Source organism: Micromonospora humida (genome assembly GCF_016901255.1).
GTDB classification, from domain to species: Bacteria; Actinomycetota; Actinomycetes; order Mycobacteriales; family Micromonosporaceae; genus Micromonospora; species Micromonospora wenchangensis.
On sequence record NZ_JAFEUC010000005.1, the window covers coordinates 346,030 to 403,700 of the forward strand.

Genomic DNA, 57,671 nt, shown 5'->3' on the forward strand with positions numbered 1-57,671 from the left:
GTATGTGCGGTGGGGCAGGTCGCACCCTGTGGCAGGTTCCTGAGCGGAGTCAGATCCATCGTGGCCGGCTGGACCCACACTTTGGCCGCGATGGAGAACGGGTCGGCCGTCGCCTGGGGCTGGAACGGACAAGGCCAGCTCGGTGACGGCACCACCGCCACCCGCCTCACTCCGGTAAAAGTGTGCGCGGTGGGGCAGGTCGCGCCCTGTGGCAAATTCCTGAGCGGAGTCAGATCCGTCGCGGCCGGCTGGGGTCACAGCCTGGCGGTGGTGGGTAACGCCCTGGCCGTGGCCTGGGGTCGGAACTACGAAGGTCAGCTTGGTGACGGCACCACCGTCGGCCGCACCACCCCGGTACGAGTGTGCGCGGTGGGACAGGTCGCGCCCTGCGATCAATTCCTGTACGCGGTGAATGCCATAGCAGGTGGCGAGTTTCATAGCATGTCGCTGCGGGGTGACGGTGGTCCTGTCGGTTGGGGCGCGAACTATGTTGGTGAGCTTGGTGACGGCACCGTCGTCAACCGGGCCATTCCTGTGCGGGTGTGTGCGGTGGGAGAGATCGCTCCCTGCCACCGCTTCCTGTACGGAATCCGGCACATCGCGGTCGGCGCGTCGCACAGCATGGCGCAGCTGAGTAGCGGCGGCGTCCTGGGCTGGGGGTTCAACGGTTATGGCCAACTCGGCAACGGCACATGGGACACCCGCTTGCAGGTCACTCAGGTCTGTGCTGTGGGGGAGGCTGCCCCCTGCGACCGGTCCCTGAGCGGGGTCAGATCCATCGCGGCTGGCACAGCCCATAGTCTGGCTCTACAGCCTGACTACACGGTGGCCGCTTGGGGTTACAACGCCCAGCGCCAACTCGGTGACGGCACCACAACATGGCGTCCCACCCCTGTGCAGGTCCTCGCACCCCCAAACCTAGTGCCGCATCAGGGAATGTTTGCCTCATGACGACGCACCGTACGGGTGCTGGTGCGGGCGGTGCGGTGTCGCCAGGCTGTTCGGGTGGCAGAACGGGTGCGTGTGCGCGAGATCGATGACGACGAGGGGCAGCAGCCGCGGCGGATCATTGAGCCATTTCATCCTGCGGAGCGGTCGGTTTCAACGTGGTGCAGGACGAGGATGGCGTACACGATCGCGGTCGCTCGGCGTGGGCATCAGCGCAGCTTGACCAGGATCTTCCAGGTCGTGAGTGTGGCGATCGCGCGTTCGCCGCGGGCGCGGATCTTCGCGTGGGCCCGGTTGACGGCCTTCTGCCGGCGTGACAGCTTCGGGCGGAAGCGGCGCCGCTTGAACGGGGTGCGCACGCTGCCGAGAGCGCCCTGATAGCCCTTGTCCGCGAAGGTCATCACGTCGGGGCCGGTCAGGGCGTCGATGATGCCGTGGGTGCGGGCGGCGGTCAGGTCGTGCGTCGAGCCGGGCAACGCGCCGAGGCCCAGACGAGACGCGCGGCCGCATCGGCGATGACCTGCACGTTCACTTCGTGACGCTTGTGCTTTCCGCAGGTAGTACGGCTTCTGGTTGGCGACCCGGTTCACCAACGAAGACCGCACAACTGCGGCACCTGGCGTACGTAGAACGCCTCACGACACCGGCCGGCTCACCGACGAACACCGCCTCGCCCACTGTTCCGGGCCCTCGACCAGGCCGCCGGACGGCGAACGGCAGATGCCGAAATCCCACCGTTCGGCATCTGCCACTCCGAACTACACCCCACCTCGCTGCACCTCACCCACCACAGGTGGCACCTCCTCGACGTCGCCAAAGCCCTCAACGGTCCCGGCATCCTCCTCGACCTCGCCACCTGGCACGGCACCCGCCACCCACCCCGACTACGCCGCCTCCTCAACCACTACGTTCACGCCGGCGGCCACGCACAGACCCTCCGCGACCGCGCCGGCCTACCCGCCGAAACCTGGGCACTCGCCTGGCACCGAACCTGGGCAGCGGAAACCCTGCTCCACCAAGCCACCCTCGCCACCGGCAACCCCAGCGCCGAGACGCTCGACGCGATCCAGCGCCAGGCCACCACCGCACTCGAACTCCTCGACACCAGATCGTGCAGTTCCGTCTCTTCGGCCAACAGACCATGATCAGGATCCATGAAGAAGCGGTGGCTTACGACGCCGCCGCCGAGGTGCGTGTTGGCCACCATGCTGTGTGGCGTCAACTGCGGACTCCACCAGCAGAAGCAGGACGACCACACGAACAGGCTGTCCGCCGAAGTAAACGTAAACAGCGTAGTTAGTCTTCAGCGCCCCAGGTCAGGAAGTCTGCTCGCCCGCTGAGCGCCGCCGCAGCAGCGGACCCGCCCCCGATCGACAGTTACCGCCGAAGATCCGCCCACTATTTCGCCGGCGCGTCGGCCGGTCGCTACGGCGGCCTTACCACAGGGTACGTACACACTGGGCGTTTACGTGCAATGTCGACAATGACAGTTGACAGCAGATACTTCGCACCATGTGTCGAAGCGGGGCCTTCGGTACTTTCAGGCGGTGCGAGTACATCATGGCAGGAATCGATACCACCATCGTCGATCGCCCGGTCGAGACGATGCAGATCTTTAGCAGGAAGACCCGGATGCGATGCAAACCAATGAGGACTGTTGGCCGTATCTCACGCCGCTCCGCGAGGGCTGGCGGTGGATAAGCGGCACCCGGGCCACAGTTCGCCGCGCGATCGGCATCGAGAACGCGCTCACCGCAGCTGACCCGGTCGAGGCCGTGCTGCGGGTGCTCGGCACGATGGCGGAGATGTCGCGAGCGTTGGACACCGAGACGGTGCTGCTGGTCACCGAGGCCCACTACCGCGGGGCCACCTGGGCAGCGATGGCCCGTCACCTGGGCGGCTCGAGGCAGCGGGTCCATCAGCGCTATCAGCGGTACGTCCACTCGCCTTTGACGAAACAGATACTCACCAACGACCTGCGCGCCGCGAATGCGAATTCACGACGCGTGATCCGGCCGGTGCGGTAGCGGCGCAGCAACGTCACCCGGTGACGGAAGCCGAGCGGCGCGACGCTGAGGCATCCTGACCCGGGGAGCAGATCATGTCGTACTTCACCGACAAGCCGCTGGCGCCCCAGAACGGCCAGCTCTGCATAGACGACCTGTACGTCTTCGACGGCGAACGCGGCACCGTGCTGATGATGAACGTCAACAGCTCGGCCGTCCGTCCCGACACCGAACGGGGCTTCCATCCCGGAGCGCGGTACGAATTCAAGATCCACCATGAGACCGACAAGATCGAGGGCCTGACCTACCGGGTGGCCTTCGGTGATCCCGACCAGGGCGGCAGGCAGTCGGTCACGCTCCACGCCCTGCGGAACTCGGATGCGAGCACCGACTCGGCCGCGGGCATCCTGGTCGTGGCCGGACGAACCGGCGAGGTAGTCAGCGGCGACGGGATCCGCCTCTGGACCGGGCGGATCATGGACCCGTTCTTCATCGACCTCGACCAACTCACGACGGTCAACGAGGCCCTTCGCGACGGCACCCGGCTCGACTGGGAGGCCTGGCACCCGGACGAGGCCCGCAACAGCTGCGCCGGCTCCATCGTCGAGTGCATCGTCCTGGAGGTCATCCGTAACGAGCCGCTCCTACGGGACGGGGCGCGGGTGCGGATCTGGTGCACCACCAAGGTAGCCGCCGAGGGCGGTCAGTGGCGGCCGGTCACCCGGGCCGGCCAGCCGATGATGTGGCCGATCTTCTGGCCGACCGATGCCGACTTCACCAACCCGGCCAATGCCCGGCACCCCCGGGACGACGTCCGTAACGCCAGCAGCGAGATCGCGGCGAAGGTCGCCCGCTTCGTCGCGGCGAACCGGACCGCCGCCGACCCGGAGAGTTACGGCCGCAGCGTGGCCGAACTGATCCTGCCCGACATGCTCTCGTACCGGGTCGGTTCGCCGGCCAGTTTCGGTTTCGCGGTACGCAACGGACGGGCGCTGCGGGACAACGCTCCGGAGGTCATGTTCTCTCTGGTCCTGAACAAGGCGATCACGTCCGGCCTCACCGCGGAGACGGCCGAGGGGACCCGCTCCACCAGCTTTCCTTACGTGGTGCCCGCCTGACCGACCGGCTGGTGGACGCCGCGCGTCGATGGTGCCATGCCCGCCGCGCAGGGGCGAGGGAATCGGCCTGGTCGTCCGACTTCCCTGACGGATTTCCTCACGCCAACGGGCACGGCCCCGGCCCGTCATACGTTTCGAGGGCAACCACGCGTGGGGCGAACCCGTCGTTCCCGGCCTGTCGAGCCGAGGCCGCGCCATCCGAATCGAGGGCTCATGACGGTCAGCACGTCCTGTCCGGGCATCTACGTCCAGGAGGTTCCCAGCGCGGTGCGAACCATCACCGGGGTGGCCACCTCGGTCGCCGCCTTCGTCGGCAGCGCCCGGCGCGGGCCGGTGAACACCGCCACGTTCATCAGCGGATACGCCGACTTCGAGCGGACCTTCGGCGGGCTCTGGGCGGAGAGCACGATGAGCGGCGCGGTGCGGGACTTCTTCCGCCAACGGCGGCGGCCAGACGGCGACGAGGGCCGGCTCAACCCGCTCGGCGTCAACTGCCTGCGTTCCTTCCCGAACACGCGGGTGGCGTGGGGAGCACGCACCCTGCACGGCGCGGATGGTGGCGGGCTGCGGACTGACGCTCCCATTCGTGAACGTCCCGAGGCGGAGACGACGGCAGGCAGGGGGGTGAATGCTACATGAAGCGGCCGTACGAGGCCGACACGTCGCACAGCGAGGTAGCGGCGACGACCGCAGACGTGGCCGCCGAGAAATTGGTCGCACAGATTCTTTCCCAGGATGGGCTGACAGTAGACGACGTCGCCGTCGGAGGGCGGCCGAGGTCGCCGTTTACCGGGACGATGGGGAACCACTCCACGGCGTTCGTCGTGCAGGTGGGAGCCATCCGACGAGCCATCATCACCAAGCAGGCGGGCGATGCGGCGGGCGCGATCGGGCAGCTCGTCGCCCAAGTGAGAGAACTCCCTGGATATGGATTGATCAGACGCCTTCCAGAGAAACAACGCGACAACCTCAGGGTCGCCGAGGAGAGGATTGTCGAGAAATGTGCTGATGCCGAACAGATGGGCTTGCTCGATCTTCAGGATATGATCCGGGATTTTCTACAGTTCCGGGAACTCGTACCGCTCACAGTCATCAATGTAAGAGCAGTTGCACAGAGCGATAGCGGGAAGGGGAACGCCGAGGGCGAGCACCATGAGACACTGCGGCGCAGCGAGGAGAATTACGAGCCCATACCCCCCGACAACCTGAAGCTTGCCATCATCGGCCTGCTGGACGTCAAGGCACTCGCGTACATATTGACCGCAACGCCGGGGGACCGCGAAAGAATCTTGCCCGGCAGCACAGAAATCCGTCCGGAAGATCTGAAGCTCATGATCGTCCAGCAGCACATATTTTCCGTGACCATGGATTGCCCGAATGCTTTTGGAAAAGCATGGCCCGGAGTCGCCGCCACGCCGGAGAAATTGCCAGAAATCATCATCCGGGCAATCGATCCAGCTATCGAGGAGCAGCGCGAAAAAGTCCTCAATGCTTGCCTTGCACGTCTCGCCGACTGGGACAGAAGAGCGAGTCCTGGACTCTATGAAGAACGAAGAAGCTCCGCCTACCGCAACGAGCTGGTGGCGCAGATAGAGCAGATTGGCGGAACGCCGCCGAGTGCACCGACGGGTCTCGGGCGTCGGGAGGTCCGGAAACCTGAACGGTTCAGGGAGACCCACGAGCAGCCAACAGCGAAGCCAGCGACCAAGCAGCCCGGGCACTGCAACAACCTACCTGTCGAGTCTGCGCCAATCTGGGCGAAGGAGCAGGTTGAGGGCCGCCGCCGTCAACGGCTCGCCACCCAGGTACGGATCGACAAACGCGGACGGATCATTGGATTGGACTCCAGCGGACGAAGCCCTTCCCCCTTTCCTGGCGCGATAGGGATGGGTGGGCACACCACGGCGTGGATCGTATACATTGACCTCGTGCGCACCACAATCATTTCGAAGACCGCACAAGAAGCGTTCACAGCGCTGCAGAGAATCGCCTCGGCCGCAGATCGGCAGAAAATGCCGTTCAAGAGGCATGTAGATGCAGACGGAAAGGACCTGGCCAGGATCGCCCTGGAGCAGTTCGTGGGGCACGGGTCACGGCTGGCGGAAATCGGCCGGAAGCAGCCGCCGGAGTCGAGGTACCAACTGGAAGGAATTGTACTACAGGAGGCGATCAACTCCCTGTTCACTTTCTTCAACTATCTTCCCGGGGCGACGTTGCAGTCCGGCAACATCAATGGCGCGAGCGAGGGCAGGAAGCGAAAGCTGCTCAAAGGTCATGAAAGCGCCGAAAGCCCGCGTCCCAAGGGACTCCTGCAGCGAAGCCTGCTGGGACTACTTGACCTACGTGGAGTGCAGCAACAAGAGCGGCGACTCGCTCTGATGGACCGCCACCGATGGGCGGTGGAGCAGGCCTATCCGAAGTGCTGGCAGGACTCAGGAATGAAAGAGAAGAATGCAAGCGAGCTACTGAAAATGTCGCCGGAAACCAAGGAGGACGAGACTTGTCCGCCTCTCAAGAAGAGGCGGACGATGGACGACGCCCCACCAAGCAGTCCAGTTTGATCTGGTATAGCTGGCGAGCGTACGTTACGCTGGCCGATCGCCTCCCCGACATCACCCTGCGGCTTTGATCTGTCATTCATCCCGCGCAGAGCCAGAACCGGGTCCGGAGGCCGGTCCCCGGCACGTCGCCGACGGAGGGTAGCCAGAGCACGAGGTGGCAGCGGACCGGCTCAGCCAGCACCGCGAACAACTGCTGACCGACGACGGCGCGGGTGAACTCGGTCGGCAGCCAGCGCACCACCGCCTCGTCGGCGTCCAGTGACACCGTGCCGTCCAGCGCGATCGGCTGGAACCCGGACGCCCCCACCACGTTCCACGCCCTCCGCTCGGCGTCCGCGAGCGGGTATGGCGACGGTGGCCCCGGCGGGCGCGGTCAGCGGCCGGAACAACCGGCGGAGGTCCGTCACCTGGGTCCAGGTTCCGGCGGCGGCGAGGTCGAGCAGCGCGACGGGCGGGAAGCTGTGCGCGACACCGCCAGCGGGGCCGGCACCGCGGGCCGGTGTCGTCACTCGGCCATTCGATGTCGCCGGCTGCGCCCGGCGCGTCCCTGCCGGCGCGCAGGTTGGTGGTACGCGCCGGGATGAGCCAGTAGTCCCCGGTGTGGTGGCTCCCGGCGGTGTCGAACTGGACCTGGACGCCGTCCTCGCGGAGCTGGGCGAGGAGGCCGGGCAGTCCACGGCGGCCTCGGGCCGGGTCGGTGACCTCCACCCAGTCCCCCTTACCGAAGCCGAGGCGTTCGTCGTGCCCCGGCGCATCGAGGCGGATCGTGCCGGCGTCGACGTCCGCCAGCGGCGCGACCACCGAGCCGTTCTCCCGGACCAGACGTAGGTGGGGCCGCCGGCGGTGTCGCTGCCGTCGAGGATCTCCACTCGGTAGAGCTGGTTCTGGAGCCCGCGGTAGCGGGCGGTGGGGACGGGGCACGGGTCGACGTCGGGCTGCGGCGGCCGGGCCCGCAACCGCCCCCCGTCCGCGCTGCCGGGAGGGCCCAGCCAGCCGGGAGCCGGTCGCCGTGGCGTCGACCGGCGCGAGCCGCACCTGCCAGACGGTACGCACCCGGGTGGCGGTGTCGGGTCCGCCGAGGGCAAACTCCCGCAGCTCGCGGCGTTCGAGGGCGGTCACGCGCTCCGACCAATTGAATCGATGCGCGCACATGCCGCGATCCGCATGCTTGCCGGGATCATCGTGCGACAAGCCTGCCCGGGCGTACGGAGCCGGACAGGAGGACGAAGTTCAGCCGATGACGGCGGCGGGGGGTGGGTTCGCAGCTCGCGTCGTGGTCGACGGCCGCAGCGAGCAGTCTGGCGGTTGCTGAAGAAGCCGGGACTGCGGTTTCACCTGCCAGTTCGTCGGGAGCCGGGTCGCCGACCCCTACCCGCAGACCCAGACCTGCGGGGGCGGGTCGGCTGATCAGCCGGTCCGTCGACGGCACCAGGGCTGGAGAACGACACCGAAGGCACTGCGGGACGGGAAGACTCCGGTGGCGGCCACTGCGACGCCGCGATCTGGGCCCCGGTGACCGGCAGGGTGGGCGAGATCTGGTCGAGCAAGCGCTGCGCCACGGTGGCGTCGATCTTCACGTCCGCGCTGATGCGAACATCGGCCGCGGTCGCCAGGTCCACGACGTCGTCGCTGGTGAACGCATCAGCTCCGAGAGTACTCAGCCGTCGCGCGAACTCCTGGACATTGATCATTTACAGCCTCATCGTCGGATTGTTGATTTCCCAGCGTACGGCACCACCCGGGTCTACTCCGTGCACGGGGAGCTGTTCTTCGCCTCCAGCAACGACCTCGTCGGCCGGTTCGACCACGCGAACGGCCCCGACACCGTGGTCATCGACATGACCCACGCCCACGTCTGGGACGCCTCCTCCGTCGCCGCCCTCGACGCCCTCACCACCAAGTACGCCACCCGGGGCAAGACCGTCGAGATCATCGAACTCAACAAGCCCAGCGCCCGCATCCACGACACTCTCGCCGGGCAACTCGGCGTCGGCCACTGATGGCCGCCACCAGCCGGGACACCGGGCCGCAGCACGCCTGCGGCCCGGCCACCGGCCGCCTCATGCAGATCGGCGAGGCGGCAGAGCGGGTCGGGCTGAGCATCCGGACCATCCGCCACTACGAGGAGGCCGGCCTGATCGTGCCCTCCGCCCGCAGCGAGGGCGGCTTCCGCGTCACCGCGCTGCGCGACCAACTCGCCATGGCCGAAGGCTTCGCCGACACGCTCCACGACAGACTCGACCACCACTGTGGTTCGACCAGTTGAGGCCGGGACACCGTCATGGCCGGTGGTGTCATCGACAGCACGCAGGCGGGACGGTGGGGCGGTGCGGCAACCCTGCGAAGCCCGTCACGGACAGACACGCGAGGGGCGGCGATCCACCCCCACGACGGTGCCCGCCGTGGGGATCGGCGGGCACCGTCGTGGAGGTGGGCTTCAGCTGCCGCAGCAGCCGGCCTGCGGGTCGGCGGGGGCGGCGTCGAGGGTGACGAGGTTCAGCGGCGCGGTCAGCAGCCCGCCGGTGGTGCCGGTGGCCAACCCGCGTCCCACCGGCGCGGGTCCGCAGCAACTGTCGCCGGTAGCGGAGTCGTCGGGGTTGCTGTTGCACACGCCGGTTTCGGGGAGGTCGAGCTGGACGTCGCGGGCGGCGGTCCAGTCGCCGGCGAGGGCGGCGACGACGGAGCGGACCTGCTCGTAGCCGGTCGCCATCAGGAACGTCGGCGCGCGACCGTAGGACTTCATGCCGACGGCGTAGTAGCCGACCTCGGGGTGGGTGAGTTCGTCGACGCCGTGCGGGGGGACGGTGCCGCAGGAGTGCTCGTTGGGGTCGATGAGCGGGGCGAGGGCGCGGGTGGCGCCCATGACCGGGTCGAGGTCCAGGCGCAGTTCGGCGGCGATGGTGTGGTCGGGGCGGAAGCCGGTGGCGGCGACGATGCGGTCCACGGTGACCATCTCCTCGCTGCCGTCGCCATGGCGCACCACGACGGTCACCCGGCCGTCGGCGGGGGTGAGGGCGTGCACGGAGAAGCCGGTGAGCAACCGGATCCGGCCGGCGTCGACATGTGCCCGCAGCCGGGAGCCCAGCGCCCCGCGGGCGGGGAGGGCGTCGGCGTCGCCGCCGCCGTAGGTGCGCGCCGGTGAGGTGGTGCGGATCGCCCAGGTCACCTCGGTGCCCGGTTGCCCGACGGCGAGTTCGGCCAGGGAGAGCAGGGTGTTGGCGGCGGAGTGACCGGCGCCGACGACGAGGGTGTGCCGTCCGGCGAACCGGTCGCGGTCGGTGCCGAGCACGTCGGGCAGGGCATGGTCCAGGTATGCGGCGGCGTCGGTCTCACCGCGGGCGGGCAGGCCGGACGCGCCGAGGACGTTCGGGGTGCCCCAGGTGCCGGAGGCGTCGATGACCGCGCGGGCGAGCACCTCCTGGCCGTCGGCGAGACGGATGAGGAAGGGCGTGGTGTCGCGGCCGGCGGTGCGCAGCCGGTCCAGGCCGAGCCGGCTGATCGCCTCGACCCGGGCGTCGTAGCGCAGGTGCGGCTTGAGCTGCGGCAGCTCGGCGAGGGGCTGGAGGTAGTCGGTGGCCAGTTCGGTGCCGGTGGGCAGGGCGTCGAGGTCGGGGGCGACCCAGCCGGCGTCGTCGAGCAGCCGCCGGGCGGCGGGGTCGATGTCGTACCGCCAGGGGGAGAAGATCCGCACGTGGCCCCACTGGCGCACTGCCGCGCCGACGGCGTCACCGGCTTCGAGTACGAGGAACGGTAGGCCGCGCTCGTGCAGGTGGGCGGCGGCGGCCAGGCCGACGGGTCCGACGCCGATCACCACGACCGGAAGGGTGTCCAGGGTGCTCATCAGGCAACTCCGCTGCATCGATAATGGTCGAATCAGAAAGGTGTGCGGGCCCGGGTGTCCGGGGCCGGGAACGGGTCAGGCGATGGTGGTGCTGCGGCGCTCGATCAGGACCACGTCGCGCCACCGGCCGTGGTGGCGGCCGACGCGTTCGCGGACGCCGACGACCCGGAAGCCGGCCCGCTCGTGCAGGGCCAGGCTGGCGGTGTTCTCGGGAAAGACACCGGACTGGATGGTCCAGATCCCGGCGGCCTCGGTGGAGGCGACGAGCGCGTCGAGCAGCAGCCGGCCGGCGCCGCGCCCCCGGGCGGCGGGGTGCACGTAGACGGAGTGTTCGACGACCCCGGCGTAGACCGCCCGGGAGGAGGTCGGCGACGCCGCGATCCAGCCGACGACGACGCCGCCGACCACGGCCACGAAGCGGTGCGCGGGCAGCCGCGCGGCGTCGAAGTCCGCCCAGGTTGGTGCCGTGGTCTCGAAGCTGGCGTTTCCCGCGTCGAGCCCGGCCTGGTAGATCGCCAGGACCGCATCGGCGTCGGCGGCGGTCATCGGCCGTACGGTGACGCCCGCGCGCCCCGCCGGGCCGGTGGGGTCGCCACTGCCGCCAGCCGTCATGATCATGCGTTCCACCCGATTCTGTCTCGACGTCCGTCAAATCAGAGAGTTGCACGGTGATTAGAAGGATGTCAACCTAGAGGAATGTCTAAGCAGCCGGCGTCGCTCGTCGCCATCGACCTGAACGCGACGACCTCGTGCTGTGCGCCGCTTGCGCAGCGGCGGGTGCCCGCAGAGGCGGCCGGGGCTCTCGCGGCGGCGTTCAAGGCGCTCGGCGACCCGGTTCGCCTGCAGTTGATGTCGATGATCGCCTCCGCCGAGGGCGGAGAGGCGTGCGTCTGCGACCTCACGCCGGCGTTCGACCTGACCGGTCCGACGATCTCCCACCACCTGCGGACGCTGCGCGAGGCCGGCCTGGTCGACGCCGAACGGCGCGGCACCTGGGTCTACTACCGGGCCCGGCCGGGCGTGCTGCGCCAGTTGGCGTCCCTGCTCTCCGTCGAGCCCGCCGGCTCGTAGCAACGCGCCCGCCCCCTCGGGCGGGTTCAGGCGGGGAGGCCGGACACTCCGGCCAGCCGACGCCCGGCATGCGGCACCCGGACGACCACGTCCCGGAGACCACTCTTTACCAACCTCCGATAGCTCAGCTATGATTGACTCAATGAACGTTGAGCTTGATTCTCTGGTGGGGCGGGCGCGGATCCACGCCGCGCTCGGGGACCCGGCGCGGCTGGCGATCGTGGACGCGCTCACCCTGGGCGACGCGTCCCCCGGCGAGATCGCCCACACCCTTGACCTGCCCACCAACCTCGTCGCCCACCACGTCAAGGTCCTCACCGACGCCGGCCTGGTGGTCAAGGGCCGCTCCGAGGGCGACAGGCGGCGCACCTACCTGCGGCTGCGGCCGGAAGCCCTCGCCGTGCTCGCCCCGCCGCCGCTGACCGGCGTCGGCCGGGTGGTGTTCGTCTGCACCCGCAACTCCGCCCGCTCCCAGCTCGCCGCCGCGCTCTGGCACGACCGCACCCACAGCCCGGCCGCGTCCGCCGGCACGCAACCGGCCTCCCGGGTGCATCCGCGCGCCGTGGCCGTCGCCGGCCGGCACGGGCTGCGTCTGGACCCCACCGCCACCGCCCACGTCACCGACGTCGTCCGCGACGACGACCTGCTCATCGCCGTGTGCGACAACGCCCACGAAGACCTCAGCGGACCCGTCCGCCCCCGCCTGCACTGGTCGGTGCCCGACCCGGTCCGCGTCGACACAGACGAGGCGTTCGAGGCCGCGTTCGCCGACCTCGCCGCCCGCGTCGACCGGGTCGCCCCCGCCGTCACCACCGCCCCGGGAGACCGCCATGACTGACACCAGCGCCCACCCCTACGCCGAGATGCCCATCGACCAGCAGGTCGCCCCGCGCACCTCGGCGACCCGGCCCGCCGAGGAGTTCACCGGCGTCTGACGGCCCGGAGAGCAACGAGAAGTTCCCGCACTCCAGCCACGACCCCGCCGGCCGCGCGACACCACCGCGTACGACCGACCCGCGACAAGGTCGAACGCCGGGTCCGGCGTCTCCCCGACGACCTGCACGTCCCCACCGACCGACAATCACCTGCCCGGGCATCCGGGACAGCAACACCATGGGAGACAACAGACCGATGACCCCCACCCTGTGGCGGCGCCTGCTGGCCGAGTTCACCGGCACCGCCGCACTGGTCACCGCCGTGGTCGGCTCCGGCATCATGGCCGCCACCCTCTCCCCGGACGACGTCGGCCTGCAGCTGCTGGAGAACTCGATCGCCACCGCGTTCGCCCTCGCAGTGTTGATCCTCATGTTCGGGCCGGTCTCCGGCGCGCACTTCAACCCGGTCGTCTCCGCCGCCGACTGGTTCCTCGGTCGCCGCGCCGGCACCGGCCTCACCGCCCGCGACCTCGGCGGCTACCTGGCGGCGCAGGTGCTCGGCGCGATCGCCGGGTCGGTGCTGGCGAACCTGATGTTCGACCTCGCCGCCGTCGACCTCTCCGGCAGGGACCGCGCCGCCGCCCACCTGTGGCTCGGCGAGGTCGTCGCCACGACCGGCCTGATCCTGCTGATCTTCGCCCTCGCCCGGTCCGGCCGCGGACCCGTCGCCCCCGCCGCCGTCGGCGCCTACATCGGCGCCGCCTACTGGTTCACCTCGTCCACCTCGTTCGCCAACCCCGCCGTCACCATCGGCCGGGCGTTCACCGACACCTTCGCCGGCATCGCCCCCACCTCCGTGCCCGGCTTCGTCGTGGCCCAGCTCGTCGGCCTCGCGGTCGGTGTCGGCCTGCTCGCCGCCCTCTATCCCGATGCCGGTGCCGCCGCCGACCAGGTCGTCGTCCCCACCGACGCGGACGCCACCGTCCACCACCGCTCGTGACGCGGCGCCCGCACGGCACCGGCGCGGCCGAACTCCCGCCCGGGCTGTTCGACCGCCGCCACGACCCGGGCCGCCACCCGACGCCCGACCGCAACGACAGCCCCGACCCTCGCCCGTTCGTCCCTCTCAACGACATGCTGGTCAACCGGACCCGCGACCCGTACCGCCTGGAAGGCACCCCATGAGTGACAAGCCCAGCGTCCTGTTCGTCTGCGTCCACAACGCCGGCCGTTCCCAGATGGCCGCCGGCTGGCTGCGCCACCTCGCCGGCGACACCGTCGAGGTCCGCTCCGCCGGCAGCGCACCCGCCGCGACCGTCAACCCCGCCGCCGTCGAGGCGATGCGGGAGGTCGGCATCGACATCACCGACCGGACCCCCCAACTCCTCGAGTACGCAACGGCCGAGTCCTCGGACGTGATCGTCACCATGGGCTGCGGCGACGCCTGCCCGGTCTTCCCTGGCAAGCGGTACGAGGACTGGAAGCTCGACGACCCGGCCGGCAAGGGCGTCGAGTCGGTCCGCCCGATCCGCGACGACATCCGCGCCCGCGTGGAGCAGCTCCTCGACGAGCTGCGCCCGACCGCCTGACGTCACCCTCGACGCCGCCCGCCGGAGCCCCGTTACCTCCTTGACCTGGCTGGGGGGTTCACCGACTGGCGGGAGCAGACCCGATGGTGACCACGCGCGCCCACTCGGGTGGCGAGTCCGGCACGTAGTCAGGATCGTCCTCGCTCCACCCGGTGGCCCGGGGAAACAACCCGACCACGGTGCGGCAGGGCGGCCGCGAGGACGGCCAGGGTGTCTGCCCGTCGGTCAACACGACGACGACGTCGGGGCACGGCCTGTCCCGCAGCGCACGGGCGAAACCCGCGCGCAGATCCGTACCGCCACCGCCGAGCAGCAGGATGTCCTCGATGCGGCACAGGGGGCGTACGACCTCGGCCGCCGCGTCGCACGGCAGCACGGTGACCAGGTCGCGCCGACCGCCGACGGCCCGGGCGATCGCGGCCACCTCGAGCAGCGCGCTGCCCAGTTCGGCGTCGCTGACCGAGCCGGAGGTGTCGATGACGACGCAGACCCGTGGGGGTCTGCGCCGCAGCGCCGGTAGGACGACGCCGGGTACCCCTGCCGAACGCCTCGACTGTCGACCGTAGGTGTAGTCCTCACCGACGCCGGGCGCGGTGACCACCGAGCGGACCGCGGCTGCGAGCAGCTCCCGCCACGGCTGCGGTGGATGGAAAGCCTGCTCCGCCCACCGTCGCCAGCTCCGGGGCAGGTTTCCCGGTCGGGCGGTGATGCCTTGCGCCACCCGGAACCGCACCGCGTCGCGTTCCTGTGGGCTGAGTGCGTGCGCGCCGTCGGGTCCGAGGTCCCACTCCCGCTGCAGGCCGTCGGCGCCGCTGCCGCAGTCGAGCCAGGCCAACTGCCGGGTACGCGGTCCGAGCCGGAACTGGCGCAGATAGTCCTCCATCAGCTGCCCCTCGGGCAGCAGCAGGTCGCCGGGTTCGACGGTGCCCTCGGGGCGGGCCAGCCCGTCGCCGAAGACATCGTCATTGATCTCGCAGTCCGCGGCGATGTTCATCCGCAGCCGCTCCCCCGGCCCGGTCAGCCCGCGTTCCCGCGCGACCCGGTCGCTGCGCCCGTGGTGGTCACGGAGCAGGTGCGACACCTCGTGCACCCACACTCCGGCGAGTTCCTCCACCGGGGTGCGGTCCACGAACACCGGCGAGACGTAACATCGCCAGTGCCGGTCCACCGCCATCGTGGGCACGCGCCGGGACTCGACGACGTGCAGGGCGAACAGCGCCACCGCCAGGTAGGGCCGAACCCGGACAGCGTGCAGCCGGGCGGTGAGGAGCTTGTCCCGGTCGAGCGTGCCGGCCGGTCCGGGCGTCACCGGCCGACCCCCGCGACCCGGGCCGCCACCTGGTCGGCCCGACGGGACAGGGCCACCACCCCGGTGAGCCGCTCGATCGATGCGGGCACCTCCCAGTCCTCGCGGCGCAGCCGGGCGAGGGTGGACGCGGGGACGACCACCAGGTCCGCAGCCCCCGTCTCCAGCGCCTGGGCCAGCAGCGTCCAGGCCGCGTCCCAACGGGACCGCTCAGGGTGCCGGCGGACCGCCTCCACCACACCGTCCAGCACGGCCTGGCGCAGGTCGCCGCGCTTGGGCAGGACGGCGGCCCCCGGGTCGGCCAGCAGCACCTCGGGGTCAGGAAGATCCATCCGGTCCAGGCTGGCCAGCAGCTCCAGTCCCGGGCCGTCGCCCACGGTGCCCCTGACCAGCATCGACAGGACCTCCCGGGAGGTGCCGGCGGCGGTGGCGAAAGCGATCAGGCGAAGGGTCATCTCCCAGCTGCGGGGCGACGGCCACGGGCCGCCACGACCGGCCTCGCTGGTCGGGAGCCGGTGCACCAGCGCCGGGCGGGCCGCCAGGAGCACGCACACCGCGCGACGGGCGAAGGCGACGGCGTCCGGCAGCCGCTGCGGGTCGAGCCGGGGCAGTGCCGCCCGGGGCCAGGTCCCGCCCAGGCCGCGTACGACGACGTCGTGGTCGTAGGTCCACTGCAGATGGACGAACCGGTTGGCCAGCGGCGGGCTCAGCTCCCAGCCGTCGGCGGCCGAGGATCGTGGATTGGCGGCGGCCACGATCCGGACCCCGGCCGGTAGGCGCAGGCTGCCGATCTGCCGCTCGAGCACGAGTCGGAGCAGGGCGGCCTGCACGGCGGGTGGGGCGGTCGACAGTTCGTCCAGGAACAGCAGCCCGCGACCGGCGCGTACCAGGCGCACGGCCCAGTCCGGCGGTGCCATCGGGACACCCTGGGTCGCCGGATCGTCGCCGACGACCGGCAGCCCCGCGAAGTCGGAGGGCTCGTGGACGCTGGCGATCACCGTCGTGAGCGGCAGGTCCAGTGCGGCGGCGAGCTGGGTGAGGGCGGCGGTCTTGCCGATTCCCGGCTCGCCCCAGAGCAGCACCGGCAGGTCGGCGGCCACGGCCAGGGTCAGTGCCTCCAACTGCGGGTCGCAGCGGGTCTCGGTGGTGGTGTCGCACAGCAGCGCCACCAGGCCGGCGGCGACGTCGAGCTGCGGGGCGGTGTCGATCGGGGTACGCGGAAAAGGCATCGGAGATCACCTGAGATCGTGTTGGCCGGCCCGGAGCCGGGCGAGGGGGCGAGGTCCCGCGGTCAGCGGGCGATCGTGTGGCGTGGGTGGGAGCGGCGGTCACGCTTGAGCTGCCGGTCCCGGGAGCAGGGGGCAGGTCCCTGGTCGACCAGCCCGGCGCGGAACAGCCCGTACGTGATGCGGCGCAGCGCGGCGTCTTGCAGTTCCTCACGCAGCTCCCCGCTGCGCAGGAGCGCCTCGGGTCCGAGCAGGGCCTCGACGGCGGCCAGCGCCCCGGCGGTGTCGCCGTGGTCCAGGCGGGCGCGGATGTCGGGAAGGCATTCCGGCCGGCGGTGCGTTTCGTCGACCGCCCGCAGGCAGGGCAGCGGGGTGCCGGTCAGGGCGGCCAGCAGTTCCTCCCGGTGGAGTTCCGCCGGATCGTGGTCGAGGGGTGCAAGCGCACCGTCCACCAGGCCGATGCGGTGCCAGGTTCCCCGGCAGGCCACGAGACGTGGCGCTGCTGCCGGGACCGGCGACGCGGACGCGGCGGCCACCGGGTGGCCGGGCGCAAGCGCCGCGGCCACCAGCGGGTGGAGCCGGTCGACCTCGATCAGCCCGCGACGCAGTAACTCCGGGTCGGGTGCCGTCCAGGTCGCCGCGTCGGGCAGCACCGGCAGCCCGGCGACCCGACCGGCCCGTGCCGCCCCGGTGATCCGTGCCCCGGGTGCCTGCGGGTCCGCCCCTGCCGGAGCGACGTGCAGTAGCAGTCGACGTCGAGGGCCGAGGCGCACCGTCACGGCCCCGCCGGTACGGCCTTCGGCGTGGAGCAGTATCGCCGCTTCGGCCGCCCACCGGTGCACCGCGTAGCCGCTTTCCCGCAACGCGTCCCAGGGCTGATCAGGTCGCATCACGGTGGTGTCGGAGGGTGACCGCTGGGTACCCGACCGGCTCGGTAGCTCGTCGGCTCTGCGTACGTCCCAGAGGTGACGGTGCAGGTCGAAGCGGAACCGACGGTCGGGACGCGGATGCGGATGCGGGCAGTTGCCCGCTTCGCCGGTTCCGACCCACAGCGCCAGGCTGATCCGTTGGCCCGCATCCGCCCAGGCCGGCGGCGTCCGGGCCACGAGGTGCACCGGCTCGACGCCGTCGTGTTCCGCCAGACGGTAGCTGGTCAGCGAGACGGTCAGACCCGGGCGCAGCAGCCCGTCGGGAGCGATCCTCGGCAGGTGCCAGCGCAGCAGGTCCGGCGCGAGATGCCGGAGATCGGCCCGCAGGCGGGCGGCCAGGTCACGGCCGTGTCGGCGGGCTACGGCGCGCAGGTCGAGGTCGACGTCGACGCGGGCGGCGGCGCACGCACCGGCCCAGTCGCCGACGAGGCGACGAGCGGTCGCGGCCTTGATCATGGAGGGCGGCACGGCGTACTCGCGCACCCGCTGCCAGAGGGAGAGGCGGGAATCCGCATTCGCGGCGAGGGAGCGCATCAGCACTCACCTTGCGCGAACCGGGCCCCCAATCTGAGAGAAGGATTCATCGTGGCGGAGCATAGCGCCCCGCTGTGAGCTACGCCAAGGCACAATCCAGCCTGCACGGAATCGACTGCTACTCGCCGTTTGCGGCGGTCGGCCGAGCTCGGACGGGTTTGGGACGCCCCCGGGCGCCCGGACGGGGGGATCGTCGATCGCCGCCCGGGACAGGTCGGGTGGTGCGTCGGCGCGGAGCATGCCGAGCAGGATCATGTGCAGCTGCCAGTTCCGGGGTGCCAGGGGCTGCACCGGCACGGGGACGGTCCTGCTCGGTGCCGTCGCCGAGCTGTCCATAGCCGTTGCAGCACCACGACAGAACGCCGCCGCCACGGTGGCACCTCAGGCGAGGTGCCACCCGGTGTCGCAGGTGGGGCGACGGCCGCAGCAGGGTGGGTCAGCTGTGGCAGCCACGGGGTGCGTGGGCGCACAGCGCGACCACGTCACCGGAAGGCGCCGACGCCAGCGCCGCCTGGGCACCAACGACGACGAATGCCAGGGCGGCACCCGCGACGACCGCGCGAACCAATATGGACATAATCGCCCCTTCGAGGTCGGGAAATTCAACACAATCGATAATATCGTTGTCGCTCGATGCCCGGCCAACGTCGGATTTTCTGGCGGGCGCAGCCGCCCGGACCGGGTCCTGGCCGACAAGGCGTACACGTCGAAGGCGAACCGGGCCTACCTACGCCAGCGGGGCATCGCCGCGACGATCCCGAGCAAGGCCGACCAGGACGCCCACCGGCGGGCCAAAGGGTCCAAGGGCGGCCGGCCGCCAGCCTTCGCCCCCCACCTCTACCAGCAACGTCACGCCGTGGAGTGCGGCATCAACCGCCTCAAGCGCAACCGAGCCGTGGCCACCCGATACGACAAACTCGCCGTCCGCTACGAAGCCACCATCCACATCGCCGCCATCAACGAGTGGCTGTGACCGACTTCGACACAGGCCCTAGCCCCAGGTTCAACCCTGGTCTCAGCCCATCGACCTGCCCATAGTAGACCCCTCCTTGCTTACCTCCATGCGGGCTGCCCACGTCACCAGCGTCGGTGCCCCGCCCCGGCCCTCACCTCCTTGCCTCTCGGTGTCCAAATCTGCTGTTGTCGACAGCCATCAGGCCAACATCGCCCAAAGATCCACGTGGCGGTCGGATCAGTACCGCCGTGCTACGGGACGCGACGCATTGGGACGAGGTGGTGACGAAGCTCGGGTACGAACACCTGCGGCGGCACGACCTACGGCACACCGGGTTGACCTGGATGGCCGACGCCGGGGTTCCGGTGCACGTCCTGCGGAAGATCGCCGGCCACGGGTCGCTGACCACGACACAGCGATACCTGCACCCCGAGCGGCAGTCGATCACCGACGCGGGAACGGCGCTCAGCGCCCACTTGAAGGCCCGCCGGTCCCCAGGTGGTCCCCAGCTACGTGCCGTCTAGATCAGCAATACCCTACTGAGGGAGAATGAAAAAGAACCCGTTGAACAGGGCGTACACCCTGGTCAACGGGTTCCTTAGCAACTGTCGGGACGGCCGGATTCGAACCGACGACCCCTTGACCCCCAGTGGACTAGCAGGTCTACCGGCGACTGCCAGTCGATACCGCCTCCTGCCGAATATGCAGGTAATCGGCCAGGCGGCGGTCCGAGGCAGGTCGGGCTCTACCGGGCCTTCCCGGGCCGTCCGTGAGACGGTTGTGAGATCTCACGGACGGCCCGGCTGCGGAGAGGCGCTAGAGAAACGACACCAGCGCCTCCCCGCCACCGAACGCTCGATGCATAGGCCTCTCAACAGCTTGTACGACTTCCTCCCACGACGGGTCTGCTGCACCGATAGGTGACATCTGAGATGGCTTGCCCTGACGGTGAGCTGGAAGGATGTTGCTGTGCCCAAGCCCTACCCTCGTGAGTTCCGCGATGACGTCGTGCGGGTGGCCCGTGACCGTGACCCGGGCGTGACCGTCGAGCAGATCGCGAAGGACTTCGGAGTCCACCCGATGACGTTGTTCAAGTGGATGCGCCAGGCTGACGTTGACGCCGGAACCAGACCGGGTGTCAGCGGCAGCGAGTCGGCCGAGCTGCGTGAGGCCCGCAAGCGGATCAAGCTCCTCGAACAGGAGAACGAGGTCCTGCGCCGGGCCGCGGCCTACCTGTCGCAGGCGAATCTGCCGGGAAAAGGCTCTACCCGCTCGTGAGCGAGCTGGCCGCCGACGGGATCCCCGTCGCGGTGACGTGCCGGGTATTGACCATCGCTCGTCAGCCCTACTACCGGTGGCGTGCCCACCGTGTCACCGACGCCGAACTGGCTGCGGCGTACCGGGCGGACGCGTTGTTCGACGCCCATCGCGACGACCCGGAGTTCGGCTACCGGTTCCTGGCCGATGAGGCCCGCGCTGCCGGTCAGCCGATGGTCGAGCGCACCGCCTGGAGAATCTGCTCTGGCATGGGCTGGTTCAGCGCGTTCAGCAAGAAGAAACGTCGGGGCAAGGGCGGCAAGGTCGGTCCGCCGGTGCACGACGATCTGGTGCGCCGCAACGTCACCACGGACGGCCCGAACCGGTTGTGGCTGGCCGACATCACCGAACACCGCACCGGCGAGGGCAAGCTCTACCTGTGCGCGATCAAGGACGTGTGGTCCCACCGGATCGTCGGCTACTCCATCGACTCACGGATGAAGTCGAGGCTGGCCGTCAACGCCCTGCACAACGCCGTAGCCCGCCGTGGTGACGTGACCGGATGCGTGCTGCACACCGACCGCAGGTCGCAATTCCGCAGCCGGAAATTCGTCCACGCCCTCCACCAACACCACATGATCGGGTCGATGGGCAGAGTCGGCGCCGCCGGCGACAACGCCGCCATGGAATCCTTCTTCGGCCTGCTCCAGAACAACGTCCTCGACCGCCGAACCTGGACTACCCGCCAGCAACTCAGGACCGCGATCGTGACCTGGATCGAACGGACCTACCACCGCCGCCGACGCCAACGATCCCTGTCCCGGTTGACCCCCATCGAGTACGAGACCATCATGACCCCACCGGCCAGTCAGGCCGCGTGACTGAACCTGTCACCTATCGGTGCAGCAGACCCCTGCGCTGAGCAGAGCGATCGCTTCTTGGATGTAGCGCTAGGCGGTAGCCACGCCGATCTGGAAGCCGGCGGCGAGGCGGCTGTAGGTGTCGCTGTTGCGCAGATGGGCCAGGGCGAGTAAGGCCTGCTGGCCCGGGTTCAGTCGCCGCCAGCGGGATAAGCGCTGCTGGCGGTGGGCGCGGATGCGGTCGGCGAGGTGGTTCAGGCTCCGGATGGACAATGGGATCGTGGCGAGGTAGGACAAAATGGCGAGGCTCCCGGCCGGGGCATCGGATGCTGGTCGATCTGCTGTCCTGCCTGGAGCCTCGCGCCCATCGATCACCGGGTCCACCACACCCACCCCGAGCTGCAAAATCATCTTCAAATGGCTCGCCGTATGGCGAGAATGCGATCGACATGCCATCGGCGTCTCCGAGTTCAGCGGCGGCATTGCTTTTCCCGCTTCGACCTGGCGTGGTGAGTGGTGTGGAGCTCCGGCTACCGGTTCTGTGCGTTCGCCCATCACTGCCGTCGCACAGGCATCATCGGCGCCGCGGAGAGCCACGCTCATTCCCAGTGACGAGGTGGCGCCGTGCTATGCCTGATCACCAGCTCAGGCACGAGCAGTTGCTGCCGCGGTGTCGGAGGGCTCCCGGCCGGGTCCAGTTGGGACAGCAGTAGCCCCAGGCTGAGCCGACCCAGCTCGGCGAAGTCCTGACGTACAGTGGTCAGCGGCGGCAGGTAGTGCGCGCCGTAGAGCGCCCCGTCGAAGCCCACCACGCTGACATCCTCGGGGACCCGTCGGCCGGCCTCGTGCAGGGCCCGCAGCACGCCGAGGGCCAACTGGTCGCTGGCGCAGAAGACGGCCGTCACGCGCGGATCGGCCGCCAGCCGCCCACCCTGCTCGTACCCCGCCCGCGCACTCCAGTTCCCCGACATGACGGGAGGGATCGGCCGGCCGGCATCCCTCAACGCTTCGCGCCAGCCTCGGATTCGCTCGCCGGCCTCAGGCCAGTCGTCCGGCCCGGCCACGTGGTGGACGGTGCGGTGTCCCAGCTCGATCAGGTGCCGGCTGGCCAGGCGCGCGCCCGCGACGTTGTCGATCTGGGTACTCGGCACCGCGTCGCTGCTGCCCCCGCCCACGGTCACGCAGGCCACCGTGGGCGGGGCCTCAGCCAGCGCGTCGGACATCGCCGTCTTGGGCGCGATGGTGATGATCCCCTCGACCGACTGCTGGCAGAGCCGGTCCACCGCGTCGAGCACCGACCGGCGGTCCAAGTGGCGGGCGCTGGCGACGCTCACCGAGTAACCCGCCGCCCGTGCCGCGCTCTCGATCGCGAACAGCATCGAGGTCGGACCGAACAACGAACTCTCGCAGCCGATGATCCCCACCGTGCCGGACCGCCGTGTGACCAGCGCGCGGGCAAGGAGATTCCGGCGGTAGTGCAACTTCTGCATCGCGTCCAGCACCCGCTGCCGGGTTGCGGCCGCGACGTGCGGACGCCGGTTGATCACCCGGGAGACCGTCTGGTAGGACACTCCTGCCAGCTCGGCGACGTCACGCATGCTGGGGCCCCTGGGCCACCCGGCCGGTCGGATCGAGGCTTCCGACCACGGGCCGCCCCCCACCCGGGGGCCGTTCACCTCGACCACGACCCACCCTCCTCGATCTCGGTCCACCCACGGTCCAGCTCCGGATGATGACCGCCGAGAAGGTGTCGGCGGAGCGCCCGTCGCCCCCGTACCGGCGCGGGCCGGCACCGGGGCGACGGGCTCCGGGTCAGACGGGTCGGCGGGTGAAACGTTGGTTCGGGTTGCCGGAGTACGCGTACTGGGAAATGCGGACGCCGTCGGTGGTGGAGTTCTCCCACACGTCCATGGCCAGTCCGGACTGACGGTTGACGAGGCTGATCACGCCGCCGCCGTGGTCGGTGATGCGCCACTGCTGGCTGGCCGCGTTGGAGTCGGGCTGCTGGGTGATGTCGGCGCCGCTGGCGTTGTTGGCCACTTGGAGCACCAGGCCGCTGTGGCGGGCCCTGATGCGGAAGTAGCCGCCGCCGGCGTCGAGGAACTCGAACTGCTGGTTCGGCCCGCCGTTGCTCGGCCACTGGACGAGGGCGGCCCCGGCTGTGGTGGAGGCGCCGGTGATCTCAGCGACCTTGCTGCTGTGCTGGGCTATCAGGTGGTAGAAGGTGGAGGTGGGCGGCGGCACGGTCGAGCCCGGGACGAACTCCCACCTGGTGGTGGACGACGTCGCGTCGGCGGTGAGGCGGTCACGGGCGGTGGTGTCGCCGTACAGGCTCCACCGCATCCAGTCGATGAAGGTCCGCATGGACAGGGCGTTGCCGAAGAAGTTGCCGTGGTCGCCGCCGAGGAAGGTGAGGAACGCCTTGGGGGCAGGCAGCTCCGCATACGCCTGGCGGGCCGAGGAGTACGGGCAGGTGGGGTCCCGATCGCCGTGGATGAACAGCACGTTGGCACGGACACTGCCGCCCGGGTTGCCCATGTCTACGCAGGACATGGGGATCGCGGCCTTGATCCGGGGGTCGGGGAAGGCGGTGAGCATCGCATGGGTGGTCATGCCGCCCATCGAGTGCCCGGACATGCCGACCCCGACAGTGGTGTCGATGTGGCCGGCCAACGGGTCACCCGCGGTGTTGAGGGCAAGGGTCCGGGTGATGGCTTCGGAGTTGTCCCTGGGCAGTTCGCCGTTGTACGTGTCACCGATGCCGACGCTGGGCACGCTGACGGCGGGCACGATGAAGCCGGCGGCAGCCAGCGGACGGATGACCGACAGGGCGCCCTGCGGGGTGCCGCCGAGGCCGTGCTGGTAGGCGCAGACGGGGAAGATGCCCGGGGCGACGGGGGCGTTGGTGACGGGATTACCGCCGGGGGCACCGGTGGCGGGGTAGTACACGAAGGTGGTGATCCGGCGGCTGCCGCGCATCCAGTTGTACTGGCGCACGCCCACGGCGAACGGCGTGGTCGGCGCGGCCCGGAGCGGACGGACCGGGCCGGCGTGCGCCTGCCAGGGACCGAACACGGATCCCGCGCCCACGGTGGCCGCTCCGACGACGCCCAGCCTGAGGAAGTTACGTCTGTACATGGGATTCACTCCTTGCGATGGAGGTGATCAGGGTCGGTGTGTCCTGCTTCCCGGCACCCGTGAACGGACCCACGTGGCGAACCCCGTCCGGGCACGGATCGGGTGCCGCGCCCCCGGCAGGTCGCCGGGTCCGTGTCCGGCTATCGCCGTCCGGCAGTCGCGGCCGGGTGCCGTCGGCCGTGGCGGCACCGTCGACGTCCGGGCACCTGCCGGCGTCGACCGCGGTCTCCGTGCCGTCGGCGTTGATCCGGAGCTGCTGACCGGGCTGGCCGTCGCGGTCCGGATCTCGACCGGGGTGCGCCCCCGGCCCCCTTCCGCGCCCGGCTCCGAGTGCCGGGGTGGCTGCCCAGACGGTCACCGCCGGAAGCGTGAGACGACTCGGATCGGACGCTCGTGACGCCCTTTCGCCGCACGATTACGGCGGGAATCGTCATGCTCCTCGGTGTTACCAGTTACTTCTGCAACTTAACAAATAGATAGATTGCCGTCAATGTCTATGCTCTACAGCAATTGCCGTCACCCGGCTTATGGCCACCTTGAACCATTCGCCACGGGCCGAGCGGAGTCCCGGGCGCGTCCATATCCGACGTCCCGTGCAGGCAGATCCTGTTCAGCGACGACACGAATGACGACGGGCTGCGCCACCGATACCCGTGCAGTTGAGCTAGGTGGTCGCCACCCGCGCCCGGAGGGACTGCTGGGCGTGGGTGGCGACCGGGACCTGCGCGTGCTATTCGCCGGAGGGTGCGGTCAGCGTCGTGCCCAGCCGTACCGGGGTCCCGAAGTTGGGCGTGCCGTCGGCGTTCCAGGTGAACTTCTGGGCGCGGGTGGAGCGGTTCATGTCGCATCCGCCGGAGGCGGAGTCGTTGGCGTGGTAGACGATCCAGTCCTCGGTGCCGTCCGGTGACTTGAAGAACCCGTTGTGGCCGGGCGCGAACACACCGTTCGCGTCGCTGCGCTGGAACACCGGGGTGGACTTCTTCGTCCAGTGCGCCGGGTTCATCGGGTCGGTGCCGGTGAGGGTGAGCAGCCCGAGCTTGTAGTCCGGACCCCAGCAGGCGGAGGCCGAATAGACGACCATCACCTTGCCGTTGTGGTAGAGCGGCTCGGGTCCCTCATTGACCGCCCCGGTCTGCCGTTCCCAGGACAGCGTCGGCGAGGAGAGCCGCGCACGGGAGCCCTGCAGGGTCCAGGGGTTGGCCAGCCGCTGGATGGAGTTGCTCTGCCCGGCGCCGTCGCCGCCATAGGTTGCCATCAGGTAGAGGCTGCTGCCCACCCTCAGCACGCTGGCGTCGAGGGACCAGTCGCTGCCAAGGTCGGCCTTGAAGGTGTACGGGCCCATCGGGTCGGTGCCCGCCGATTCGAGGACGTGCAGCCGTTGGGTGGGGTTGTAGTCGGGGACGTTCCGGCCGGCGGTGTAGTAGAAGTACCAGCGGTTGCCGTTCGGGCCGTTGATCAGGTGGAACTCCGGCGCCCACATGTTGCAGCAGCCGTTGGGCCGGCTCGACAGGTTGAAGATGACCTGGTCGGGCGCGGTGGCCAACCCGGCCAGGGTGGTCGACCGGCGCATGGTGATGGTGGAGTTCCAGGTCGTGGTGGCCAGGTAGTAGTAGCCGTTGTGGTACTGCAGCCACGGGTCCGGGCCGTTGCGCTTGATCGGGTTGGTGAAGGTTCGGGTGCCGGGGCCGAGGGCGACGAGCTGCCACTGCTGGTTCGCGCCGTCGAGGTCCTGGTACTGCGAGACCTTGGCACCGTCGGCGGTGGACCACTCCCAGACCTCGAGGGCCTTGCCGCTGTTGCGGTTGATCAGCCGGACCTGACCGCCGGCCGAGTCGGCGAGCCGGAACTGCTGGCGGGCGTCGTTGCGGTCGGCGTTCTGCACCAGCTGGACGCCGTCAGCGGTGGTGGGCAGGTCGAGCACCTTGCCGCTGTGCACCGATTGCAGCCGGTACCAGCCACTGCCGGAGTCGAGGAACCGCCACTGCTGCCAGGCACCGTCGTTGCGGGTGTACTGGTTGATGGCGGCACCGTCGGTGGTTGCCAGGTTGTAGACATCGAGGGCCTTGCCGCTGTTGCGGTTGACCAGCACGTAGGACACGTTCGGCTGCACCGTGGCGGCCTCGGCGGCCGGGGTGGCGACCGCCGTGCCCGCCGCGGCGAGCATCGCCACCGCCCCGGTGACCAGGATTCTGCGCATCATCGGATCCCCTTCCCGGTCAGTAGACGAACGGCCAGCCGGCGTTGTCGTAGCCGAGCAGGTTGATGCCCAGCAACGAGGCGCCGTTGTTCGCGTAGTAGTGGTAGACGAGGACCTCGGCGTCGGTGTCGGTGAACACCGCCTGGTGCCCGGGCCCGTGGATGCTGCCGTGTCCGGCGAGCACCTGGGTGCCGCCGCCGGCGGTCATCGCCACCCCGTTGCGGTCGAGGTACGGGCCGGTGATCGAGGTGGACCTGCCCACCATGACCCGGTACGTGCTCGCCGCACCCTGGCAGCACCGGTCGAACGACACCCACAGGTAGTAGTAGTTGCCATGCCGCACGATCACCGGGGCCTCGATCGCGCCTCCGTTGCGGCCCGCGATGCTGCGCACCGTCGTGTCGGAGCGTTTCCCGGTGGCCGGGTTCAACGCCACCATCTTGATGCCCGACCAGAACGACCCGAAGCTGAGCCACCACCTGCCGGAGGCGTCGACGACCAGATTCGGGTCGATCGCGTTGAAGTTGTCAGAGGTGCGGGACTCGATCACCAAACCCTGGTTGGTCCAACTCCCGGAGGCACCGGTCGTGCTCGTGGCCAGGAAGATCGCCGACCGGTTCGACCCGAACGTCGAGGCCGAGTAGTACAGCCAGTACCGGCCATCACGGTAGGACAGATCCGGTGCCCACAGGTTGCGACTGCCACCGGTGTACGTCGTGGTCCACGGCGCACCGCCGGGGAACACCGCACCCGCGTTACGGAACGCGGTCCGGTCACTGGAGGTCTTGAGAGCGATGTTGTCACCGGTGTGCGCCAACAGGTAACCACCACCGGGACGAACCACGATCGTCGGGTCGTGCACCCCGACGTCGCCGGTGACCCGGCCCGGACCCGGGTAGGACCCGGGCGGTGTGGTGGGCGTCGCCGCCGCCCGGGGCGCCGCAGTCCGGGAGGCGGCCGACGAGGACTGCGTTGCCGAGGCCCCGCCGGCCGCCAGAACGGCGACGGACAGGGACAGCACCGCCAGGCGGCGGAGGGTGGGCGTTTTCCGTACGGGTGAAACTGAAGTTGTCACGACTACTCCTGGGGACGGGGCGCCGGGCAGCCCGATGGCCTGCGGGAACGGCGCGATGAGTGGTATGTCGTTCGGTGGCTTGCGGTGGATCAGTGCGCATCGGTGGTCGGGTGCGGATGGATGTCGGAGACGGGGTCAGGGGGCCATGGATGCCCGGAGTTTCACGAGCGGGAGGCTCGGTCGGCGCCGGCCCACCGGTCGGCACGGTGGACACCGGTCCGACGGCTCCCCCGCTGCGTCGTTCGTTCCGCGCGGGGCAGCCCGTCCCTGCCCGTCAGACGCGCGTCCATCGTTGGTGGGACGCGCCGGAGCAGGTCCACAGGACCAACGGGCTGTTGTTGGCCGTACCCGCTTGATTGACGTCGATACATTTCCCTGATTGCCCTCCTCGGATGGTGCCGTCAGATTGGCTCGTCCACTGCTGGTTGGTGCCCGTACCGCAGGTCCAGAGGATGACCCTGGTGCCGTTCGCGGTGCCGTTACTCTCTGCGTCGAGGCACTTCCCGCCAATGCGGAGTTGGCCCGAAGCTGCGGTGAGAACCTGCGTGATGCCGCCGTTGCAATCCCAGATGACCGCCTGGGCGCCGTCGGTCGGCGCGCCGCCGAGCACGTCCAGGCAGCGACCGGAGCCCACGCCGCGCAGGCCGAAGGAGGTGGTGGGCGTCGACGAGCCGGTGCGGACCCGGTACATGACAACGCCGTTCGGCGGGACGGTCGCGCTGATCGCCGCGGCGGTGTTCCGCGACGCCCTGGTCCAGACGTCGGCCAGGGTGTAGCTGCCGGCCGCCGGCATGCCGATCTCGGCGGCGGTGGTGGACACCGTCGCGGTGCTGCCCGAGCGGTTCAGCAGGGCGACCGCGCCGGAGCCGTCGGCGAGGGTTTTGGCCCACACCTCGGTCTCGCCGAAGTCGCGCACCCGCCGGGCCTGCCGGCCCGCGCTGTCCTGGTTGACCGCCAGTACGTCGGGGTTGGTCAGCACGTCACGGACGTCGGCGGGCATCGTGGTGATGTCGTTGCCGGCGATCAGCGGCGCGGCCATCATGGCCCACATGCTGAAGTGCGCCCGGTTCTGCGTCGGGGTGAACGTGCCGCGGACACCGACCTCGAGCATGTCGGGGTCGTTCCAGTGCTGCGGGCCGGCCCATGCGGCCAGGGGCGCCTGGACGTCGAGGATCTCGGTGACGCCCATGAAGCAGTCGGCCCGGCAGCCGGTGCTCCACCGATCGGTGATGTCCTCGGTGGTACGCCACATGTCCGCCACGTTGCTCCAGTTGTAGGACGGACCGGTGTTGGAGTGCGCGCTGTTGGAGTTGATCGAGTAGACGATCGGCCGTCCCGTGGCCCGCAGCGCGTCGCGCATCTTCGTGAAGCCCGCGATCTGGTCGTTCAGGGTGCCCCAGGGCGAGCACCAGTCGTACTTCAGGAAGTCGACCCCCCAGGACGCGAACGTGGTGGCGTCCTGCTGCTCGTGATTCAGCGCGCCGGTGGCCCCGCCGAGGGCGTTGAAGTACTGGGCGCAGGTCTCCTCACGAGGTGCCTGGTAGATGCCGAACTTGAGCCCCTTCGAGTGGATGTAGTCGCCGAGCGCCTTCATGCCGGACGGGAATCGCACCGGGTCGGAGCGCAGGTTGCCAGCGGCGTCGCGGGTGGTGGCCTGCCAGCAGTCGTCGACCACCACGTACTGATAGCCGGCCGCGCGCATACCGGAGTTGACCATGGCGTCCGCAGCGCCGCGGATCTTGGCTTCGTTGATGTTGCAGCCGAAGGCGTTCCAGCTGTTCCAGCCCAGGGGCGGCCGGACGGCCGGGCTGCCGGGCACCGCCGAGGCGGGCGACGCGGGGGTGAGCGCGGTACCCGCCGCGACGGTGGCGCTGGCGGCGAGGACGGCCAGCAGTGTTCGTATCCGAGATCGCACAGTTACCTCTGCCTTCGGGGATCAGGAGACACGGAAGGTGGCGTCCTGGCGGTCGCTGGCGCTGGAACTCGCACTGAGGGGGTCGATGCGCAGCACGTAGTTGGAGTGGCGCAGGTAGCGGTCCGGGAAGTTGTAGGACCGGAACGACGACCAGGTGGAGTCGGCCAGGCCGGGGACCCGCCGGAAGGTCGCGTCGGCGCGGAACGTCGCGGTGCCGTCGTTGGCCGCCAGCCGGATCGCGTAGTCGCTGTGCCGCAGGTAGCGCCCGGGAGAGTTGACCGACTCGAACGACACGCCGGTAGAGTCGGCCAGGCCGGCGACCATGCGCCACAGCTGGTCCTGGTGCGGGTCGAAGGGGTAGGCGTCGATCTGGCCCACGTCGCCGGCGTGCCGCACGTAGTAGTCGGGGAAGTTGTACGACTTCAGCCGGACCCAGGACGGCAGGCCCCAGTGGGACACCAGCCCGTCGTACTCGGCCGAGGTGACACCGACGATCGAGCCGTGCTTGGCGCTCAGCGGTGGCGTGTAGTCGCGCTGGTTGAGCAGCGTCCAGGAGTTGCCCGCCACGTTCGAGGTGGACCAGCCGTAGTAGTCGTTGTTGACCGGGCTGAACGAGTCGCCCCACAACCGCCAGCCGCTGCCGGTGTTGTTCTTGATCAGCAGGGGTGCCTCCATCGCGTTGCCCTGCCGCAGGCCGCTGGTGTAGTTGGTGTAGCTGTTCGGCGCGCCGGTCGACGACCGGGCACCGTAGATCAGGCCGTTGGACATGTTCTTGTAGTACATGTAGAAGGTCGATCCGTCGGCCACGATGTCGGCGTCCAGCACCGGGTAGCCGGGGCTGAAGTAGACCTGGTTGGCGCTCACCGTCCGGAAGTCCGAGGTGTAGTTGACCATGAAGACGTCGGCACCGTTGTTCGCGGAGTAGACGATCGCGTACTGGCTACGCGACGGCACCCAGAAGGCGGTCGGCGCCCAGGTGTGGGTGGCCAGGCCGTGCATCCGGATCCGGCGGTAGCCGGTGAAGCTGCGCAGGTCGACCGAGTCCCAGACGTGCAGGTACTGGTTGTTCTGGTTGAAGATGCGGCCCCGCAGGTCGGTGGCGAGCACGACGAAGGTGCCGTCCTGCTTGCGCAGGATGAACGGGTCACGCAGCCCGAGCGTGCCGGCGGTCGGGGTCGCCACCGGGTTGTTCTGGTTCAGTGGACGCCAGTTCAGGCCGTCGGCGCTGACCGCCAGGTGCAGCGCGTAGCTGTCGCCGCTCTCGTTCGGCGTCTCCTTGAAGTAGCCGAACACGTACGCGCTGTTGGCGGCCGAGGCGGCCGACGGCCCGACCAACGCGGCCGCGCCGCCGCCGATGGCGGTCAGCGTGCCCAACGTGGCGAGGCGGGTGAAATCTCTCCGGGACAGGGACACAGCGGTCTACCTCTCTGGTGATTCGGTGGTGGCCGGTTCGGGCGGGGATCTTCGGGTTCGACGGTGCCGGAGCACCGCGTCGGCGAACACATTTCGAGAATGTTGAGCTCAGGTTTCACATAAGTGTTAGCGCTAACATCGACTTACATCGATACTTTGTCTACACCTCCCCCGTGCAGCATCTGAAGAGAGTGGATCTAGTGCGTTAGCGCTAACATTCTGGATCCGACACACAGAGCCGAACGGCGCTCCACGAGACGGACGGCAGGGTCGCGCGCAGCACCCCGTCGGTCACCTCGACGTCGGCCGTCGGCCGGGCGACCACCCGGTCCGGGCAGTCCGCCGTGTTCACCGCCAGGAGGTCGTCGTCGGCGAGGGTCCACGATTCCGCCACCCGCAGCTCGACGCCGAAGCCCGTCACCGCAACGGTCAGCGTCGCCGCCTGCGACTGGTGCCGGTTGACCACGAAGACGGTCACGTCACCGGTGTCCGCGTCGTGGGTGGCGACCGCGTCGAGTGCCGGCACCGCGCCATACCGCGCGGTCTCGTACGTCGGGCAGCGTGGCTCCACCCGCAGCACCTCACCCCGGGCCAGGCGCGAGGTGATGGCGAAGGGGTGGAAGATGGTCTGCCGCCAGGCCGCTCCGCCGGGTTCGGTGCGGATGGGTGCGATGACGTTGACGAGTTGGGCCTGACAGGCGACGGTGACCCGGTCGCTGTGCCGCAGTAGCGAGATCAGCAGGCTCCCGACCACCACGGCGTCCGCGACGCTGTAGCAGTCCTCGATGACGCGCGGCGCCACCGGCCACTCGGTGGACCCGGTGTCCAGCCGATCCTGGAAGTCGCGCAGGTACCAGACGTTCCACTCGTCGAAGGAGATGTTCAGTCGCTTGGTGCTCTTGAGCCGGGCGCCGACGCTGTCCGCGGTGGCGACCACGCTGCCCACGAAGTGGTCCATGTCCACCGCGGAGGCCAGGAAGCTGGCCATGTCGCCGTCGACCGGCTCGTAGTAGGCGTGCGCCGAGATGTAGTCCACCGCGTCGTACGCCGTCTCCAGCACCTCCGCCTCCCAGGCGACGAAGGTCGGCATCGACGAGCTGGAACTACCGCAGACGACCAACTCCAGCTCCGGTTCGGCGGAGCGCAGCGCGCTGGCAGTCTGCGCGGCCAGCCGGCCGTACTCCTGGGCGGTCTTGTGTCCCGTCTGCCAGGGTCCGTCCAGCTCGTTGCCGAGACAGAACATCCGCACCCCGTACGGCTTCTCCACGCCGTTGGCCCGACGCCGCTCGGCCAGGCGGGTACGGTCGGGATGGTTGAGGTACTCATGGACATCAAGCGCCTCCTGCACCCCACGGGTGCCCAGGTTGAGCGCGTACATCACCTCGACGCCGGCCTTGCCCGCCCAGCGCATGAACTCGTCGACCCCGACCTCGTTGGTCTCCAGGCTGCGCCAGGCCAGGTCACGGCGGACCGGCCGATCCGCGACCGGGCCGATGCCGTCCTCCCACCGGTACCCGGAGACGAAGTTGCCACCCGGGTAGCGCACGAGGGAGACCCCGAGCTCGCGTACCAGGGCCAGGACGTCCCCACGAAAGCCGTCGGCGTCCGCGGTCGGATGCCCCGGCTCGTAGATGCCGGTGTAGACACACCGGCCCATGTGCTCGACGAAGGAACCGAAGGTACGCCGGGACACCGGCGCGACGGTGAAGGACGGGTCAAGGCTGAACGAGGCGGCAAACACGGATCTCCCCGGGCTAGAACGCGTTACTTGAGGCTGCCGACGGCCAGCCCGCCCTGCCAGTACCGCTGCAGGGTGAGGAAGGCGATCACCAGCGGAATGATCGACACCAGCGAGCCGACAATGATCAGATTCCACAGCGACTGGCCACCGCCGTTGTTGGAGCTGGCCAGTTGCGACCACAGCCCGATCCCCACGGTCAGCGGATAGAGCTTGGAGCTGGACAGCATGGTCAGCGGCAGGAAGTAGTTGTTCCAGGTGCCGACCACCGACAGCAGCAGCACGGTGACGACGCCGGGCCGCATCAGCGGCAGCGACACCCGCAGGAACGTGCGCAGTTCGCCGGCGCCGTCGATGCGCGCGGCGTCCAGCAGTTCGTCCGGCACCGAGACGGCCGCGTAGACCCGCATCAGGTAGACGGCGAACGGACTGAGCAGGGACGGCAGGATCACCGCCCAGATCGTGTCGGTGAGCCCGACGTTGCTCATCATGACGAAGGTCGGGATGACCAGCGCGGTGAGCGGGACCATGACCGAGCCCAGGACGAGCGCGAAGACGACGCCCCGCCCACGGAAGTCGAACTTGGCGAATCCGTAGCCGGCCAGCACCGACACGATCGTGCAGCCGACGCCGCCGGCGAACGCGTACCGCACGGAGTTGCCGAGCCAGCGCAGGTACTCGCCGTTGTTGTGGGTGAACAGGTCGCCCAGGTTGTCGAACAGGTGGAAGCCGGAGAACCACAGGGCGCCGGAGCCGGCGAACAGGCCCGGGGCGTCCTTGGTGCTGGCCACCACGAGCCACCAGACGGGCACGAGAAAATAGCACACCATCGCCAGCAGCAGCAGTTTCGCCCAGACGTGGCGGGGCCGACGCCGCACGTCGCTCACGTGAAGATGCTCCCCTTCTTGCGCGTGACGATCATGAAGATGGCGACCGCCACGAAGACCACGAAGCCCAGCGCGAACGAGATCGCCGAGGCGTAGTTGAACTGTGCGTAGCGGAAGGCCAGGTTGAACGCGTAGATGTTGGGGGTGAAGTCCGGGGTGACGGTGCCATTCGCGATCGGGCCGAGGATCTGCGGCTCGGTGAAGAACTGGAGGGTGCCGATCAGTGAGAAGATCAGGATGAGGGTCAACGCCGAGGTCACCATCGGCACCTTGATCCGCAACGCGATCTGGCGGGCGTTCGCGCCGTCCATCCGAGCCGCCTCGTAGACCGAGGAGTCGATACTCTGCAGCGCCGCATAGATGATGATCATGTAATAGCCGGCCCACTGCCAGGTGACGACGTTGAGCAGGCCGTAGAAGATGTTGCCCTGGCTGAGCAGGAACGGCGCCCGCACATCGAACGCCGAGGCGAGCTGCTCGATCGGCCCGAAGCTGGGACTGTAGAGGAAGCCCCACATCAGCGCGCCGAGGACCGCGGGGATCGCGTACGGCAGGAAGATGACCAGACGCGAGAAGCGCGCCAGCCGGCCGGTCACCTCGTCCAGCACCAGGGCCGCCACCAACGCCACGATCATCTGCAGCGGGATGACGACGAGGCTGAACCGGAGGACGAACCACAGACCCTTGCGGAACGACGGGTCGCCGAAGGCCCGGGTGTAGTTGTCGAGGCCGGCGAACGTGGTGCCCGTCGCCAGCCCTTTGGTATAGAGGCTGAGGTAGCCCGCGTAGGCCAACGGACCGATCAGGAAGACCACAAACACGATCAGGAACGGGAGGATGAACAGCCAGCCCAGGGCACCACGTCGGGCGGACCGGCGGCGAGCCGGTGCCGTGCCGGGCGGATCGGACGCGACGGCGCGCGGCGTGCTCGGTCTGGTATCGACGGTGGCGGCCACGGAGCGTCTCCCTTCGTTCCGAGAGGGGACCGGGTGGTCCGCGGTGCGCGGCGTCCACCCGGAGCGGATCAACGTACGGTGAAGCCCTGGGTCTTGGCGTACTTGACGATCTCGTCGTGCAGATCGGTGGCTGCCTGCGCGCCGGTCGTCTGACCCGCGTTGAGCTTCACGATCTGGGCCTGGAGCTGGGCGTAGTAGTAGACGGTGAACGGGCTGTAGACGGCGCCCCGGTAGGCGTTCGCCGCCGGGATGTAGACGTCCCGGTTGGCGGTCTGGCCGTTGAAGAACTCGCTCCTGGCGTCGACGAACTCCGTGGAGGTCAGCACGCCGGTGTTGAGCGGGAAGATGGTCTGCGACTTCCAGCCGTCGGTCAGCGACGGCTCGTCGGCGTACAGGCCCATCGCGACCTTGGCCGCGGCCGCCTTGTCACTCGCCTGGCTGGTCACCGCGAAGGTGGAGCCGCCCCAGTTCACCTCGACCGGGTTGGCCGGGTCCCACTGCGGCAACGGTGCCACGGCCCAGGTGCCCTTCTCCGTGCCGCCACCGACGCCTGCGCCGGTGAGGTAGCCGGGTGCCCAGGCAGCCGAGACATAGGTGGCGTACTTGCCGCCGACCATGCCGGAGATGTAGTCCGTGGTGAACTGGTCCTCCTTGCCGACCAGGCCGTTCTTGGCCAGCTCACCCCAGAAGGTGAGGACGTCCTTGGTGGCCTGGTCGTCCAGTTTGATGGTGATGTTCTGCTTGTCGGACAGGTCGTAGCCGAACGGCTGGGCGCCCTTCTGCATCATCAGCGCGGTGGTCACGGCCGGCACGTTGCTGCCGAAGTCGCCGAAGACCGGGCCGCCGGCCGCCTTCACCTTGGCCGCCGCCGCGGCGTACTCGGGCCAGGTTTTCGGTGGGGCCGTGATGCCGTACTTCCGGAACACGTCAGTGCGGTAGATCAGGGCCATCGGACCGCCGTCGACCGGGATGGCGTAGACGGCCGTGCCCTGCGAGACGTCCTTCCAGGCACCCTCGCTGAAGTTCTTCTTCACCGTATCGGCGCCGAACGGGGCGAGGTCGACCAGCGCGTCCTGGATCTCGAAGCCGACGAGTTGGTCAGATTCGAGCATGACGACGTCGGGAGCGCCCTTCTTCGCCGAGATCGCGGTCTGGAACTTCTCGTACTGCGGCTGGCCCTGGCCGGCGTTGGTCCAGCAGACCTGCACGTCGGTGTGGGCGTTGTTGAAGTTGTCGACGACCTTGGCCATGTTCGGGTACCAGGCCCAGACCGAGACACGGGTCGCATCCTCGTGAACGATCTTGTTGGTGCAGTTGGTGGGCTTCGCGCGGGACGCGCCAGCGCCGTCGTCACCGCCACTACAGGCGGACAGGCCGAGAACGACCGCCACGGCGGTGACGAACGCGGGCAGATTCTTGCTGGTACGCATTGCTGCGAGCCTCCTGAAGGGACTTCGATCACCGAACCGCGCGCTGGCCTCCGCGTTCCTGGGCAGGACGACATGGCCGTACGCGGGGCACGGCTCAAAGGCTGTGGCGAGGTGCTGTTCGGGGGGTTCGTTGGCAGAAGCGAGGTAACAACGCATCGATGAGCATGTGTCATGTAGGTTACATTGCAGCGCTGCAAAGGACTATGCACCGGGGCCCTGGCTCTGGCAAGAGGCGACCTGAGGAAAATACGATCGTCACTGCGGGAGACCCATCACCCGCCCGGCGGGGAGGCGCCCATGGGGGAAAGCACACTACGGGACGTCGCGGAACTGGCCGGCGTCTCGCCCCGCACTGTGTCCAACGTGGTCAACGGGTATGCCCGGGTCACCGACGCCACGCGGAGCAAGGTCGAGCACGCCATCGCCGTGCTCGGCTACCGCCCGAACGTTCTCGCCCGCAACCTGGCCACCGGCCGGTCCGGGCAGATCGTCGTCGTGGTGCCGTACCTCGACACCCCGTACTTCGCGGAACTACTCCAAACGATCATCCCCACCGCCCGCAAGGCCGGCTACAACGTGCTGGTGGACCAGACTGACGGCGACCGCGACCACGAAGTCGAACTGATCGGACGTGGGCCACGGCGCTTCCTGTTCGACGGCATGATCATCAGCCCGCTGGGCCTGTCCCAGGAGGATCTCTCGCTCCGCGATCCGACCCTGCCCCTGGTGGTCCTCGGCGAACGCCCTTCCGACGGCACCTTCGACCACGTCGGCATCGACGACGTCGCCGCCGCCACCGAGGCCGTCCGCCACCTCATCAGCATCGGGCGGCGTCGGATCGCGGCGATCGGCGACCAGCCCTACCCCACCGGGGAGGCGGCACAGCTACGCACCAGGGGCTTCCGGGCCGCCCACACCGCCGCCAGCCTACCGGTCGACGAGTCACTGATCATCAGCACCACGCGCTTCAACCGGGCCGACGGCGCCACCGCCATGGCCGCCCTGTTGGACCGGCCGGACCCGCCGGACGCGGTGTTCTGCTACAGCGACCTGGTCGCCTCGGGCGCCATCCACACCGCACTCCAGCGCAGGCTGCGCGTTCCCGAGGACATCGCCGTGATCGGCTACGACGACATCGAGGACGGACGGTACGGTCGACCCACCATCAGCACCATCTCGCCCGACAAGAAGGCCATCGCCCAACTCGCCGTCGAACGGCTCATCATGCGGATCGGCAGCACCGAGCCGGTGCTCGGAGTGGAACTCCGCGCCGCCCACCGACTCATACCCCGAGAAAGCACGCTACGGGACGCCCCGTGACCGGATGACGGCGTTGCCGGGAGCCGAACCGGCGGTGGTCCGCAGCACGATCAGGTCGCTGCGGTGGTCGGCGCCGATGGGTTCCCAGGCGGTGGGGCGGATGCCGACGGCCATCAGGGTCCTGCCCTGCCAGCGCGACCCGGCGGCCAGCCGTCCGGGTACGCCGTCGGTGTCGCCCCCGGCGACCACCTCGTAGCACGCGTCCGGATCCAGGGCGGTCAGCCGCAACCACCGGCGACCGCTCTTGGCGTTTCCGTACGGGTGGTAGACGAGCACGACGACCTGGTCGTCGAGCAGGTACTGCAGGGCGGACCGCTCCACTCCGGGCCGTCCACCGAGCCGGTACTGCCGGCCGTGTTGGATGGTGCGGCGCACCATCTTGTACTGCGCGATCAGTGCACGGGCTTCGTCCAACTCGGCGGCGGACCAGCGGGCCAGGTCCACCCCGATGCCGAGCACTCCGGCCATGGCGACGTGGAAGCGGTAGCGCAACGGCGTCGACCGGCCGACGTTGGCGTTCGGCGAGTCGGTGACCCACGCGGACATGACGTTGGCCGGGTAGAGCTGGGAGACGCCGTGCTGCGCGGTCTGCCGGTCGACGGGATCGGTGTTGTCCGACGGCCACGCCTGGTCGATGTGGTGCAGGATGCCGAGGTCGAGCCGGCCGCCCCCACCGGCGCACGACTCGATCCGCAGTCCCGGATGCCGGGCGCGCAGCCGGGCCATGACCTGGTAGACGTGCCGGGTGTGATCGATCCAGACATGGTCCTGGCCCTGACCCTGACCGGGCCAGCCCGCCTGGGTGAACGGCCGGTTCATGTCCCATTTGAGGTAGTCGAGGCGCAGGTCGGTCACGAGCCGGTCGAGCCACCCCAGGGCCCAGTCGCGCACGTCGGTACGGGCGAAGTTGAGGACCAGTTGGTGACGTTTGCGGTCGCGACGGCGGTGGTCGAGGTGCAGTGTCCAGTCCGGGTGCGCCCGGTAGAGGTCGCTGTCCGGGCTGACCCCCTCCGGCTCCACCCACAGCCCGGCCTTCATACCCAGCGCGCGGACGCCCTCGAACAGGCCCTGCAACCCGTCGGGGAACCGTTCCCCGTGCGGCCACCAGTCGCCCAGCGAGCTGTGCTCGTCGTCGCGCCGGCCGAACCACCCGTCGTCGACGACGAACAGCTCGACCCCGAGCGTGGCCGCCCGCCGGGCGAGCCTGAGCTGTTCCGGTTCGGTGACCGCGAAGCCGGTCGCCTCCCAGGAGTTGTAGAGCACCGGGCGGTCCTCGTCGCCGGCGGGCAGGATGTGCCGGCGGATGTGGTCGTGCCAGCCACGGCTCGTGCCACCGAACCCGTGGGCGCTGTAGAGGCCGAGGACCGCCGGGGTGACGAGCTCGGCTCCGGCCGGCAGCGGCCACCGCAATCCGTCGTGACCGAATCCCGCGGTCACCGCGGTCCCGCCCTCCGGCCGGCGGGTGGTGGTCATCCGCCAACTGCCGCTCCAGGCCAGGGCGACACTCCACACCTCACCGTGTTCCTCGCCGGCGTCCCCGGCATCGATCATGATCCAGGGATTGGCGTGGTGGCCGGTGATGCCCTGCCGGCTGGTGAAGGTCAGCTCGCCCACCGGCAGCCGGCCCTGCTGGAGTTGGCTCTCCTCCGCCCAGGCCCCGGACGCCGCCCGGTACCGGTAGTCCTCGGCGTCGGGGATGAACCAGCTGCCGGAGTCCAGGCGGCTGACCTCCACGGCCGCGTCGCCGCCGGCCCGGTGCCGTACGGTCACCCACCGGGCGATGGCGTTCGAGTCGGCGTACGGGCGGGCGTGCAGCACCACGTCGATCGGGAAGGTGCGGTCTTCCAGCGCGATGTCGAGCTGGTCCACCCCGTCCCCGGAGGCCGCGTCGACGCCGACGAGCCGCAGCTCCAGCGACCGCACCTGGTCCACCGCGACCTGGAGGGCCGGTAGGCCCCACCGCAGGCCGCCGTCGACCGGCAGCAGTTCCTCGACCTCGACGGGGCGGGAGAAGCTGGTCACGTGCCGGCCTGCACCTGAGGGGCTATCGGGCCCGGCCGACATGGCGGCGGCTTCCCGGGCGGCCTGCGGCGGTAGGATCGGGCCCCAGTACTTCTGCAGCACCAGTGCCTCGCCGGTCGCCTGGTCGATCTCGATGCCGATCACGTAGGTGGAGTCGCGGGTATTGAGTGCCCACAACCGGCCGGTTTGATCGAGGGACACCAGCGACACTACGTCCTCCGTGCATTAAATCGGGCAGAGCGTCCGGCGGCCGAGGGGCCAGGCAGGGTTCATTCCTTGACATCATCAACAAATTTGTCCAAGATGTCCAGTGTGCTGTCCGATGCGCATCTGACCGAGGGCATGCGATCGGTTTTCGTGGAACTGCTCGTACACGGGCCGCTGTCCCGGGCGGAGGCGGCACGCCGGTTGGACCTCTCACCGTCCGCCGTGACGAAGCTGACCAAACCGTTGCTGGAGAACGGCTACCTGCTCCATCAGCCGCTCGGCGACCGCAGCACGATGGGTCGCCCCTCGCAGCCCCTGGCGGTCGATCCGGCCCGCGCGGCGTTGATCGGGGTCAAGCTGACCGAGGACGCACTGTTCGCGGTCCGCACCGATCTTCGCGCCGAGATCCAGCACGAGCTGCGTCGCCCCCTGGTCAGCCACGCCGTCGACGACGTGGTGACCCGCATCGGCGACGCCGTGCGTGAACTGACCGGGTCGGGGCAGCCGGCCGCGGCCCTCGGGATAAGCCTGGCCGGCACGGCCTCCGGAGGAGACCCGGTCGTGCCCACCTCTCCGTTCCTGGGCTGGCGCAACGTGCCCCTGGGCGACCTCGTCGCGGCGGCCACAGGCCTGCCGGCGGTGGTGGAGAACGACGTACGGGCGCTGACCGCCGCCCAGCAGTGGTTCGGCGCCGGCGTGGGCCACAGCTCGTTCGCGCTGGTCACGGTGGGTGCCGGCCTCGGTTGCGGCCTGGTGATCGGCGACCGCCTCGTCAGTGGCGCCGGCCGGGGAACCGGTCTGGTGGGCCACCTGCCGATTCACGACAACGGGCCACTGTGCGAGATGGGCCACCGCGGCTGCGCCCGGGCGTACGCCAGCTCGGCGGCGATCCGGCGGGCCGTCGCTGGCACCCTCGACCGTCCGGACCTGACCTTCGAGGCGTGCCTGGCGCTGGCGGGGGAAGGCCAGCCCGTGGCCCGGCGCATCTTCGAGGAGGCCGGCCGCACCCTCGGGCAGGTGGTCGCCACGGTCGCCAACATCACCGGCGTGCAGCTGGTCATCCTGTCCGGCGAGGCGGTGGCGATGTACGACGTGTGCGCCGAGGCGTTCGACGCCGCGCTCACCGCGCACACCCACTGGACCTCGACGCCCGTCGACGTGGTGGTCAAGCCCTTCACCTTCAGCGAATGGGCCCGCGGCGCCGCTGTCATCGCCCTCCAGCACCGCATCCTCGGTCGCTGACGTCCATCCTCCGGGTGCCCGGCCAGGCGGATACCCGGCCGAAGTTTCTTGCCGTGTTCAACTAACTACGCCCCCAAACAGGGCCTTGCAGCGCCGCAACACATCGAAATACTTGACATCGTGTATGAATTAAGCACATGATTCCGGCATGTTAACCACGGCCTCGTCGCCGCAGCCCGGCGAATGGAGCCTGGGCACCGCGACGACTCCTGGGCGGCGTCCGCTGCACCGACATCCGGACCGCAGCGCTGGAGCCTCACCTGTTCAGGGCCCACCTCGACGCGGTCGACAGGGTCAACGACACGCACAGCTCTCCCGGTAACTCGTGTCGAGTTACCCGCACCTGTCCGCACTGCTCCATGGGGCCGGGCCACCGGGCACGTCCGGCTCCGTGGCTCACCACGTCACCACCCGCTGAGCCGGACGGGTTCGACGCCCCACGAAACCCGAGAGGAGAAGTCATGCGATGGAGGATCATGCTCGCCACGGCCATGGTGGCCGCGAGCGGGGGCGCGGCACTACTGGGGGCGGGCACCGCCTCGGCCGCAGTCGGTAGTCCGCTGGTCAGCGCCGCGTCGGGACGCTGCCTCGACGTATCGGGCAACAGCCCCACGGCCGGCACCCCGGTCGCCATCTGGGACTGCAACGGGCAGCAGAACCAGGGTTGGGTCTTCACCGGTCAGGGTGAACTGCGCACCTTCAACGAGACCAGATGCCTGGACCTCTCCAGCGCCACGGCCGGCACCCCGCTCACCATCCAGAACTGCACCGGCCAGACCAACCAGAGGTTCCGGTGGAACACCAACGGCAGCATCACGGCCACCCAGTCCGGCCTGTGCCTCGACGTCGAGGGAAACAACCAGGCCAACGGCACCCGGGTGGTGGTCTGGGGCTGCAACGGCCAGCCCAACCAGCGCTGGAGCCAGTCCGGCGGGCCGACCACCCCGCCCACCACCCCGCCGACCACGTGCACCGCCACCCCGGTCGATCCGCAGGCCACCACCCAGGCTCGGAAGCTGCTGTGCTACCTCTACAGCCAGTACGGCAACCACATCCTGTCCGGCCAGCGGGAGACCAACGGCAGCGAGGCCGAGTTCAACCACATCCTGACCAACACCGGTAAGCAGCCGGCCATCCGCGGCCTCGACATGTGTGACCGCCCCGGGGCCGTCGACCGGGCCCTCGCCTGGTGGAACGCCGGCGGCATCCCGTTGATCGGCTGGCATGTCGGCGCGCCCGCGACCAGCTCCTGCAACTACGGCGGCACCGCGTCCATCAACGCCACCCTCACGCCCGGCACCGCCGAGAACCGCTCCTATCTCGCCGAGCTCGACGCCGCGGCAGCCCAGTTGCAGCGCCTGCAGTCCAACGGCGTCGCTGTGCTGTGGGCGCCCTATCACGAGGCCGGCGGCACCTGGTTCTGGTGGAGCAAGGAGGGCGGCAGCCAGTACCAGCGGCTGTGGCGGTTCCAGTTCGACTACTTCACCCGCACCAAGGGCATCCACAACCTGGTCTGGTTGCACCCGTACAACGGCGAACCCAACGCCTCGTTCTACCCCGGTAAGCAGTACGTGGACATCGGTGGCGCCGACACCTACGCCAACGACCACAACCCGTTGACGCCGCTGTTCAACCGCACCCGCGACATCGTTGGCGGCACCGTCCCGATCGCCCTGCACGAGAACGGCCCCATCCCGGATCCCGACCAACTCCAGTCCACCGGCACCCGATGGGTGCTGTTCAGCACCTGGAACGGCAGTTGGCTCACCAACCAGGACATCCCGTTCCTGCGTCGCGTCTACAACCACAGCTATGTCGTCACCCGCGACGAGGTTCCCAATCTGCGGTGATCCCGTCCCCGTCGAACCCGATCCGTCCCTCACCCCGGAGGCCCTCCATGACGATCACTGCCCATCCCATCCCGGTGGTGCGGCGCCGCCGCACCCGGTGGATGAGCCTGGTACTCGCCGCGGTGACAGCTGGCAGCGTCAGCGTGTCCGCGCTCTGGCTGACCGCGGGCGATGCCGAAGCCGCGTCGACCGGACGACTGGTCAGCGCCGCGTCCGGGCGCTGCCTCGACGTCGTCGGCAATGCCCCGACCACCGGCACCCGCGTGCAGATCTGGGACTGCAACGGCCAGGCCAACCAGACCTGGACCTTCACCGATGCCGGTGAGCTGCGAGTGTTCAACAACAGCCTCTGCCTGGACGCCGAGGGTGGCCAGACCAGCCCGGGCACCGCTGCGGTCATCTGGTCCTGCACCGGGGCGGCCAACCAACGATGGCGGCTGAACTCCAACGGCAGCATCACCGGCGTGCAGTCCGGGTTGTGCCTCGACGTCTCCGGTGCCGCCACCACCGCCGGCACCCTGGTCGCCCTCTGGAACTGCAACGGCCAGGCCAACCAGCGCTGGTCGCAGACCGGCGGCAACCCGACCACCCCGCCGACCACCCCGGGTAGCTGCGCCGTTGCCCCGGTCGATCCCAACGCCACCGCCGCCGCGCGCCGGCTGCTCTGCTACGTCTACAGCCAGTACGGCAACCACATCCTGTCCGGGCAGCAGGAGTCCACCTGGGTCAGCGGGCCGGACTACGAGATGAACATCATCCGCAACGCCTCCGGCAAGTACCCGGCAGTCCGCGGCCAGGACATGGGTGACGCCCCGGACTTCGGTGCCCGTGGGCTGGCCTGGTGGAACGCCGGAGGTATCCCGATGGTCGGCTACCACATGGGCTCGCCCGCGCAGAACACCGACGGCTACAACGGCTCCCTGATGCGGGCGAACATCAACGCGGCACTGACCTCCGGCACCGCCGACAACGGCCGGCTCAACCAGCGGCTCACCGCCTGGGCCAACCAGTTGAAGGTCATTCAGAACGGTGGCGGCGCGGTCCTGTTCCGCCCCTGGCACGAGGCCAGCGGCACCTGGTTCTGGTGGAGCATGGAGGGCGCCGGCCAGTACAACCGGCTGTGGGTCTACACCTACAACTTCATGCGTGCCCAGGGGGTGCACAACCTGGTCTACCTGCACCCGTTCAACGGCTCCCCCAGCGCCGCCTGGTACCCCGGCAAGCAGTACGTCGACATCGGCGGCGCCGACACGTACGCCGGTGACCACGGGCCATTGACGTCGATGTTCAACGCCGCCCGCAGCGTGTACGGCGGGACGATCCCGATCGCGTTGCACGAGAACGGCCGCATCCCCGACCCGGCGCAGTTGCAGTCCTCCGGTGCCCGGTGGGTGCTGTTCAACACCTGGCACACGAGCTTCATCAGCGACGGCAGCACGAACCCGCCATCCTTCATCAACACCGTCTACAACAGCTCGTACGTGGTCACCCGCGACGAGGTGCCGAACCTGAGATGAGTGCGGCCCTCCGGGCCATGTCTGACCGGCATGGCCCGGAGGAGCCGTCGCCTCCTCGCCTCCTCGCCTCCTGAGCGACGGACCCGACCGTCCGGTGGGCACCGGGTGGGTCGTTTCCGCCCACCGGTTCCCGGGCGGGTGGAAACCGGGTCGCCGAAGGCGCGCCGAGAACGGACAGTCGTCCGGTGCGGGCAGCCGGATCGGCTGAGGCCAGCGCCACCCCGCCCGACTGCCACCGATCCGAAGCAACTACCGGTGGGCGTTCATCGGAGATCCGCCGGCAAGCGCCGGCCGTCACGGCGCCGGCCCCCTCTCCGGGCCGAGCCCACAGCACGCAGGTGCCCCATTCGAAACCAATTCGCACTGAGGTCATCGCCGAAGGGCCGGTGGCCAAGGTGCGGAGCAGGATCCTACGAAAGGTGTGAACATCGTGAAAGCAGACGCGCGCGATGGACTCGGCGGGGATCTCCGGCCGGTGCCGGCCGCAGATCCCCGGTCCGGCATGCCGGACGGTGCCGGGGCCGGTCGGCAGGAACGCAGTTCCCCGCCCCGGCGGGGCTGGCGCATCATGGCGGGCGGGGCCGCGGCCCTGCTGGGCGTGGCGATGGCCGGAGCCGCAGTGGTGGGCAGTTCCCCCTCGGCTGCCGCGGCGTCGTACCAGCGGGGGCCGGATCCCACGGTGCAGAGCGTCGCCGCCAACCGCGGCACGTTCCCCACCGCGGAGATCACCGTGCCACGTGGTTACGGCTTCAACGGCGGGAAGATCTACTACCCGACCGACACCAGTCAGGGGACCTGGGGCGCGATCGCGGCGGTACCAGGTTACACGGCATCCTGGGCTGCCGAGGGTGCCTGGATGGGGCCCTGGCTGGCGTCCTTCGGCTTCGTGGTGATCGGCATCGACACCAACAGCCCCACCGACTTCGACACCGCCCGGGGCACCCAGTTGCTGGCCGCGCTGGACTACCTCACCGGGCAGAGCGCGGTCCGTGACCGGGTCGACCCCAACCGGCTCGCCGTGCTCGGTCACTCCATGGGCGGCGGCGGCGCCATCAGCGCCGCCATGCGGCGTCCCACCCTCAAGGCGGCCATCCCCCTCGCCCCGGCCTCGTTCTCGCAGAACCTCTCCACCGTGCGGGTACCCACGCTGATCATGGGCGCCCGGGACGACGGCACGGTCACCCCGTCCTCGATCAACAGCCTGTGGGCCACCAAACCGGCCACCACGAAGGGCGCCTACGTCGAGCTCACCGGTGGCGGCCACGGATTCCCCACCTGGGGAAACTCCCAGGTGACCCGACGGGAGATCCCCTGGCTGAAAATCTTCCTCGACAACGACAACCGCTACACGCAGTTCCTGTGTCCGTCACTCGCGGACAACACCGGAGTCTCCCGGTACCTCAGCGAATGCCCGTACGGATCCACCGGCCAGCCGACGTCTCCGCCGTCCACCCCGCCGCCGACCTCCGGCGGGCCGGTCCGCGCGGTCGGCGCGGGCAAGTGCCTGGACGTGCCCAACGCCTCCCAGACCAACGACACCCAACTGGCGATCTGGGACTGCAACGGCGGCACCAACCAACGCTGGACCCGCACCGCCGGCAAACAACTCACCGTCTACGGCAACAAATGCCTCGACGCCGCCGGTCAGGGCACCACCAACGGCACCCGGGTCATCATCTGGGACTGCACCGGCACCGCCAACCAGCAATGGAACGTCAACGCCAACGGCACCATCACCGGCGTCCAGTCCGGCCTCTGCCTCGACGTCAGCGGCGGCTCCACCGCCAACGGCGCCCTGACCCAACTCTGGGCCTGCAACAACGGCAACAACCAGCAGTGGCGCCTCGGATAGGCGGCACCCGGCAACCGGGGCCAGCACGGCGGCTGGATCACCATCGGCAACTGGCATGGAGGATGTCATGACTGTTCGTAGACGCCTGTGGCGTCTCGCCTCGATCGGCGCGGCCGTTACCGTGCTGCTGGGCTCACTGGGCGTCCATGTGGCCACCAGCGCACCGGCGCAGGCCGCCACCAGCCAGTTCCGCGGAGTCAACTGGGCGGACGCCAGGGACAACTTCCTGTACGACGAGAACGTCCCGATCGGGCTGTCCAAGTCGGACAGCTATGCGACCACCTACACGAAGGCCACCGCGATCCTCAGGGGATTCCAGGGCCTCGGCTCGAACACGATCCGGTTCGGGATCAACCCGCAGACCACGTCGTCCCCGTGGTGGGGCAGCCTGACGGCGGCGTACGACGCGGCCAGCGCGATGGGCATGAACGTGATGATCGCACCCTGGCCCCCGACCGGCGGCCGGATCAGCGACATGAACGCGTTCTACCGGATGTGGGACACGGTCATCGCCAAGTACGGCAGCAACAGCCGGTTCTACTTCGACATCGTGAACGAGCCGTGGGGGTACAGCGCGACCGAGTTGACCAATCTCGCGGCAGCGTTCCTGCAACGCTACTCGAACATCCCGCGCGGCCGGATCGTGGTGCCGGGGCTCTGGTCGGACATCGACCTGTGCGCCGTAGGGGCGGACTCCCGGTTGAACGGCACCCTGCTGTCGATCCACATGTACACCCTGGGGGGCGAGACCCACCCGACGGAGGCGGAGTGGATCAACAGCTTCAAGGCCCGCCTGTGCGGATACGCCGACCGCGCCATTCTCACCGAGTTCGGCGTGCCGATGAACACCGGCGTCAACTACAACGGGCCCCGCGACGGCAACAACAACGTGTCGTACTTCTACGCGCTCACCGACACGGTACGGGAGTTGGGCATGGGCTCGCTGGTCTGGACCGGCGTCAAGGAGGCCAACCAGACCCAGGGCCCCGGCCCCTGCTTCAACGCCTCCTGCGCCATCACGTCGCTGACCGGCAGCGGCACCAACCTGTCACTGACCGTCATCAACCAGTCCGGTCTCGACCGGCTCCGGTACGGCTGGAGACTCGACGGCCCGACGACGCCGCCGACCGGCTCCGGTAACGTGCTGCGCGGTGTCGGCTCCCAGCGGTGCCTGGACGTGCCCGGCGCCAGCACCACCAACGGCACGCAGCTGGCGATCTGGGACTGCACCGGCGGAAGCAACCAGCGTTGGGTCGCGCTGCCCAACGGCGCCCTGCAGGTGTACGGCAACAAGTGCCTCGACGTCCCCGGTCACTCCACCACCGCAGGTGCCAAGGTGCAGATCTGGGACTGCAACGGCGGTACCAACCAGCAGTGGACCCTCAACGGTGACGGCACGGTCGTCGGCCGCGAATCCGGGCTGTGCCTGGACGTGACCAGCGCGGGCACCGCGAACGGCAGCACCGTGCAGACCTGGAACTGCACGGGCGGCAGCAACCAGAAGTGGACCCGGCAGTAGTTCGCCGGCAACGCCGGGACCGGGTGCCGATTCGGCGCGGCACCCGGTCCCCCGCCGTCGTACCCGCCGGCCGTGCCGCCAGGCGTCACCGATCCGGCGGCGCCTGGCGGCACGGCCCCGGCGGCATCCGCGGCGCTCCCGGCAGCCAGCCGGCCGCCGCCCACGGCCGGCACCGCCACCGGGTGACCCACCCGCCTCGTCGGCCGGTCCGTCCCACCCACGGCACCGGTGGCCACGGAATCGCCCCGGGTCTGGTGTCCCCCACCAGACCCGGGGCGATCCGGTCCGCAGGACCGGTCAGTTCTCGACGAGGACGCGCACGTCCCACGGTCCCAGCGGCAGTTCGTCGCCCGGGGCGTACGAGGTGGCGTCGAGCACGTCGGTGACCGCGACCGGGACCCGGACATCCACCGGGGTGAACGACCAGTTGTGCAGGAAGCGCAACCGCTGCCCGGTGCGGGCGGTCGCTCCCGTGCTGGTCACGGAGTCGGGCACGGCGTACCACTGGTCCGACCGCTCGACGAGCAGCCAGCGCATGATGCCCCGGGCAAGGTCGACGTTGGGCAGCGCCCCGACGCACGTGACCCGTCCGCGTCCGGCCACCCTGGTGGTGACGGCCGCCCACTGCCCGAAGTGCGGGTGGTCGTACCCGGCCAGCACGGTGGCGTCCTCGGCGATCAGCGCGTCCAGCCAGCGGGTCGCGGCGGGCCGCCCCAGCAGGGTGAGTCCGGCGTCCCGCGCGGTCACCGGCACCTCGTCCAGCAGGTTGGCGGACTCCTCGTACCACGCTCCGGCGGCGTCGGCCAGGCGTCCGGGCTGCACGTCGACACGGGCCCGTGTCTCGCCGTCGCTGTAGCCGGTGCGCGGACCGACCACCAGGTGCCCGCCTGCGTGCGCGTACGCCTTCAGCCAGTCCAGGGTGGCGTCCTCGGCGACGTAGAGTCCGGGCACCACAAGCACCGGGTGACCCTCGACGGCCTGCTCGACGGGCTGCGCCACGAGCTGGCTGACGTGGACGATGCGGGTCTGCAGCCGGGCGTCGAACGCCCCGCGGTGGAAGGCGTCGAAGAACGCGTGGTAGGAGTCGGTGTCGCCGCTGCCGTCCTGCCGGGCCAGCGGCGGGTGTTCCTGCATCAGCCACCGGGTGGGCAGGGAGTGCAGCAGGGTGACGTCGGCGTCAGGGGTCAGCCCAGCGACGAGATCGCCGGCGATGCCGAGCTCCCGACCGATGCGGGCGATCTCCCGGTAGGCGCGTCCGGGCCGTCCGCTGTGCGGGATGATCCCGCCCCAGCTGGTCTCCGCGCCGGCGTGGATGGTGTGCCAGTGCCAGTATTCGATCATCTGCGCGCCGCGGCTGACGAGGGCCCAGGCGGCCTGCCGCCACTGCCCGTCGTATGCGGCGCGGCTGTGCGGGGCGATCCGGTGGTTGGCGTTGGTCTCGGTGACCAGGAAGGGTTCCTGGCGCGAGCTCCACATCCGGTCGGCGTGCTGGTGGATCGTCCAGGCCCCGTTGCCCACCCGGTCCGGCGGCGGCGTACGGGGGTCGGGGAGCGTCAACGCGTCCTGCGGCTCGTAGTAGGCGTTGCCCGCGGTCACGTCGAGCCGGGCGGCCAGCTCGTCGTCCTCGACGGCCGGCCGCCCATAGTCGATGCACGTGGTGACGAACTGTTCCGGGCTGGCGTATTCGCGCACGATGCCGGCCTGCCAGGCGATGAACTCCGTGGTCAGCCGCGCCTGGAAGCGCCGCCATGCCAGCGAGTACTGCGGATGGGTGTTGCCCTCCGGCCGCCACAGGTCGGCCCAGGTCGTCAGCCGGTTCGACCAGAAGACCAGACCCCACTCCCGGTTCAGGGCCTCGACGCTGCCGTACGTGCGGCGCAGGTCGTCGACGAATCGTTGGAAGACGCCGTGGTTGCGGAACAGCCACAGGCCGGGTTCGTTGTCGACCTGGAACCCGATGACGGCCGGATGGTCGGCGTACCGGGCGACGACCGCCCGGGTCACGCGCTCGGCGTGGAACAGGAAGGCGGCATGGGTGTAGTCCGCCTCCTGCCGGCCGCCCCACCCCATCCGTTCACCCGTGCGGAGCTCCCCGGCGATCTCGGGGTACCGGCGGGCCAGCCACGGGGGCACCGAGTACGTCGGGGTGCCGAGGACCACGCTGATCCCGCGTTCGTGGGCACCGTCGAGGACCGGCTGGAGCCAGTCGAGGTCGAACTGGCCGTCCTCCGGCTCCCACGTCGACCAGACCGACTCACCGACCCGGATGACGGTGAAACCGGCCGCGGCCATCAGGTCGAGGTCGGTCTTGAGCCGCTCGTACGGCTGGTACTCGTGGTAATAGGCCGCGCCGAACAGCACACGCGGTGGGAGGTCAGACATCGCCGATCCTCCCGGTCACCGCCGCCGACGGCCGTCGCACCTCGGACCCCGGACGTGTTGCCCCCGGCGTGTTCGGTGACGTCAGTCGAGATTTCCTGCGCATGCCATCCCCTCGGGATACGGGTGGGTGGGTCGTCGGCCGGCCAGCGCCGCGAGCGCGGGCCGGCCGACGAGATTGCTCAGAGATAGGGGCTCTGGGTCAGCAGGTGGGCCTTGAAGCCCTCGCCGATGCCGGGCTCCGGGGTGCCGGCCCAGTCCTTGATGAGCACGGCGCCGCCGGTGCAGCCCCACGGGTTCCAGGTCCAGGCCAGGTAGCTCAGGTCGTGCTCGTCGGCCCAGTTCACCAGTCGCTGCATGTAGTCGAAGCCGCAGTTGTCCTGGCCGAACTCCCCGATCACGATGGGCACCTGCTGCGCCAGCGGAGCGATCTGGCTGTCCCAGCAGGACTCGGTGGCGCAGGCGTTGAAGCTGTACGCGTGCCACGAGGCGGCCAGGTTGTTCAGCGGGTCGTTTGGCTTGTAGGTCAGCCACTCCCGCAGGTCGTTGGTCCATTCCAGACCGCTGATCATGAGCAGGTTGGTGGCACCGGTGGCGCGGACCGCGTCGACGAGGTCCTGCATGCCCGCCACCTCGTACGGCAGGCCGGCGCAGCTGCCGCCGTCACGTAGACACTGCCAGCCCAGGGTCTTGTTCCAATCGGCGGGCATGTCCGGGTAGGGCTCGTTGAACAGATCGAAGACGACCGCGTCGTTGCCCTTGAACGCGTTGGCGACGCCCGTCCAGAACTGCGGGGCGTACCGCGCGTCCGGCATCGGCTTCTGGCAGGTGGCATGCTCGTCCTTGCAGTGCCACTCCGGGCTGTTGGGGTAGGCCCCCCAGGTCCAGTGCAGGTCGAGGATGACGTTGATGCCGTTGGCGACGAGCCGGTTCACGTAGTCCTTGACGCCCTGCTGGTAGGTGACGCCGCTGGGCGAGCCGTTGACGCCGAGCCAGCATTCTTCGTTCAGCGCAACGCGCACGGCGTGGATGTTCCAGGTCTTCATCGCATCGATCGAGGCCTGGTCGACCGGTCCGGAATCCCAGAGGCCCTTACCCTGCACGCAGCCGAACTCCCCGCCGGACCGGCTCACGCCCAGCAGCCGGTACGGCTTTCCGGCCGTGGTGACGATCTTGTTCCCGGACACCCGCAGCCCCGGTGCCGACCCACTGGTCGGCGGAGGGGTGGTCGGCGGAGGGGTGGTCGGCGGAGGGGTGGTCGGCGGAGGGGTGGTCGGCGGAGGGGTCGGTGTGGTCACCGACCCGGTGCACCTGGTGCCGTTGAGCGTGAACGATGCGGGCACCGGATTCGCGCCGCTCCACGAGCCGCCGAACCCGATCGAGGTCGAGGCACCAGTGCCCAGTGCGCCGTTCCAGCTCATGCTGGCGGCCGTCACCCGGGTGCCGACCTGGGTCCAGGTGGCACTCCAGCCCTGGGTGACCTTCTGGCCTGCACCGGGGAAGTCGAAGGCCAGCTTCCAGCTCGACACCGCGTCGCCGAGATTGGTGACGGCGACGTTGGCGGTGAATCCGCCCGGCCACTGGCTCTGCACCGTGTAGGTGACTGCGCAACCGGTGGCGGCCGCCGCAGCGGAGGGCGTGGACGTTGCCATGCCGCCCAGCATCAGCACACCGGCGGTGCCGGTGGCCAGCAGTGCATGTCGATGTTTCATCTGATCTCCTCGTGCTGGTGAGAGATCGATGGGAGCGCTTCGGGCCATCCTTTATTAGCTTGGTTACGAAAGTCAATACATGTCAGGACCGGTGCGAATGCGGAGACAGGGCGGCGACCAACGAGGTGCTGAGTGAAGTAGCCTGGCGGGCCGGGTGGAAACTGGGAGGGACCGTGGCGAGCAGCCCGATCTGGGCCAGCCGACCGAAGACGCGCGGCCTGGTGCTGGACGTCATCAGGTCGGCGCGCAGCATCAGCCGGGTGGAACTCGCGGCGGCGACGGGTCTGACGGGCGCGACGATCTCCGAGGTCGTGCGTGAGCTGATCGGCGACGACCTCGTGGTCGAGGCTGGTCGGGGTGCGCCGACGGGTGGCAAGCCACGCACCATGGTGCAGCTCAATCCGCTGGCCCGCTACAGCGTCGGGGTGCAGCTGGAGCGCAACACGTGCGTGATCGTGGTCATCGACCTGGCGGGTCGACAGGTGGCCCGGACGTCGTTCCAGGGCGTGGCGACGATGCCACCGGAGCGGGCGCTGCCACTGGTGGCGGCGCAGGTCGACGCGTTGCTGGCCACGGCGGCTGTCGACCGCGACCGGGTGCTCGGGGTCGGCCTGGTCAGCTACGGACCACAGGATCGACGCGCGGGTGTGCTGTTGACGCCGCAACCGACCGAAGAGTGGCTCGACCACCCGGTCGCGCTGCGGCTGGCGGAGGCTCTCGGGTTGCCCGTCCTGCTCGACAACGACGCGGCGGCGGCGGCGATCGGTGAGTACTGGATGGGTACGGTCGACCCGCGAAGCACCTACGGCTGCATCTACATGGCCACCGGCATCGGCGGTGGCGTGGTGGTCGCCGGCGAGGTCTATCGGGGAAGTTCGTCGAACAGCGTGGAGATCGGCCACATCTCGATCGACGTCAACGGTGACGAGTGCCCGTGCGGCAACGTCGGTTGCCTGGAGAACTACGCGGGCCCGTCGGCCCTGGTCCGGCAGGCCCTGGCGACACCCGGGCTCGGCCGCCGGCTGGCGCTGGACCCGACCGCCACCGACGTCCTCACCGAGTTCGCGCGGATCGCGGCGGCGGCGAACACCGGCGACGCCGGCGCGCGAGGGCTCGTCGAGCAGTCGGCCCGCTACCTCGGTCACGCGGCCGTCACCATGGCGTGCCTGTTCGACCTGGAGGCGATCGTCCTGGCCGGGCCGAGCTTCGCCGTGGCCGGTTCGATCTACCAGACGATGATCCAGCAGGAGGTGGACCGCCGTCTGTTCGCACGGCGCGCGCACCAGGTACGGATCGTGCCGTCGGTCAACGGGTCGGACGCGGCGGCGATCGGCGGCGCGGTGCTCGTCCTGCGGAGCGAGCTGACTCTCGGTCATCCCCATCCGCAGGACAGGGCACGCGCCGCCGGATCGGACGAGGCCGGGTAGCTGGGTCCGGATACCGCCGTCCGCTGAAGCCCGCGCGCACATGACGCATTGACTTACTTCGTTTGCCTACGTAAGGATGCTCCTCGGGCCTGACCCCTGCCGCCGACAAGGAGGAGGACCCGATGACGCGCACGACCCTGCACGAGGGCTGGCGGCTACGCGCCGACGGAGGCCCCGCGCCGGACGTCCTCGCGGGACGGGACATCCCCGCACAGGTGCCGGGCAGCACCCACCTCGACCTGATGGCCGCCGGGCTCATCCCCGACCCTTACCTGGACAGCAACGAGGCGTCCCTGACCTGGATGCACCGCGTCGACTGGCAGTACACGACGGCTTTCCAGACGTCCGCGCCCGGCGTGGACGAGCGGGTGGAGCTGGTCTTCGACGGCATCGACACGATCGCCACGATCGCCCTCAACGGCGTCGTGCTCGGCCGGACCGCCAACATGCACCGCGGCTACCGGTTCGACGTCCGCGACTGCCTGCGGGAGGGCCACAACGAGCTGACCGTGACGTTGGCAGCGGCGCTCACCTACGCCGAACAGGCAGAGAGCCAGCTCGGTTGGCGGCAGCGCGCCTACCCGCACCCGTACAACGCGATCCGCAAGATGGCCTGCTCCTTCGGCTGGGACTGGGGACCGGACCTGCAGACCGCCGGCATCTGGAAGCCGGTACGGCTGGAACGCTGGGACACCGCCCGGCTGGCCCAGGTGCGGCCGCTGGTCACCGTCGACCCCGACGGCACCGGTCGCGTCGACGTACACCTGGACGTGGAGCGCGCCGCGGACCGCTACTACACCGCGGTGGTGACCGTAGACGGCCGCGAGGAACGGACGGCTGTCTCCGGCAACGCCGCCCACGTCACCGTCCTCGTGCCGGACGCCCGGCTGTGGTGGCCGGTCGGCTACGGTGAGCAGCCGCTCTACGAGTTGACCGTCACGCTCCTGGCCGACGCCGAGCCGGTGGACACCGACCGACGTCGGATCGGCTTCCGCACCGTCACCGTGGACACCGAGCCCGACGGGACCGGCACGCCGTTCGTGTTCGTCGTCAACGGCACCCGGGTCTTCGCCAAGGGCGCCAACTGGATCCCGGACGACCACCTCCTCACCCGGGTCACCCCCGAACGGCTCGCCCGCCGGATCGACCAGGCCGTCGGGGCGAACATGAACATGCTGCGGATCTGGGGTGGCGGCATCTACGAGACCGACGACTTCTATGCCGCCTGCGACGAACGGGGCGTGCTGGTGTGGCAGGACTTCCCCTTCGCGTGTGCCTTCTATGCCGAGGAGGAGCCCCTGCGGAGCGAGGTCGAAGCCGAGGCGCGGGAGAACATCACCCGGTTGGTCGCCCGCCCGTCGCTGGTGCTGTGGAACGGCAACAACGAGAACCTGCCCGCCTACACCGACTGGGAGGGCTGGCAGGAGGCCCTCGACGGACGCAGTTGGGGGCTCGGCTACTACACCGAACTGCTGCCGGCGCTCGTCACCGCACTGGACCCCACCCGCCCGTACGCGCCCGGCAGCCCGTACAGCCCCGGCGATCTCCCGCCCAACGACGCCCTCTACGGCACCCGCCACGAGTGGGACGTCTGGAACATGCTCGACTACACCCACTACCGCGATCACATCCCGCGGTTCTGCGCGGAGTTCGGCTTCCAGGGCCCACCCACCTGGGCGACCCTCACCCGCTGGATCCGTGACCGACCACTGACACCCACCTCACCCGCGTTTCTGCTGCATCAGAAGGCCGGCGACGGCAACGGCAAGCTGGACCGCGGCCTCGCACCCCACCTGCCGGTGCCGGACGACTTCGAGCAGTGGCACTGGGCGACACAGCTCAACCAGGCACGGGCGGTGGCGTTCGGCGTCGAGCACTTCCGCTCCTGGTGGCCCTACACCGCCGGGGCCCTCGTCTGGCAACTCAACGACTGCTGGCCGGTCACCTCCTGGGCCGCCGTGGACAGCGACGAACGACCCAAGCCCCTCTACTACGCGCTCAAGCACGCCTTCGCGCCACGGCTACTGACCGTGCAACCCCGCCACGGAAGGCCCACCCTGGTCGCGGTCAACGATCACGACCAGCCGTGGACGGGTACGGTCCGCGCCGCGCGGCAGACCCTCACCGGCGACATGCTGGCGACCGTCGAGATGCCGCTCGATGTCGCGCCCCGGTCTGTCGCCCTGCTCGACCTGACCGACGACCTGCTCACCCCGGTCGATCCGAGAAGCGAGGTGCTGACCGTCGCCGCCGGTGGCATCCGCGTCCACCACCAGTTCGCCGAGGACCGCGACCTCGCCTACGACTCGACCCCCTTCACGGCCGAGGTCACGCCCGTGACCGGCGGCTACCAGGTGGAGGTGCGGGCCACGTCGTACGTCCGCGACCTCGCCCTGCTCGCCGACAAGGTGGCCCCCGACGCGGTCGTGGACGACATGCTCGTCTCACTGCTCGCGGGCGAGACCCACACCTTCACCGTGCGAACCGCGGCGTCCCTGGCCGACTCGTCCGCTCTGCGGCATCCCCGCGTGCTGCGCTCCGCCAATGCGGCAGCCCGGGCCGAGGAGCGGCCCGACAAGGACTGACCGCGTCCCTCCTCCCCCGCCGGAACGGCTGCGGGCCTGCCGCTGAGCCCGCAGCCGTCGTGGTGACGCTGCCGCCTCAGCCGGTGGCCGCCCGCGCCACCGCGTCGAGCTCGGCCGACGTCGGTGGATCGGCACCCGGCCTGGAGACCGTGATCGCGGCAGCGCTCGCCGCCCGAGATCCCACCCGGCGCAAATCCTCCCTGCTGAGCGCGGCGAGCGCCCCGCGTGCGGTCGGCCCGTGCACCCCGACGCCGACGAGCGCGTCGACGAGCGCCCCCATGAAGGTGTCGCCGGCGCCGATCGTGTCGGCCACGGTCGCCGGCCTGCCCGGCACGGTGACGACGTCGTCGCCGCGCACGAACACGCTGCCGTCCGCGCCCCGGGTCACGACGACCAGGACCGGCCCCGACCCAGCCCAGGCACGAGCCACCTCCACCGGGTTGACGCCGGGGTGGTACCAGGCGAGGTCCTCGTCGGAGGCCTTGACGACGTCGCTGAGGCCCACCAACCGCTCCACGCGCGGCAGCACTCGCGCGACGTGCGGCGTGACCGCCGGGCGCGCATTGGGATCGAACGTCACCAGGGAGCGTCCGCGGGCCCCGTGCAGCGCGGCCTCGACCGTGTCGGCCCCCGGGTCGAGCACGGTGGCGATCGAGCCGGCGTGCAGGACCGCGATCCCGCCCGCCGCGGTGACGCCGGTGAGGAACTCGGGCGAGAGGTCCCAGGTGAGATCGAAGTCGTAGGTCGCCGACCCGTCGGCGGCGAGCCGGACGGCGGCAGCCGACGTCCGCCCGGTGGCCGGCGGCTGCGCCACGACGGTGACGTCCGACGCCTCGAGCCAGTCCCGCGCGGCGGTGCCGCGCGCGTCGTCGGCGAGGGTGGTGACGAGCACCGGCCCCCGGCCCAGCCGCCCGAGAGTCACCGCCACGTTCGCGGGACTGCCGCCGGGTAGCTCGCGAACGCCGAGAGCGGCACCGTCGCCGCGGCTGGCCGGCAGCACGTCGATCAGCGTCTCGCCGATCACCATCACCGCCCCCACCGACGGTCCGTGCCCGCTCATGCCGGCTGCCCTCGACCGTCGGTGCCCTTCGGCGACGAGACGAGCAGCCCCGCCCGAAGCGCCCGGGCGAGCGTGGGCGCGAGCGGCAGGCGCGGCAGCAACGTGGCCTGCAACGCGTGGTAGACGTCGGGTTTACCGGGCCACACGGTCGTGGCGGGAATATTGTGCGGGTCGAGCTCGTGCCACCACGAGCCGCCTGTGCGGTCGAGCAGATGATGCTCGGCGTAGTCCCACCAGGCGGCGTAGCTGTCGGCGAACCGCCGCTCGCCGGTGCGCCGGTGCAGTGCCGCGGCGGCGGCGATCGCCTCGGCCACCACCCAGTGCATCCGCTGGCGCACCAACGGCGTGCCGTCCCAGTCGGTGGTGTAGACGAACCCCTCCGCACCGTCCGCAGCCCAGCCGTCGTCGACGGCCCGGTCGAACAGCCGCACCGCTGCTGCGGCGAGGGCTTCGTCGGTGCCGATCGTGGCCTCGACGTTCAACAACAGCCGCGACCACTCCAGGCCGTGTCCGGGTGTGGCGCCGTACGGCTTGAAGGGGTCGTCCGGCTGGTTGCGGTTGAAGCCGAGAACCGGGGCCCAGTCCGGCCCGAAGTGTTCCGGCAGGCGTCCGTCGTGTGCGGTGGCGAGCTCGACGACGAATCGCGCCGCCCGCGCGGCCCGGTCCCGCCAGGCAGACGCTCCCCCGCCGACGCCGGGCGCGTCCGAAGCGTCGAGCACCTCGACGGCGTCGGCCACGGCGAGCAACGCCTCGACGGAGTGCATCGTGGCGTTGAGACCGCGGTAGTCGTCGGCCCTGGTGAAGCCGGCGTCCCAGGTGTCCACCGGGCGACCGGCGTCGTCGTCCCAGAACCACGTGAGATAGACGTCGGCGGCCTCGGCGAGCAGCGTGGCACCGCCGGGCCGGCCGGCGAGCGCCGCGGATGACGCAGCCAGCAGCACGAAGGCGTGGTTGTAGCAGGATTTACCGGCGGCGCGGTCAGGGGTGCCGTCCGGCGCGAGCGCGTGGAACCACCCACCGTGCTCGGCGTCGCGTAGCCGGCCGGTCAGAGCCTTGAGTGCGGCGTCGGCGACGGCGGCGCTGCCGGGCACGCCGAGCAGCACGCCGAGTGAGTACGCGTGCGTGGTGCGGGCGGTGATCCAGGTGAGCACGCC

Annotated in this window: 41 protein-coding genes and 6 pseudogenes (2 of these 47 only partly in view); 23 read left to right on the forward strand and 24 right to left on the reverse strand. The window is 69.7% G+C overall.

The annotated features are described in order from the left end of the window. Nucleotides 1–951, forward strand: the 3' portion of a protein-coding gene (locus JQX11_RS13105) for an RCC1 domain-containing protein (protein ID WP_204925245.1). Its footprint begins 513 nt before the window's first position; only the last 951 of its 1,464 coding nucleotides appear in the window; its start codon lies off the left edge, out of view; its stop codon occupies nt 949–951. 128 nt (nt 952–1,079) lie between these two features. On the opposite strand, the pseudogene JQX11_RS13110 reads toward JQX11_RS13105, so the two are convergent. Then, nucleotides 1,080–1,535: pseudogene (locus JQX11_RS13110) on the reverse strand (transposase family protein); the annotation flags it as partial. 1,050 nt (nt 1,536–2,585) lie between these two features. Between JQX11_RS13110 and JQX11_RS13115 the strand changes: the two are divergent. The 4 genes from JQX11_RS13115 (at nt 2,586) to JQX11_RS13130 (ending at nt 6,633) form a co-directional block, all read left to right on the forward strand. Continuing rightward, nucleotides 2,586–2,975, forward strand: coding sequence for a hypothetical protein (locus JQX11_RS13115; RefSeq protein WP_204925246.1), 390 nt, complete (start codon nt 2,586–2,588; stop codon nt 2,973–2,975). Nucleotides 2,976–3,049: 74 nt separating this feature from the next. Beyond that, a complete protein-coding gene (locus JQX11_RS13120) occupies nt 3,050–4,072 on the forward strand; it encodes a DUF4331 family protein (RefSeq protein WP_204925247.1) in 1,023 nt (340 codons plus the stop codon). Nucleotides 4,073–4,285: 213 nt separating this feature from the next. Beyond that, nucleotides 4,286–4,711: a hypothetical protein gene (locus JQX11_RS13125; RefSeq protein WP_204925248.1), complete on the forward strand. Its 426-nt coding sequence runs from the start codon at nt 4,286–4,288 to the stop codon at nt 4,709–4,711. Continuing rightward, a complete protein-coding gene (locus JQX11_RS13130) occupies nt 4,708–6,633 on the forward strand; it encodes a hypothetical protein (protein ID WP_204925249.1) in 1,926 nt (641 codons plus the stop codon). The genes JQX11_RS13125 and JQX11_RS13130 overlap by 4 nt, the downstream gene beginning before the upstream one ends. A gap of 76 nt (nt 6,634–6,709) precedes the next feature. Here JQX11_RS13130 and JQX11_RS13135 read toward each other — a convergent pair whose 3' ends face one another. Both JQX11_RS13135 and JQX11_RS33590 read right to left on the reverse strand, forming a co-directional pair. Continuing rightward, nucleotides 6,710–6,943: a hypothetical protein gene (locus JQX11_RS13135; RefSeq protein WP_204925250.1), complete on the reverse strand. Its 234-nt coding sequence runs from the start codon at nt 6,941–6,943 to the stop codon at nt 6,710–6,712. 490 nt (nt 6,944–7,433) lie between these two features. Continuing rightward, nucleotides 7,434–7,718: pseudogene (locus tag JQX11_RS33590) on the reverse strand (DUF6519 domain-containing protein); the annotation flags it as partial. A 645-nt stretch (nt 7,719–8,363) separates the two neighbouring features. Between JQX11_RS33590 and JQX11_RS13140 the strand changes: the two are divergent. Both JQX11_RS13140 and JQX11_RS13145 read left to right on the forward strand, forming a co-directional pair. Then, a pseudogene (locus JQX11_RS13140) lies at nt 8,364–8,633 on the forward strand (STAS domain-containing protein); the annotation flags it as partial. Further along, nucleotides 8,633–8,899: a MerR family transcriptional regulator gene (locus tag JQX11_RS13145; protein WP_204925251.1), complete on the forward strand. Its 267-nt coding sequence runs from the start codon at nt 8,633–8,635 to the stop codon at nt 8,897–8,899. The pseudogene JQX11_RS13140 and the gene JQX11_RS13145, both read left to right, overlap by 1 nt. Nucleotides 8,900–9,070: 171 nt before the next feature. Here the strand turns inward: JQX11_RS13145 and JQX11_RS13150 are convergent, their stop codons facing one another. Then, the gene (locus tag JQX11_RS13150; protein ID WP_204925252.1) at nt 9,071–10,474 is read right to left on the reverse strand and encodes an NAD(P)-binding domain-containing protein; all 1,404 of its coding nucleotides are present in this window, start codon (nt 10,472–10,474) and stop codon (nt 9,071–9,073) included. Nucleotides 10,475–10,549: 75 nt separating this feature from the next. Continuing rightward, on the reverse strand, nt 10,550–11,086 hold the full coding sequence (locus JQX11_RS13155) for a GNAT family N-acetyltransferase (RefSeq protein WP_204925306.1): 537 nt from the start codon (nt 11,084–11,086) through the stop codon (nt 10,550–10,552). 84 nt (nt 11,087–11,170) lie between these two features. Between JQX11_RS13155 and JQX11_RS13160 the strand changes: the two genes are divergently transcribed. The 5 genes from JQX11_RS13160 to JQX11_RS13180 all read left to right on the forward strand — a co-directional run bounded on the left by JQX11_RS13160 (nt 11,171) and on the right by JQX11_RS13180 (nt 14,009). Beyond that, nucleotides 11,171–11,545, forward strand: coding sequence for an ArsR/SmtB family transcription factor (locus tag JQX11_RS13160; protein ID WP_204925253.1), 375 nt, complete (start codon nt 11,171–11,173; stop codon nt 11,543–11,545). A 142-nt stretch (nt 11,546–11,687) separates the two neighbouring features. After that, nucleotides 11,688–12,383: an arsenate reductase/protein-tyrosine-phosphatase family protein gene (locus tag JQX11_RS13165; protein ID WP_204925254.1), complete on the forward strand. Its 696-nt coding sequence runs from the start codon at nt 11,688–11,690 to the stop codon at nt 12,381–12,383. Between the two features lie 293 nt (nt 12,384–12,676). Beyond that, on the forward strand, nt 12,677–13,420 hold the full coding sequence (locus JQX11_RS13170; protein WP_232377769.1) for an aquaporin: 744 nt from the start codon (nt 12,677–12,679) through the stop codon (nt 13,418–13,420). Continuing rightward, nucleotides 13,417–13,605: a hypothetical protein gene (locus tag JQX11_RS13175; protein WP_204925255.1), complete on the forward strand. Its 189-nt coding sequence runs from the start codon at nt 13,417–13,419 to the stop codon at nt 13,603–13,605. Before JQX11_RS13170 ends, JQX11_RS13175 begins: the two co-directional genes overlap by 4 nt. Next, complete coding sequence (locus JQX11_RS13180) at nt 13,602–14,009, forward strand: arsenate reductase ArsC (protein ID WP_204925256.1); 408 nt, start codon at nt 13,602–13,604, stop codon at nt 14,007–14,009. Before JQX11_RS13175 ends, JQX11_RS13180 begins: the two co-directional genes overlap by 4 nt. A 58-nt stretch (nt 14,010–14,067) precedes the next feature. Here the strand turns inward: JQX11_RS13180 and JQX11_RS13185 are convergent, their stop codons facing one another. The 3 genes from JQX11_RS13185 to JQX11_RS13195 all read right to left on the reverse strand — a co-directional run bounded on the left by JQX11_RS13185 (nt 14,068) and on the right by JQX11_RS13195 (nt 18,004). Then, nucleotides 14,068–15,318: a vWA domain-containing protein gene (locus JQX11_RS13185; protein WP_204925257.1), complete on the reverse strand. Its 1,251-nt coding sequence runs from the start codon at nt 15,316–15,318 to the stop codon at nt 14,068–14,070. Further along, nucleotides 15,315–16,544 carry an AAA family ATPase gene (locus JQX11_RS13190; protein WP_204925258.1) on the reverse strand — a complete coding sequence of 410 codons (1,230 nt, stop codon included), beginning with the start codon at nt 16,542–16,544 and terminating at the stop codon, nt 15,315–15,317. The genes JQX11_RS13185 and JQX11_RS13190 overlap by 4 nt, the downstream gene beginning before the upstream one ends. Nucleotides 16,545–16,606: 62 nt before the next feature. Then, nucleotides 16,607–18,004, reverse strand: a complete 1,398-nt coding sequence (locus JQX11_RS13195) for a hypothetical protein (RefSeq protein ID WP_204925259.1) — start codon at nt 18,002–18,004, stop codon at nt 16,607–16,609. Between the two features lie 646 nt (nt 18,005–18,650). Here JQX11_RS13195 and JQX11_RS13200 point away from each other — a divergent pair. From JQX11_RS13200 to JQX11_RS13210, 3 genes and pseudogenes are all read left to right on the forward strand, one after another. After that, nucleotides 18,651–18,977 (forward strand): annotated as a pseudogene (locus tag JQX11_RS13200) (transposase); the annotation flags it as partial. A gap of 203 nt (nt 18,978–19,180) precedes the next feature. Next, nucleotides 19,181–19,483: pseudogene (locus JQX11_RS13205) on the forward strand (tyrosine-type recombinase/integrase); the annotation flags it as partial. A 445-nt stretch (nt 19,484–19,928) separates the two neighbouring features. Beyond that, nucleotides 19,929–21,097 (forward strand): IS3 family transposase gene (locus JQX11_RS13210; protein WP_204925307.1). Its coding sequence is split into 2 segments (ribosomal slippage): nt 19,929–20,213 and nt 20,216–21,097, totalling 1,167 coding nucleotides; the frame shifts between segments, so codons are not numbered across the junction. A 72-nt stretch (nt 21,098–21,169) separates the two neighbouring features. On the opposite strand, the pseudogene JQX11_RS13215 reads toward JQX11_RS13210, so the two are convergent. The 11 genes and pseudogenes from JQX11_RS13215 to JQX11_RS13265 all read right to left on the reverse strand — a co-directional run. Next, nucleotides 21,170–21,376, reverse strand: a pseudogene (locus JQX11_RS13215) (transposase family protein); the annotation flags it as partial. A gap of 299 nt (nt 21,377–21,675) precedes the next feature. Then, nucleotides 21,676–22,674 carry a LacI family DNA-binding transcriptional regulator gene (locus JQX11_RS13220; RefSeq protein WP_204925260.1) on the reverse strand — a complete coding sequence of 333 codons (999 nt, stop codon included), beginning with the start codon at nt 22,672–22,674 and terminating at the stop codon, nt 21,676–21,678. 214 nt (nt 22,675–22,888) lie between these two features. Continuing rightward, entirely contained in the window at nt 22,889–24,214 is a 1,326-nt protein-coding gene (locus JQX11_RS13225; protein WP_204925261.1) for an RICIN domain-containing protein, read from the reverse strand. Nucleotides 24,215–24,944: 730 nt separating this feature from the next. Next, nucleotides 24,945–26,411 (reverse strand): family 43 glycosylhydrolase, encoded by a 1,467-nt coding sequence (locus JQX11_RS13230; RefSeq protein WP_204925308.1) that lies wholly within the window; start codon nt 26,409–26,411, stop codon nt 24,945–24,947. Nucleotides 26,412–26,430: 19 nt separating this feature from the next. Further along, the gene (locus JQX11_RS13235; protein WP_204925262.1) at nt 26,431–27,486 is read right to left on the reverse strand and encodes an arabinan endo-1,5-alpha-L-arabinosidase; all 1,056 of its coding nucleotides are present in this window, start codon (nt 27,484–27,486) and stop codon (nt 26,431–26,433) included. A gap of 274 nt (nt 27,487–27,760) precedes the next feature. Continuing rightward, complete coding sequence (locus tag JQX11_RS13240; protein WP_281898700.1) at nt 27,761–29,401, reverse strand: glycoside hydrolase family 27 protein; 1,641 nt, start codon at nt 29,399–29,401, stop codon at nt 27,761–27,763. Between the two features lie 21 nt (nt 29,402–29,422). Further along, entirely contained in the window at nt 29,423–30,814 is a 1,392-nt protein-coding gene (locus JQX11_RS13245) for a glycoside hydrolase family 43 protein (RefSeq protein WP_204925263.1), read from the reverse strand. Nucleotides 30,815–31,025: 211 nt separating this feature from the next. Next, nucleotides 31,026–32,555 (reverse strand): arabinosylfuranosidase ArfA, encoded by a 1,530-nt coding sequence (arfA, locus tag JQX11_RS13250; protein WP_281898703.1) that lies wholly within the window; start codon nt 32,553–32,555, stop codon nt 31,026–31,028. A 23-nt stretch (nt 32,556–32,578) separates the two neighbouring features. Further along, nucleotides 32,579–33,382 carry a carbohydrate ABC transporter permease gene (locus JQX11_RS13255; protein WP_176739239.1) on the reverse strand — a complete coding sequence of 268 codons (804 nt, stop codon included), beginning with the start codon at nt 33,380–33,382 and terminating at the stop codon, nt 32,579–32,581. Between the two features lie 53 nt (nt 33,383–33,435). Further along, complete coding sequence (locus tag JQX11_RS13260) at nt 33,436–34,395, reverse strand: carbohydrate ABC transporter permease (RefSeq protein WP_091253868.1); 960 nt, start codon at nt 34,393–34,395, stop codon at nt 33,436–33,438. 68 nt (nt 34,396–34,463) lie between these two features. After that, the gene (locus JQX11_RS13265; RefSeq protein ID WP_204925264.1) at nt 34,464–35,825 is read right to left on the reverse strand and encodes an ABC transporter substrate-binding protein; all 1,362 of its coding nucleotides are present in this window, start codon (nt 35,823–35,825) and stop codon (nt 34,464–34,466) included. A gap of 297 nt (nt 35,826–36,122) precedes the next feature. Between JQX11_RS13265 and JQX11_RS13270 the strand changes: the two genes are divergently transcribed. Beyond that, nucleotides 36,123–37,145 (forward strand): LacI family DNA-binding transcriptional regulator, encoded by a 1,023-nt coding sequence (locus JQX11_RS13270; RefSeq protein ID WP_204925265.1) that lies wholly within the window; start codon nt 36,123–36,125, stop codon nt 37,143–37,145. Here JQX11_RS13270 and JQX11_RS13275 read toward each other — a convergent pair. After that, on the reverse strand, nt 37,128–39,368 hold the full coding sequence (locus JQX11_RS13275) for an alpha-galactosidase (protein ID WP_204925266.1): 2,241 nt from the start codon (nt 39,366–39,368) through the stop codon (nt 37,128–37,130). The two genes, JQX11_RS13270 and JQX11_RS13275, sit on opposite strands and share 18 nt — an antisense overlap. Nucleotides 39,369–39,524: 156 nt before the next feature. On the opposite strand from JQX11_RS13275, the gene JQX11_RS13280 reads away from it, so the two are divergent. The 5 genes from JQX11_RS13280 (at nt 39,525) to JQX11_RS32400 (ending at nt 47,354) form a co-directional block, all read left to right on the forward strand. Beyond that, a complete protein-coding gene (locus tag JQX11_RS13280) occupies nt 39,525–40,616 on the forward strand; it encodes an ROK family transcriptional regulator (RefSeq protein ID WP_204925267.1) in 1,092 nt (363 codons plus the stop codon). Nucleotides 40,617–41,077: 461 nt separating this feature from the next. Continuing rightward, nucleotides 41,078–42,466 (forward strand): glycosyl hydrolase, encoded by a 1,389-nt coding sequence (locus tag JQX11_RS13285; RefSeq protein WP_204925268.1) that lies wholly within the window; start codon nt 41,078–41,080, stop codon nt 42,464–42,466. Nucleotides 42,467–42,513: 47 nt separating this feature from the next. Beyond that, nucleotides 42,514–43,983: a lectin gene (locus JQX11_RS13290; protein ID WP_232377771.1), complete on the forward strand. Its 1,470-nt coding sequence runs from the start codon at nt 42,514–42,516 to the stop codon at nt 43,981–43,983. Between the two features lie 430 nt (nt 43,984–44,413). Then, entirely contained in the window at nt 44,414–45,835 is a 1,422-nt protein-coding gene (locus tag JQX11_RS13295) for a poly(ethylene terephthalate) hydrolase family protein (RefSeq protein WP_307826171.1), read from the forward strand. Nucleotides 45,836–45,902: 67 nt separating this feature from the next. Next, on the forward strand, nt 45,903–47,354 hold the full coding sequence (locus JQX11_RS32400; RefSeq protein WP_232377772.1) for an RICIN domain-containing protein: 1,452 nt from the start codon (nt 45,903–45,905) through the stop codon (nt 47,352–47,354). Nucleotides 47,355–47,651: 297 nt separating this feature from the next. Here the strand turns inward: JQX11_RS32400 and JQX11_RS13305 are convergent, their stop codons facing one another. Both JQX11_RS13305 and JQX11_RS13310 read right to left on the reverse strand, forming a co-directional pair. Next, nucleotides 47,652–49,736, reverse strand: coding sequence for a beta-galactosidase (locus JQX11_RS13305; protein ID WP_204925269.1), 2,085 nt, complete (start codon nt 49,734–49,736; stop codon nt 47,652–47,654). Between the two features lie 179 nt (nt 49,737–49,915). Further along, nucleotides 49,916–51,445 carry a cellulase family glycosylhydrolase gene (locus JQX11_RS13310; RefSeq protein ID WP_204925270.1) on the reverse strand — a complete coding sequence of 510 codons (1,530 nt, stop codon included), beginning with the start codon at nt 51,443–51,445 and terminating at the stop codon, nt 49,916–49,918. Nucleotides 51,446–51,618: 173 nt separating this feature from the next. Here JQX11_RS13310 and JQX11_RS13315 point away from each other — a divergent pair, with 173 nt between their 5' ends. Together JQX11_RS13315 and JQX11_RS13320 are read left to right on the forward strand one after the other, a co-directional pair. Further along, nucleotides 51,619–52,872: an ROK family protein gene (locus JQX11_RS13315; RefSeq protein WP_204925271.1), complete on the forward strand. Its 1,254-nt coding sequence runs from the start codon at nt 51,619–51,621 to the stop codon at nt 52,870–52,872. 122 nt (nt 52,873–52,994) lie between these two features. Continuing rightward, nucleotides 52,995–55,457, forward strand: a complete 2,463-nt coding sequence (locus tag JQX11_RS13320; protein ID WP_204925272.1) for a glycoside hydrolase family 2 protein — start codon at nt 52,995–52,997, stop codon at nt 55,455–55,457. Between the two features lie 76 nt (nt 55,458–55,533). Here JQX11_RS13320 and JQX11_RS13325 read toward each other — a convergent pair whose 3' ends face one another. Together JQX11_RS13325 and JQX11_RS13330 are read right to left on the reverse strand one after the other, a co-directional pair. Further along, complete coding sequence (locus JQX11_RS13325) at nt 55,534–56,517, reverse strand: carbohydrate kinase family protein (RefSeq protein WP_204925273.1); 984 nt, start codon at nt 56,515–56,517, stop codon at nt 55,534–55,536. Beyond that, nucleotides 56,514–57,671, reverse strand: the 3' portion of a protein-coding gene (locus JQX11_RS13330; RefSeq protein ID WP_204925274.1) for an AGE family epimerase/isomerase. 156 nt of this gene lie beyond the right edge of the window; 1,158 of the gene's 1,314 nt are visible here — the last part of the coding sequence; the start codon falls outside the window, past its right edge — the gene reads right to left on this strand; its stop codon occupies nt 56,514–56,516. Before JQX11_RS13330 ends, JQX11_RS13325 begins: the two co-directional genes overlap by 4 nt.

What these genes read in the sequence shown, in the direction of transcription:
- JQX11_RS13325 (WP_204925273.1), bottom strand. Translation starts at nt 56,517, where the DNA reads ATGAGCGGGCACGGACCGTCGGTGGGGGCGGTGATGGTGATCGGCGAG.
- JQX11_RS13190 (WP_204925258.1), bottom strand. Translation starts at nt 16,544, where the DNA reads ATGCCTTTTCCGCGTACCCCGATCGACACCGCCCCGCAGCTCGACGTC.
- JQX11_RS13180 (WP_204925256.1), top strand. Translation starts at nt 13,602, where the DNA reads ATGAGTGACAAGCCCAGCGTCCTGTTCGTCTGCGTCCACAACGCCGGC.
- JQX11_RS13120 (WP_204925247.1), top strand. Translation starts at nt 3,050, where the DNA reads ATGTCGTACTTCACCGACAAGCCGCTGGCGCCCCAGAACGGCCAGCTC.
- JQX11_RS13320 (WP_204925272.1), top strand. Translation starts at nt 52,995, where the DNA reads ATGACGCGCACGACCCTGCACGAGGGCTGGCGGCTACGCGCCGACGGA.
- JQX11_RS13195 (WP_204925259.1), bottom strand. Translation starts at nt 18,004, where the DNA reads ATGCGCTCCCTCGCCGCGAATGCGGATTCCCGCCTCTCCCTCTGGCAG.
- JQX11_RS13125 (WP_204925248.1), top strand. Translation starts at nt 4,286, where the DNA reads ATGACGGTCAGCACGTCCTGTCCGGGCATCTACGTCCAGGAGGTTCCC.
- JQX11_RS13225 (WP_204925261.1), bottom strand. Translation starts at nt 24,214, where the DNA reads ATGTACAGACGTAACTTCCTCAGGCTGGGCGTCGTCGGAGCGGCCACC.
- JQX11_RS13285 (WP_204925268.1), top strand. Translation starts at nt 41,078, where the DNA reads ATGCGATGGAGGATCATGCTCGCCACGGCCATGGTGGCCGCGAGCGGG.
- JQX11_RS13170 (WP_232377769.1), top strand. Translation starts at nt 12,677, where the DNA reads ATGACCCCCACCCTGTGGCGGCGCCTGCTGGCCGAGTTCACCGGCACC.
- JQX11_RS13150 (WP_204925252.1), bottom strand. Translation starts at nt 10,474, where the DNA reads ATGAGCACCCTGGACACCCTTCCGGTCGTGGTGATCGGCGTCGGACCC.
- JQX11_RS13115 (WP_204925246.1), top strand. Translation starts at nt 2,586, where the DNA reads ATGCAAACCAATGAGGACTGTTGGCCGTATCTCACGCCGCTCCGCGAG.
- JQX11_RS13145 (WP_204925251.1), top strand. Translation starts at nt 8,633, where the DNA reads ATGGCCGCCACCAGCCGGGACACCGGGCCGCAGCACGCCTGCGGCCCG.
- JQX11_RS13155 (WP_204925306.1), bottom strand. Translation starts at nt 11,086, where the DNA reads ATGACGGCTGGCGGCAGTGGCGACCCCACCGGCCCGGCGGGGCGCGCG.
- JQX11_RS13290 (WP_232377771.1), top strand. Translation starts at nt 42,514, where the DNA reads ATGACGATCACTGCCCATCCCATCCCGGTGGTGCGGCGCCGCCGCACC.
- JQX11_RS13165 (WP_204925254.1), top strand. Translation starts at nt 11,688, where the DNA reads ATGAACGTTGAGCTTGATTCTCTGGTGGGGCGGGCGCGGATCCACGCC.
- JQX11_RS13265 (WP_204925264.1), bottom strand. Translation starts at nt 35,825, where the DNA reads ATGCGTACCAGCAAGAATCTGCCCGCGTTCGTCACCGCCGTGGCGGTC.
- JQX11_RS13160 (WP_204925253.1), top strand. Translation starts at nt 11,171, where the DNA reads ATGTCTAAGCAGCCGGCGTCGCTCGTCGCCATCGACCTGAACGCGACG.
- JQX11_RS13270 (WP_204925265.1), top strand. Translation starts at nt 36,123, where the DNA reads ATGGGGGAAAGCACACTACGGGACGTCGCGGAACTGGCCGGCGTCTCG.
- JQX11_RS13220 (WP_204925260.1), bottom strand. Translation starts at nt 22,674, where the DNA reads ATGCGTGACGTCGCCGAGCTGGCAGGAGTGTCCTACCAGACGGTCTCC.
- JQX11_RS13310 (WP_204925270.1), bottom strand. Translation starts at nt 51,445, where the DNA reads ATGAAACATCGACATGCACTGCTGGCCACCGGCACCGCCGGTGTGCTG.
- JQX11_RS13130 (WP_204925249.1), top strand. Translation starts at nt 4,708, where the DNA reads ATGAAGCGGCCGTACGAGGCCGACACGTCGCACAGCGAGGTAGCGGCG.
- JQX11_RS13230 (WP_204925308.1), bottom strand. Translation starts at nt 26,411, where the DNA reads ATGCGCAGAATCCTGGTCACCGGGGCGGTGGCGATGCTCGCCGCGGCG.
- JQX11_RS32400 (WP_232377772.1), top strand. Translation starts at nt 45,903, where the DNA reads ATGACTGTTCGTAGACGCCTGTGGCGTCTCGCCTCGATCGGCGCGGCC.
- JQX11_RS13255 (WP_176739239.1), bottom strand. Translation starts at nt 33,382, where the DNA reads ATGGTGTGCTATTTTCTCGTGCCCGTCTGGTGGCTCGTGGTGGCCAGC.
- JQX11_RS13305 (WP_204925269.1), bottom strand. Translation starts at nt 49,736, where the DNA reads ATGTCTGACCTCCCACCGCGTGTGCTGTTCGGCGCGGCCTATTACCAC.